58 protein-coding genes (1 of these 58 running past the window's edge) are annotated in these 57,671 nt (G+C 40.1%); 5 read left to right on the top strand and 53 right to left on the bottom strand.

All coding sequences use genetic code 11. The annotated features are described in order from the left end of the window. A protein-coding gene (locus DW005_RS06040; RefSeq protein ID WP_117478577.1) for an HlyD family efflux transporter periplasmic adaptor subunit crosses the window boundary here: on the bottom strand, positions 1-152 show its 5' portion. It extends 1,234 nt beyond the left edge of the window; 152 of the gene's 1,386 nt are visible here — the first part of the coding sequence; it begins with the start codon at positions 150-152; its stop codon lies off the left edge, out of view. A gap of 99 nt (positions 153-251) precedes the next feature. On the opposite strand from DW005_RS06040, the gene DW005_RS06035 reads away from it, so the two are divergent. Further along, positions 252-446: a DUF378 domain-containing protein gene (locus tag DW005_RS06035; RefSeq protein ID WP_022376812.1), complete on the top strand. Its 195-nt coding sequence runs from the start codon at positions 252-254 to the stop codon at positions 444-446. A gap of 39 nt (positions 447-485) precedes the next feature. On the opposite strand, the gene mgsA is transcribed toward DW005_RS06035, so the two are convergent. The 15 genes from mgsA to DW005_RS05960 all read right to left on the bottom strand — a co-directional run bounded on the left by mgsA (position 486) and on the right by DW005_RS05960 (position 17,510). Then, the gene (gene mgsA, locus DW005_RS06030; RefSeq protein ID WP_022376811.1) at positions 486-884 is read right to left on the bottom strand and encodes a methylglyoxal synthase; all 399 of its coding nucleotides are present in this window, start codon (positions 882-884) and stop codon (positions 486-488) included. 24 nt (positions 885-908) lie between these two features. Continuing rightward, entirely contained in the window at positions 909-2,066 is a 1,158-nt protein-coding gene (locus DW005_RS06025; RefSeq protein ID WP_117478576.1) for an FtsW/RodA/SpoVE family cell cycle protein, read from the bottom strand. A 26-nt stretch (positions 2,067-2,092) separates the two neighbouring features. Beyond that, a complete protein-coding gene (gene minE / locus DW005_RS06020) occupies positions 2,093-2,368 on the bottom strand; it encodes a cell division topological specificity factor MinE (RefSeq protein WP_022376809.1) in 276 nt (91 codons plus the stop codon). 14 nt (positions 2,369-2,382) lie between these two features. After that, a complete protein-coding gene (gene minD, locus DW005_RS06015; protein ID WP_022376808.1) occupies positions 2,383-3,171 on the bottom strand; it encodes a septum site-determining protein MinD in 789 nt (262 codons plus the stop codon). Positions 3,172-3,213: 42 nt separating this feature from the next. Then, positions 3,214-3,879 carry a septum site-determining protein MinC gene (gene minC / locus DW005_RS06010; protein WP_117478575.1) on the bottom strand — a complete coding sequence of 222 codons (666 nt, stop codon included), beginning with the start codon at positions 3,877-3,879 and terminating at the stop codon, positions 3,214-3,216. A 12-nt stretch (positions 3,880-3,891) separates the two neighbouring features. Next, positions 3,892-6,744, bottom strand: coding sequence for a penicillin-binding transpeptidase domain-containing protein (locus DW005_RS06005; RefSeq protein ID WP_117478574.1), 2,853 nt, complete (start codon positions 6,742-6,744; stop codon positions 3,892-3,894). Positions 6,745-6,747: 3 nt separating this feature from the next. Continuing rightward, a complete protein-coding gene (gene mreD / locus DW005_RS06000) occupies positions 6,748-7,254 on the bottom strand; it encodes a rod shape-determining protein MreD (RefSeq protein WP_117478573.1) in 507 nt (168 codons plus the stop codon). Next, positions 7,247-8,122, bottom strand: coding sequence for a rod shape-determining protein MreC (gene mreC, locus DW005_RS05995; RefSeq protein ID WP_117478572.1), 876 nt, complete (start codon positions 8,120-8,122; stop codon positions 7,247-7,249). The genes mreD and mreC overlap by 8 nt, the downstream gene beginning before the upstream one ends. Positions 8,123-8,153: 31 nt before the next feature. Further along, complete coding sequence (locus DW005_RS05990; protein WP_022376803.1) at positions 8,154-9,146, bottom strand: rod shape-determining protein; 993 nt, start codon at positions 9,144-9,146, stop codon at positions 8,154-8,156. A gap of 1 nt (position 9,147) precedes the next feature. After that, entirely contained in the window at positions 9,148-9,846 is a 699-nt protein-coding gene (gene radC, locus DW005_RS05985) for a DNA repair protein RadC (RefSeq protein WP_022376802.1), read from the bottom strand. Between the two features lie 118 nt (positions 9,847-9,964). Next, on the bottom strand, positions 9,965-11,254 hold the full coding sequence (locus DW005_RS05980) for a methionine gamma-lyase family protein (RefSeq protein WP_022376801.1): 1,290 nt from the start codon (positions 11,252-11,254) through the stop codon (positions 9,965-9,967). A 3-nt stretch (positions 11,255-11,257) separates the two neighbouring features. After that, positions 11,258-12,214 carry a tRNA (adenosine(37)-N6)-dimethylallyltransferase MiaA gene (gene miaA, locus DW005_RS05975; protein WP_117478571.1) on the bottom strand — a complete coding sequence of 319 codons (957 nt, stop codon included), beginning with the start codon at positions 12,212-12,214 and terminating at the stop codon, positions 11,258-11,260. 23 nt (positions 12,215-12,237) lie between these two features. Further along, positions 12,238-14,049, bottom strand: coding sequence for a DNA mismatch repair endonuclease MutL (gene mutL, locus DW005_RS05970; RefSeq protein ID WP_117478570.1), 1,812 nt, complete (start codon positions 14,047-14,049; stop codon positions 12,238-12,240). A gap of 18 nt (positions 14,050-14,067) precedes the next feature. After that, a complete protein-coding gene (gene mutS / locus DW005_RS05965) occupies positions 14,068-16,713 on the bottom strand; it encodes a DNA mismatch repair protein MutS (protein ID WP_117478569.1) in 2,646 nt (881 codons plus the stop codon). A gap of 32 nt (positions 16,714-16,745) precedes the next feature. Next, on the bottom strand, positions 16,746-17,510 hold the full coding sequence (locus DW005_RS05960; protein ID WP_207658730.1) for an SH3 domain-containing protein: 765 nt from the start codon (positions 17,508-17,510) through the stop codon (positions 16,746-16,748). A gap of 182 nt (positions 17,511-17,692) precedes the next feature. Here DW005_RS05960 and lexA point away from each other — a divergent pair, with 182 nt between their 5' ends. Further along, complete coding sequence (gene lexA, locus DW005_RS05955; RefSeq protein WP_117478567.1) at positions 17,693-18,307, top strand: transcriptional repressor LexA; 615 nt, start codon at positions 17,693-17,695, stop codon at positions 18,305-18,307. Between the two features lie 130 nt (positions 18,308-18,437). Here the strand turns inward: lexA and rsfS are convergent, their stop codons facing one another. The 12 genes from rsfS to DW005_RS05895 all read right to left on the bottom strand — a co-directional run bounded on the left by rsfS (position 18,438) and on the right by DW005_RS05895 (position 31,520). Further along, positions 18,438-18,791: a ribosome silencing factor gene (gene rsfS / locus DW005_RS05950; RefSeq protein WP_117478566.1), complete on the bottom strand. Its 354-nt coding sequence runs from the start codon at positions 18,789-18,791 to the stop codon at positions 18,438-18,440. 19 nt (positions 18,792-18,810) lie between these two features. Further along, positions 18,811-20,007 (bottom strand): nicotinate-nucleotide adenylyltransferase, encoded by a 1,197-nt coding sequence (nadD, locus tag DW005_RS05945; RefSeq protein ID WP_117478565.1) that lies wholly within the window; start codon positions 20,005-20,007, stop codon positions 18,811-18,813. 8 nt (positions 20,008-20,015) lie between these two features. Then, positions 20,016-20,324 carry a ribosome assembly RNA-binding protein YhbY gene (gene yhbY / locus DW005_RS05940; RefSeq protein WP_022376793.1) on the bottom strand — a complete coding sequence of 103 codons (309 nt, stop codon included), beginning with the start codon at positions 20,322-20,324 and terminating at the stop codon, positions 20,016-20,018. Positions 20,325-20,605: 281 nt separating this feature from the next. Then, positions 20,606-21,898, bottom strand: coding sequence for a GTPase ObgE (gene obgE, locus DW005_RS05935; RefSeq protein WP_117478564.1), 1,293 nt, complete (start codon positions 21,896-21,898; stop codon positions 20,606-20,608). Between the two features lie 69 nt (positions 21,899-21,967). Continuing rightward, positions 21,968-22,255 (bottom strand): 50S ribosomal protein L27, encoded by a 288-nt coding sequence (gene rpmA, locus DW005_RS05930; protein ID WP_022376791.1) that lies wholly within the window; start codon positions 22,253-22,255, stop codon positions 21,968-21,970. A gap of 12 nt (positions 22,256-22,267) precedes the next feature. Continuing rightward, complete coding sequence (locus tag DW005_RS05925; protein WP_022376790.1) at positions 22,268-22,588, bottom strand: ribosomal-processing cysteine protease Prp; 321 nt, start codon at positions 22,586-22,588, stop codon at positions 22,268-22,270. A 16-nt stretch (positions 22,589-22,604) separates the two neighbouring features. Further along, positions 22,605-22,913: a 50S ribosomal protein L21 gene (gene rplU / locus DW005_RS05920; protein ID WP_022376789.1), complete on the bottom strand. Its 309-nt coding sequence runs from the start codon at positions 22,911-22,913 to the stop codon at positions 22,605-22,607. Positions 22,914-23,080: 167 nt separating this feature from the next. Beyond that, on the bottom strand, positions 23,081-26,365 hold the full coding sequence (locus tag DW005_RS13790; RefSeq protein WP_181974957.1) for a hypothetical protein: 3,285 nt from the start codon (positions 26,363-26,365) through the stop codon (positions 23,081-23,083). 22 nt (positions 26,366-26,387) lie between these two features. Further along, positions 26,388-27,284, bottom strand: a complete 897-nt coding sequence (locus tag DW005_RS05910) for a glycosyltransferase family 8 protein (RefSeq protein ID WP_117478563.1) — start codon at positions 27,282-27,284, stop codon at positions 26,388-26,390. A gap of 475 nt (positions 27,285-27,759) precedes the next feature. Continuing rightward, a complete protein-coding gene (locus DW005_RS05905) occupies positions 27,760-28,914 on the bottom strand; it encodes a ribonuclease E/G (RefSeq protein WP_117478562.1) in 1,155 nt (384 codons plus the stop codon). Next, complete coding sequence (locus DW005_RS05900; RefSeq protein WP_117478561.1) at positions 28,915-29,637, bottom strand: TIGR03936 family radical SAM-associated protein; 723 nt, start codon at positions 29,635-29,637, stop codon at positions 28,915-28,917. It abuts the gene before it with no gap. After that, positions 29,634-31,520, bottom strand: coding sequence for a TIGR03960 family B12-binding radical SAM protein (locus DW005_RS05895; RefSeq protein WP_117478560.1), 1,887 nt, complete (start codon positions 31,518-31,520; stop codon positions 29,634-29,636). Before DW005_RS05895 ends, DW005_RS05900 begins: the two co-directional genes overlap by 4 nt. 135 nt (positions 31,521-31,655) lie before the next feature. Here DW005_RS05895 and DW005_RS05890 point away from each other — a divergent pair, with 135 nt between their 5' ends. Beyond that, positions 31,656-32,531, top strand: a complete 876-nt coding sequence (locus DW005_RS05890; protein ID WP_117478559.1) for a hypothetical protein — start codon at positions 31,656-31,658, stop codon at positions 32,529-32,531. Between the two features lie 97 nt (positions 32,532-32,628). Here the strand turns inward: DW005_RS05890 and DW005_RS05885 are convergent, their stop codons facing one another. From DW005_RS05885 to DW005_RS05785, 21 genes are all read right to left on the bottom strand, one after another. Continuing rightward, a complete protein-coding gene (locus tag DW005_RS05885; RefSeq protein ID WP_117478558.1) occupies positions 32,629-34,269 on the bottom strand; it encodes a polysaccharide biosynthesis protein in 1,641 nt (546 codons plus the stop codon). Positions 34,270-34,285: 16 nt separating this feature from the next. Continuing rightward, on the bottom strand, positions 34,286-35,392 hold the full coding sequence (locus tag DW005_RS05880; RefSeq protein WP_117478557.1) for a DUF3048 domain-containing protein: 1,107 nt from the start codon (positions 35,390-35,392) through the stop codon (positions 34,286-34,288). Between the two features lie 24 nt (positions 35,393-35,416). Beyond that, positions 35,417-35,914 carry an rRNA maturation RNase YbeY gene (gene ybeY / locus DW005_RS05875; protein WP_117478556.1) on the bottom strand — a complete coding sequence of 166 codons (498 nt, stop codon included), beginning with the start codon at positions 35,912-35,914 and terminating at the stop codon, positions 35,417-35,419. Next, positions 35,911-36,927, bottom strand: coding sequence for a PhoH family protein (locus DW005_RS05870; protein WP_117478555.1), 1,017 nt, complete (start codon positions 36,925-36,927; stop codon positions 35,911-35,913). Before DW005_RS05870 ends, ybeY begins: the two co-directional genes overlap by 4 nt. After that, entirely contained in the window at positions 36,914-38,152 is a 1,239-nt protein-coding gene (locus DW005_RS05865; RefSeq protein ID WP_278286507.1) for a sporulation protein YqfD, read from the bottom strand. Before DW005_RS05865 ends, DW005_RS05870 begins: the two co-directional genes overlap by 14 nt. Positions 38,153-38,164: 12 nt before the next feature. After that, positions 38,165-38,422 (bottom strand): YabP/YqfC family sporulation protein, encoded by a 258-nt coding sequence (locus tag DW005_RS05860; RefSeq protein WP_117478553.1) that lies wholly within the window; start codon positions 38,420-38,422, stop codon positions 38,165-38,167. 116 nt (positions 38,423-38,538) lie between these two features. Then, a complete protein-coding gene (gene rpsU, locus DW005_RS05855) occupies positions 38,539-38,715 on the bottom strand; it encodes a 30S ribosomal protein S21 (RefSeq protein WP_022376776.1) in 177 nt (58 codons plus the stop codon). 102 nt (positions 38,716-38,817) lie between these two features. Beyond that, positions 38,818-39,618 (bottom strand): polysaccharide deacetylase family protein, encoded by an 801-nt coding sequence (locus DW005_RS05850; RefSeq protein WP_117478552.1) that lies wholly within the window; start codon positions 39,616-39,618, stop codon positions 38,818-38,820. 15 nt (positions 39,619-39,633) lie between these two features. After that, positions 39,634-39,936 (bottom strand): AzlD domain-containing protein, encoded by a 303-nt coding sequence (locus DW005_RS05845; RefSeq protein WP_117478551.1) that lies wholly within the window; start codon positions 39,934-39,936, stop codon positions 39,634-39,636. Next, a complete protein-coding gene (locus DW005_RS05840; RefSeq protein WP_022376773.1) occupies positions 39,933-40,634 on the bottom strand; it encodes an AzlC family ABC transporter permease in 702 nt (233 codons plus the stop codon). Before DW005_RS05840 ends, DW005_RS05845 begins: the two co-directional genes overlap by 4 nt. Beyond that, on the bottom strand, positions 40,627-41,964 hold the full coding sequence (locus DW005_RS05835) for an ATP-binding protein (RefSeq protein WP_117478550.1): 1,338 nt from the start codon (positions 41,962-41,964) through the stop codon (positions 40,627-40,629). The genes DW005_RS05840 and DW005_RS05835 overlap by 8 nt, the downstream gene beginning before the upstream one ends. Further along, positions 41,961-42,659 (bottom strand): response regulator transcription factor, encoded by a 699-nt coding sequence (locus DW005_RS05830; RefSeq protein WP_117478549.1) that lies wholly within the window; start codon positions 42,657-42,659, stop codon positions 41,961-41,963. The genes DW005_RS05835 and DW005_RS05830 overlap by 4 nt, the downstream gene beginning before the upstream one ends. 23 nt (positions 42,660-42,682) lie before the next feature. Beyond that, positions 42,683-43,711: a S66 peptidase family protein gene (locus tag DW005_RS05825; RefSeq protein ID WP_117478548.1), complete on the bottom strand. Its 1,029-nt coding sequence runs from the start codon at positions 43,709-43,711 to the stop codon at positions 42,683-42,685. An 11-nt stretch (positions 43,712-43,722) separates the two neighbouring features. Next, positions 43,723-44,202, bottom strand: a complete 480-nt coding sequence (gene rlmH, locus DW005_RS05820) for a 23S rRNA (pseudouridine(1915)-N(3))-methyltransferase RlmH (RefSeq protein ID WP_022376769.1) — start codon at positions 44,200-44,202, stop codon at positions 43,723-43,725. Between the two features lie 245 nt (positions 44,203-44,447). Further along, entirely contained in the window at positions 44,448-44,795 is a 348-nt protein-coding gene (locus DW005_RS05815) for a type II toxin-antitoxin system PemK/MazF family toxin (protein WP_022376768.1), read from the bottom strand. A gap of 77 nt (positions 44,796-44,872) precedes the next feature. Next, positions 44,873-46,000: an alanine racemase gene (alr, locus tag DW005_RS05810; protein WP_117478547.1), complete on the bottom strand. Its 1,128-nt coding sequence runs from the start codon at positions 45,998-46,000 to the stop codon at positions 44,873-44,875. Then, positions 45,987-47,492, bottom strand: a complete 1,506-nt coding sequence (locus DW005_RS05805) for an NAD(P)H-hydrate dehydratase (protein WP_117478546.1) — start codon at positions 47,490-47,492, stop codon at positions 45,987-45,989. The genes alr and DW005_RS05805 overlap by 14 nt, the downstream gene beginning before the upstream one ends. Positions 47,493-47,507: 15 nt before the next feature. Beyond that, on the bottom strand, positions 47,508-47,882 hold the full coding sequence (gene acpS / locus DW005_RS05800; RefSeq protein ID WP_117478545.1) for a holo-ACP synthase: 375 nt from the start codon (positions 47,880-47,882) through the stop codon (positions 47,508-47,510). Then, positions 47,879-48,484, bottom strand: coding sequence for a hypothetical protein (locus DW005_RS05795; RefSeq protein ID WP_022376764.1), 606 nt, complete (start codon positions 48,482-48,484; stop codon positions 47,879-47,881). Before DW005_RS05795 ends, acpS begins: the two co-directional genes overlap by 4 nt. A 10-nt stretch (positions 48,485-48,494) precedes the next feature. Further along, positions 48,495-49,127 carry a redox-sensing transcriptional repressor Rex gene (locus DW005_RS05790; RefSeq protein ID WP_022376763.1) on the bottom strand — a complete coding sequence of 211 codons (633 nt, stop codon included), beginning with the start codon at positions 49,125-49,127 and terminating at the stop codon, positions 48,495-48,497. Positions 49,128-49,210: 83 nt separating this feature from the next. Continuing rightward, positions 49,211-49,558, bottom strand: coding sequence for a hypothetical protein (locus DW005_RS05785; protein WP_022376762.1), 348 nt, complete (start codon positions 49,556-49,558; stop codon positions 49,211-49,213). Between the two features lie 128 nt (positions 49,559-49,686). On the opposite strand from DW005_RS05785, the gene DW005_RS05780 reads away from it, so the two are divergent. Then, entirely contained in the window at positions 49,687-51,636 is a 1,950-nt protein-coding gene (locus DW005_RS05780; RefSeq protein ID WP_117478544.1) for an ABC-F family ATP-binding cassette domain-containing protein, read from the top strand. On the opposite strand, the gene DW005_RS05775 is transcribed toward DW005_RS05780, so the two are convergent. From DW005_RS05775 to lepA, 4 genes are read right to left on the bottom strand one after another with little or no spacing between them, the layout of a single operon-like run. Beyond that, positions 51,626-52,906 (bottom strand): amidohydrolase, encoded by a 1,281-nt coding sequence (locus tag DW005_RS05775; RefSeq protein WP_242989374.1) that lies wholly within the window; start codon positions 52,904-52,906, stop codon positions 51,626-51,628. The two genes, DW005_RS05780 and DW005_RS05775, sit on opposite strands and share 11 nt — an antisense overlap. 1 nt (position 52,907) lies before the next feature. Then, positions 52,908-53,723 carry a purine-nucleoside phosphorylase gene (locus DW005_RS05770; RefSeq protein ID WP_117478543.1) on the bottom strand — a complete coding sequence of 272 codons (816 nt, stop codon included), beginning with the start codon at positions 53,721-53,723 and terminating at the stop codon, positions 52,908-52,910. A gap of 15 nt (positions 53,724-53,738) precedes the next feature. Continuing rightward, the gene (gene hemW / locus DW005_RS05765) at positions 53,739-54,866 is read right to left on the bottom strand and encodes a radical SAM family heme chaperone HemW (RefSeq protein ID WP_117478542.1); all 1,128 of its coding nucleotides are present in this window, start codon (positions 54,864-54,866) and stop codon (positions 53,739-53,741) included. Beyond that, positions 54,867-56,684 (bottom strand): translation elongation factor 4, encoded by a 1,818-nt coding sequence (lepA, locus tag DW005_RS05760; RefSeq protein WP_117478541.1) that lies wholly within the window; start codon positions 56,682-56,684, stop codon positions 54,867-54,869. A gap of 146 nt (positions 56,685-56,830) precedes the next feature. Between lepA and DW005_RS05755 the strand changes: the two genes are divergently transcribed. Next, positions 56,831-57,613, top strand: a complete 783-nt coding sequence (locus DW005_RS05755; protein ID WP_117478540.1) for an Ig-like domain-containing protein — start codon at positions 56,831-56,833, stop codon at positions 57,611-57,613. Positions 57,614-57,671: the final 58 nt, after the last annotated feature.

The following is a 57,671-nucleotide window of genomic DNA, read 5'->3' as shown; positions in this document are numbered from 1 at the left end:
GTGTTCACTTCATAAATTGAAATATGTTCTTTTGCAAAATATCCCCATGCCAGCACAACAATATAAACAACAATCAAAAGCAGAAGGAAAAAGGCCAGACTGGATTGTGGCCGAAATCTTTTTTTTATTGAAACTACCTTTCTTTTTCCCATGATTGTCTTCCTTCCCTGACATTGTTCTTATTTTTCACTCAAATGAATAGTGTTTCTCAATTTCGGTATACTATCTAACAAAGGAGGTAGTATACAAAAATGAAAGCAATAGACTATATTGTCCTGGTACTTGTTATTATCGGTGCCATCAACTGGGGCTTAGTCGGTTTTTTCGGACTGGACTTAGTTGCCTTTTTATTTGGTTCAATGTCCGTATTGTCACGCATTATTTATGCCGTAATTGGTATCTGCGGACTTTATGCCATCAGTTTCTGTGGGCGAATTAACAATTAAGTAAACGAGTAGGGGATCTCCTACTCGATACATATAAAATCACATACGAACCAGATTACGCCAGTCTAAGTCGCCACGCTCTAATGCTTTTACTAACAATTCCGCTGTAGCAACATTGGTAGCCAGAGGAATGTTGTGAATATCACACAGACGAAACACATTATTTACATCCGGTTCATGGACTTTCTGTGTCAATGGGTCACGCAGAAAAATAACTAAATCCAGTTCATTATTTTCAATCTGCACCCCAAGCTGTTTTTCTCCACCTAAATGTCCGGCAAGATACTTGTGAATGGAAAGGTTTGTTACCTCTTCAACAAGTCGTCCTGTCGTACCGGTGGCATAAATTTCATGTTTGCTCAAAATCCCACGATAAGCAATACAAAAATTCTGCATCAGAATTTTTTTTGCATCGTGCGCAATTAGGGCAATATTCATAACTACATCCCTTCTTTCTCTGAATTAAAAATCTAGGCTGCTGCTTCCTCGATTCGGTTGTATCCCTACGTTTAGCAAAATACCAATTGCCATCATATTACTAATAAGAGACGTGAGTCCATTACTTAAAAACGGCAATGGAAGTCCGGTATTTGGCAGCAATGATGTTGCCACACCGATATTAAAAAATGTCTGAAAACAAAACATAGCGCCAATTCCCACAGCAATCATCATTCCCATATAATCTCTCGCATTTTTTGCTGCCAGAAAACATTTAATAATAATAATGGATAACAGAGCTAAAACTACCATACATCCAATAAAACCAAACTCTTCGCTGATTGGTGTCCAGATAAAATCACTTTCTCTTACATCAACGCTGGTATAGTTTCGCGCCGTTGTGCTGCCATCCAAAAGTTTCCCATACAATTTTCCGGATGCAATGGAAAGAACTGAGTTGTTCTGCTGGTACATAACGCCAAGACTCTCTTTTTCCGGGTGCAGCCATCCGGTAATGCGGGCCAACTGATAGCCACGCAGAAGTTTTTGATTTGGCTGTAAAATATACCAGAACAAAACACCAACCGCCGGAACTACAACGGCAGCAACCGGTGCCAATATTTTATGACCAATTCCTGAAGACGCTAACATCATAATGAGAATAACAATCATAACAACACTGGATGATAAATCCGTTTGTATTAAAATAAATACAGTTGGTACAAAGGTAATCAAAGAGGCAAGAAAAAAGTTCTTATACGTAGATAAATTTTCTTTTCTCTTTGAAAAAAAGGTGGCAAGTGCCAATATTAACGTAATTTTACATACTTCCGATGGCTGAAAAGTAAATACTTTGAAATCAAGCCAGCGATAAGAATTCGTATCCAACTCAACGCCTAATGGCGTCAATCTGGTTGCCATAGCCATAAGGGTCGTAACAATGTATATAATTGGAATATACATACATAAATCATGGTAATCAATAATGGAAAAAATACCTATGATAATTATACCCATAACAACTCCGACCAACTGTCTTTTTAAGGAAATGTCAGAATTGACTATGGAAATGACATATGAACTTATAAATGTCAAAATAAGCACAACGGCAATCAGAAAAATATCATAATTTTTCCAGTTGTACCGCTTAATCTGCAACCATTTCATAACGCGTTCCCGCATGATTTACCACCTTACCAATCCTTAATTTATTTCTTTGTCTGTTTCATGTCTTTAATCGGAATATTAGCAAAAAGTGCCGGCACCATACCATTGGAGCCTTCCGATTCAGTCTGCTCAATCTTGATATCCAGCCCATCTAAATCAATTTCTACATATTTCGACAAAACATGGATAATATCATTTTTTATCTGCTCCATAATGTCCGGCGAACAATTTGCACGGTCCGATACCAAAACCATCTTCAAACGGTCTTTTGCTACATTACTGGAGGATTTTTTTCTAAAAAAATCTGCAAATCCCATTACGATTCATCTCCTTAGCTTTTGAATTTGTTTTTAATTTTTGAGAAAAGACCATTTTTCTGGTATAAATCCAACAATGGAACATCCTCTCCCATGATTCTGTGACATATGTTTTCGTATGCCTGACCGGCAAGCGATTTGTTACCTACAAGCGGTTCACCCTGATTTGTCGAAACGACGATATTCTCATCATCCGGGACAACACCAAGCAAATCCACAGCAAGAATCTCTACAACATCATCACTCGACATCATATCTCCACGCTTTACCATATCGGCACGAAGGCGGTTTACAACGAGTTCAGTCTTTCCGATTTCGTTTGCTTCCAGCAATCCGATAATACGGTCTGCATCACGCACAGCCGATACTTCCGGTGTTGTTACTACAATTGCACGGTCAGCTCCGGCAATCGCATTTTTAAATCCCTGTTCGATTCCGGCAGGGCAGTCGAGCAATATGTAATCAAACTCTTCTTTTAATTCATTGGTCAGTTTTTCCATCTGCTCCGGTGTAACTGCTGTCTTATCTCTGGTCTGGGCAGAAGGCAGCAAATAAAGTGTCGGATATCGTTTATCCTTAATCAACGCCTGTTTGATTCGGCAGTTTCCTTCAATTACATCCACAAGATTGTATACAATACGGTTTTCAAGTCCCATAACAACATCCAGATTACGCAATCCGATATCTGTATCAATCAGTACTACTTTTTTTCCTTCTTTTGCTAATCCTGTTCCTACATTGGCAGTTGTCGTTGTTTTACCAACGCCTCCCTTACCCGATGTAATCACAATAACTTCACTCATAAATTTCTCTCCTTTCACCATAACAATGGCTTATATCAATATTCAAACATCAATTTCTGTCAACGTCTGTCTTGACAAAGTATCAATGTATATTGCTCCATCTTGCAAATAGGCAATCTGCGGCTCTGCCGGTGTTTCCTGTTTTTCGTCAGAGGAACGGGCGATTACATCGCTGATTCGTATCTGCATCGGATTCATTTTCAATGCAACAATAAACGCATTTTCTTTTCCGGCAGCTCCGGCATACACTGTTCCATACAGACTTCCTAACACAATTACATTTCCTGTCGATACAACTTGTGCACCTACATTAATGTCGCCTAAAATCACAACACTGGTTTCAAACTCCATCACCTGTCCGGAACGAAGATTTCCTTTGAAAAATTGACCGGAATTTGCATTCATTGCCATCAGTTTTTCATTCAGTGTCTGATTGAACAATTCTTCTCTCTGCTTGTCCTCATCAATCAGACACACGACTTGTAATTTTGAATTTTCCTTGATGCATTCCAGTAAAATAGCTTCCTGTTCCTCAGTTAATTTTCTTCCGTCAAAGGAAACGGCAACCTGAGCCTCACCAAGAAAATCCGAACTTTCCTTGAATTTTTTTTCGACTTCTTCTAAAATCTCCGGAAAAGGAAGCGCATCATCCAAAACAATGCGTATTCCTGATTTATTTCCTTTAATTACAACAGGTGCTTTTTTCATATTTCCAACTCCTTAATCCGTTTGTCTTGTTCCGCCCATTGCCGGACTCGAAACTTTTCCATCCATCAGTTTCTTACGTGAACTCTTATCATAATAATACTGATATACTTTGCTCGCAAGTTCTGCGGCATTGGAAGAAGAAAATCCGTTTGGAATTACTACCGTAATTGAAATTTCCGGATTCTCATAAGGTGCAAAACTAACAAATAATGCATGGTTTGGCTCGTTGTTTGTAATCTGAGCCGTACCGGTTTTTCCGGCAACCGTAACATTTACATTGTTAAACAGTGACTTAATGCTGCCCGCCTGTACTACATTTTTCATGCCGGTTTTAATTGCCGTTAAAGTTGACGACTGGAAATTCAATTTATTGCGGACATTTGATGATTTCTTATCCTGTGTTTTTGATTTAGCATCTTTGATTTTCTGAATCAGAGTTAAATCAAAGCAGGTTCCACCATTCGCAATTGTTGTGACATAACGGGACATCTGAACCGGTGTGTAACTGTGGGAGCCCTGTCCAATTGCAGAACGAACAACATCGACATCGGAAAACGTTGGTTCCGCTTCCGGCAGTTCAATGCCGGATTTTTCCGTTAAACCGTATTTATCTGCATACTTTTTCAGTTTGCTCAAACCTTTTTCATTATCCACTAATGTATTGTGTCCATTTCCTAATCGATAACCCATTTCATAGAAGAAATAGTTACAGGAATGCTGGATTGCCTGTGAAACATTAATATTACCATGCGAATAAGTACTCCAGCATTTTGGCCAAGGCTTATTAATTTTATTAAACTGTACACCGTCATGGATACGAGTATAAGGATTAATAATGCCCTCTTCCAATGCGGTTGTGGCAGTCACCATCTTAAATGTCGAACCGGGAGCTGCCTTTTGCTGGGTCGCACGGTTCAAAAGTGGCGACGCACTGCTTGTACTGATTTTGGCATAATAATCGGCATCAACTGAATTTGCAAATTTATTATTATCATAACTTGGATAAGACGTTAATGCCTTCACTTTTCCGGTCTTTACATCTGTTACAATAACGGCACAAGAACATGGTGTAAGTCCTAAATCTCCTGCTGAAATTTCAAGCGATCGGATTTTCGATTTCAAAAAACTGTATGGGGAAATCATTCCTGCCTGTAATTTCTGATAGGTAGAAGTTTTCTTTTTTAACACCTTCTGGTCATACAACAAAAGGCAAATCTCTCTGCCGGACAAAACACCGGAATCTACCATCGAGTGATACACTTTCTTATCAAACTTCGAATCATCCTGGATTTCATCGACAATATAAGAAACTAATTTCTGGAAGACTTCTTCCGAAGAATAGTAGTTATTGTCAATTTCCAGATTATCTAAATTAATCCAGTTGTTTTTGATTCCATAAACTAACAGCTGACTCAAACTTATTTTATTATTTACATACTTATTGTACATCGTATCTGTTGTGTCCATCGTAGACGTATTTAGTATCTGATTGGTTTTCAACATACTGAAAATGTAATCCAGATAGCCATCCGTTGTTTCCGACAACTGTTTTCCATTCTTTTGATTATTGACACGAAGTTCTTTTTTTACGCGGTTAATAGCGCTCTTTTTCGTGCGGGAAAATGTCTGGTACACCGATTTTTCCAAGGATGTCGCATTACTTGTATTGAAATGTGACACATCAACAATGCTATTTTGAATAATTGCATCGTAAACATCGTAAATAGAAATCAAAATACCTTTAGCATCTTTCCCTTTTGTACCATGCCCCTTCCCATTGATTAATTTGGAAGTAATAATACCGGCAATCTGTTTTTCTGCCAGACGATAAGTTGCTTTCTGCAAATCGGAATCAATCGTCAGATAAATATCTTTTCCGGCTACCGCATCCTTTGTTTTCTGCGAACTTACTACACGCGATGTACTGTCAATAACAAGTGTTTCGGAACCTTTTTTCCCTTTTAATTCATCTTCATATTCTTTTTCGATCCCGGTTTTACCAATCTGGTCTGCCGATGTGTATTCCGTATTCGGATCACTTTCTTTCATTTCCGCTAGCGTTTCGGAAGAAATCAATCCCGTATAGCCAATAATATGAGAGAAATATTTGCTGTCTTTATAGACACGGTTCATTTCGGTGGTAACTTCAACGCCAGGTAAATCAACAGAATTTTCCTTAATGGCAGCCACTGTTTTATCCGAAACATTAGAACTTAATGTAATCGGATCATATTTTGAATATGTGTTCATCAATAACGCATAGCGCACCGTCATAATTGGCAGTGCCTCTGCATCCGTATACGTTTCGTCTTTATCAAAGAAATGAATGGTATTTACCTTATCTTCAGTGCGAATATAACGAAACAGTTCTTCTGCTGTCATATCTTTTTGCTTTTGCGTCAGCTCATGGATGGATTTACAAAAGAAAATCTCTCTTTTAAAACGAAGCTGTGCCGCCTGATTTACCGTGTATTTAAATTTCCCATTTTTATTCATGCTGATTGGAAAATCCAAATCTAAAGAATCCCCATGTTTCTCAATCAGAGTGATACACTTCTCAATCATTGTATTTTTTTCCTGATTTGTTTTCAAATCTCCGGAATCTTCTATCGTTATGGAATAACTCTGCTCATTGGTAACTAAAAGTTTACCATTACAGTCATAAATTTTACCGCGGGCACTCTTAATGGTTTTAATTTTCTGTTTTTGCAGGGAAGCTTCTCTGTCATAGGTTTCGCCTTTCACAATCTGAAGATAAAACATACGTCCGACAAGTATACTAAAAAGCAGTATATAGGTTGTCACCAGGGCGAAAAATCTTGATTTTACCACATTTTTCAGCATATCCAGTATACCGTTAAACATCTGCTATATCTCCTTTCTTTTTCTTTCCTTTGGCTTTTCCAAATGAGCTGCCAGTTCAAACAAAAGAACTCCTGCCAGTGTTGTATAAAGTATTTCCGGCAGAAACTTATGAATAAAATAAAAGCCCAAGTGCAGTCTGCCACGCATTAAAAATTCGGTAATATAATAGTAAAAGCAATACACAAAATCGCTGGAGGCAATTAAAACAACCGGAAGAATCAGGCTGTCTGTAAAATAGATTTTTTTACAAAAGCCGACAACAAAACCAATTGTCATAAAAATAAATGCATATAATCCAATTACGCTTCCATACAGGCAGTCTAGCAGCAAGCCTGAAAAAAAACCAATTACCAGTCCGGAAGTACGACCACGCAGATAACCGTATGTGATTGTCAGTACCAATAAAAGATTTGGAACCGCACCTGCTAACTTTATGGATTGAAATACGGTTGTCTGAAGCAAAAATGCTGCCAATATCATCACAACCGGCAAAATACGTTTTTTAATCATAATTCTTTATGTCCTTAATTTCTGAGTTGTCCTTAAGCTGCGTAATCACCAGTACATTTTCCAGCTGGTCAAAATTAACCGAAGGAATTAAATGCGCTGTCTTTGTCTGAGAAGACGGGTCACTTACAATGTCCTTGACATATCCAACAGACAATCCCTGTAAAAATTTATCACTGACGTGTGAAGTAACCACCTCGTCACCATCTTTAATCTTTGCCGTGTTGCTTATCATCTCAATGTCAATGTACCCTTTGTAAATACTCTCCATATTTCCTTTAACAATACAGGTTTCCCCGGTATCCTGAAACATTGCACTTACATTACTCTTATCATCAATGATGGCACGTACCTTTGCATACGACTCACCAACTTCAGAAACAATGCCAACCAAACCATTGCCGGCAATTACGTTCATATCAACCTGAATACCATCTTTCTTTCCTTTGTCAATCGTAAATACATGGAACCAGTTGTTACCATCGCGGCTGATAACACGCGCAGCCACTTTCGGATAATCCGGATATACCTTGTCCAATTTATACAATTCTCTGTAATTATCCAGTTCTGCATTTTCACGGGCGAGAATTTTATTATTATAACTTAAGTCATTTAACTTTTCCTGCAATTCCCTATTCTCTGCTAACAGGGTTTCTTTTGAAGTAAGTAAATCTGCTTTATCCGAAAGGTATTTACCAACGGAATTAATCCCCTTCTGCATTGGTGTCACCACATTCCCAACAAATGCTTTCACACCGGCAAACCGGTCTGTAAACTTAAACGAGAGAAGCACTAACAGTACACACAAAACCGAGAGACATATATATAATATTTTGGGATGAATCCATTTATTTTTCCTTCTCTTTTTCACACAAACACCTCCGCTTTGTTTTCGGAAAAAATTACAAGGTCAATTTTGCTAAATGTGGGTCTTCGATAATTGCACCAAGTCCCATAACAACCGTGCTTTCCGGTTCCTCACATAAGTTTACTTTCAGTCCGAGCTGGTCATATACAAAACGTCCTAAATCCTTAATGCGGCTCGAACCTCCGGTCAGATAAACACCGGATTTGTAAATGTCGGAAGAAATTTCCGGCGGCGTGCGCTCCAATATAATTTTCACAGCATCAACAATGCTTTGGAACAATTCAGACAGTGCGGAATGGACATCTTTTGACTCAATCGTAATTTCACTTGGCAGTCCTGTTACCAGATTACGTCCACATACGTCAATGGATTCGTCCGTCACATAAGCAGAACCAATTGTCATTTTAATTTCTTCTGCTGTCTTTTCGCCAATCACAAAACTCTTATCTTTTTTGATTTTATTAATAATTGCCTCATCAAAACGATTTCCGCCAATCGGAATCAATCGGCTTAATACAATACCACCAAGGGACATCACGGAAATCTCTGTTGTATTTGCACCGATATCCACAACCAAAGTTCCTGTAGATTTTGTAATATCGAGATTCATACCCAGGGCATCTGCAACCGGCTTCTCAACGACATGGATTTTCTTCGGTTTCAGATTGGTATTTGTAATCAAATCAAAATAAGCTCTTTTCTCCACTTCTGTAATATCAGTCGGAACCGCAATATAATACTCTGCACCTTTTAACTTTTTCTTGCCATCCAGTTCATGGAAGAAATAATCAATCATCGACTGCATATTTCCGATATCGGCAATAACACCATTTTTTACCGGATAAGACACCTGAATGTTTGCCGGTGCCTTCTCATACATCTCATACGCCTCATTTCCTACCGCAAAAGTATGAGATTTATTGTAAATCGCAATTACACTTTTTTCATGAAGAATAATTCCCTCTCCATTTTTATAAAACTTAATTGAACTTGTTCCAAAATCAATTCCTATTGCTTTTCCTAACATGTCAAATCAATCCTCTTTCTTTTAAACTAATGTAGCGGTTATCACCAATGATAATGTGGTCAACCAAAGGAATACCAATCAAATCTGAAGCCTCATATAACCGTTTGGTCATCTTGATATCTTCTCCGCTCGGAATGGGGTTCCCACTCGGATGATTATGCAGTATCACAATCTGAGCCGCGTCGCATTGCAGGGCAATCCGCAGAATCTCTCTCGGATTTACCACAGAATAGTTTATAGTTCCCTTAAAAACTGCTTTGTCGTAGAGCAGCCTTCCGCTTGCATCCAGTGCTGCAAGATACAAATGCTCCGTTTCGAGATTTCGCATTTCATCCATAAAATAAGCCGCCAGTTGTTCGGGGCGGCTAAAATTTGTGGCATTACACTTACTCTCTCTTGCCAGTCGTTTGGACAACTCCACCGCACACAAAATCTGAACTGCCTTCACCGGACCAATTCCGTGAATCTGAAGAAGCTGATTGCGCGTCAGATGAAACAATCCCATCAAACCCTGAAAAGAAGGATGTGCACTCAGCACTTCCAAAGCGAGGGCAAGACTCGTCTTATCCTTTGTTCCGGACTTTAAAATGACAGCAAGTAATTCTGCATTCGACAAAGACTTTGCACCGTCTCTTTCACACTTCTCATACGGCTTTTCCGAATCCGGCAATTCTTTCATGGTAAAATTTTCTTTTTTCATTTCGGCTCCTTTCGGAACCAAATTCCACCTAAACATTGTTATTTTACCATATCAAGGCAAAAATGTATACCTATTAAGCAAGATTTTTCTGTGAATTTTTTTTGAATTTTGCCAAAATCTATGGCAATTCGACAAATCCACCATCAATCATATTTTGCAGTGTTTTTAATATACCCATCTTTCCGTGCGGCCATGTAATTCCACCCTGAAAATAGACACTGTAAGGCGGTTCAATCGGGGCATCTGCACTTAATTCAATAGAGGACCCCTGTACAAAAGCACCCGCTGCCATAATGACATCGCTGTGATAGCCGGGCATCGCATATGGCTCCGGCAGAACGTAGGCATCTACCGGGGCTGCCTGCTGGATTCCCTGGCAGAAGGCGATAATTCGTTCCGGTGAGCCAAAAGCAATTGCCTGAATGATATCGTGTCTGTCTTCTTTACCATTAGGACTTGCCGTAAAGCCAAGTTTTTCATATAAATTTGCAGCAAAAATAGCTGACTTTAAGGCACTTGCCACAACCGTCGGTGCTAAAAATAATCCTTGATAAAACGCCGAATTAACCTGAAGGGAAGCCCCTACTTCTTTGCCAAGACCAGGTGCCGTAAGGCGGTATGCAGCAAGTTCAACTAAATCTTTCCGTCCAACAATATACCCGCCCAAAGGTGCCAGACCGCCACCCGGATTTTTTATCAGAGAACCTACACAAATATCGGCTCCAACCTGCGTTGGCTCGATGGTTTCTACAAATTCACCATAACAGTTATCTACCATGCAGATGACATCCGGCTTTATCGATTTGATATAACGAATCAGTTCTCCAATCCGCTCAACAGACAAGGTTTTGCGCATTGCGTATCCTTTGGAACGCTGAATCGTGACTAATTTTGTTTTCTCATTTAATGCATTTTTGATTCCTGCATAATCAAATTCACTGTCACCGACCAAATCTACCTGTCGATAAGATACCCCAAATTCACGAAGAGATCCTTTGGTATCTGTTCCCTCGATGCCGATGATTCCTTCCAATGTATCATATGGTTTTCCAACCGGCGACAGCAGTTCATCCCCCGGTCGAAGAATCGACGATAAAGCAATTGTCAACGCATGCGTTCCGCAGGTAATCTGTGAGCGCACAAGTGCATCTTCTGCTTCAAAAATGTCAGCATATACGGCTTCCAACGTATCTCTTCCGGTATCGTTATAACCATACCCTGTTGTTCCCCACAAATGGTTTTCACTCACACGGTTCTTCTGCATGGCATGAATTACTTTCAACTGATTAATTTCCGCCACTTCATCAATTTTAGCAAACCGGTCTTCGATTTCTCCCAAAACAGTTTTTCCAAAATCAATCACATCTTTTTTAATTCCAAATTTTTCATACATTTCTTCTGTTGTCATGATTTATCCTTCCCGGCATGAACAAATGCCCTTTTCTACTGCTAATTTCATAATATAGTTTACAATATCATGGTTATTTGAAAAATTATCTTTGTTAATCATTGTCACATCTCGTTCCCGTCGAAACCATGTCATCTGACGTTTTGCGAAATGTCTGGTGTCTCGTTTTAAGCGGTAAACAGCTTCTTCCATTGTACACTCTTTAAAAAGAGCTGACGCAATTTCTTTGTAGCCAAGCCCTTGCATGGAAACCAAATTTCTTGAATAACCGGCGTCCAAAAGTTGTTTTACCTCCTTGACAAGTCCCTCTTCCATCATCTGGTCAACCCGTTTGTCAATCCTTTCATAAAGCACCTTCCGATTCATTGTGAGAACCAGATACAAAAAATTATACGGCGACCCTTTCTGCCGCTCCTCTTTATTGTGATCTGAAAATTTCTGTCCGGTACTTTGAAAATACTCCAAGGCACGAATCACACGTTTTATGTTATTTGGATGAATGGCTTCTGCGGATTCTTTATCCACTTTTTGCAGTTCATGATGTAGATAAGAAGCACCTTTTTCTTTTGCCAGATTTTGCAAATCCGCTCTGATTTCATCACCCTGTTTTTCTTTTGTAAAAGCAATATCATTTAACACTGCTTGAATATAAAACCCGGTTCCGCCTACAAGAATCGGAATCTTCCCACGATTATAAATATCTTCCATAATTTCCTTTACGCGTTTTTGAAAAATCATCACGTTAAATTCTTCATCCGGATTCCATTCATCAATCATATAGTGCGTAACGCCCTGCATCTGCTCTTTTTTAATTTTTGCAGTTCCAATATCCATCTGTTTGTATACTTGCATCGAATCAGCTGAAATAATTTCACCGCCTGCCGCTTTTGCCAGCTCAATGGATATTTCCGTTTTCCCGACAGCGGTTGGCCCTGTCAAAACAATAATTGGTTTTTTCATATCCATACACTCCTTTTTGACATTCAAAGCACACGTTTGAATTTTTTTTCAAATTCATACTGGCTCATTGCAATCGTTGTCGGTCTTCCATGTGGACAATGATACGGCTGATCCATCTGTAACATCTGCCCAATCAATTCTCTTGCTTCTGCGTAAGACATCGTGTGATTGCCCTTCACTGCCGCCTTGCATGCCATCGTAGCACAATGGTCGATTACAAATTCCGGTGCTGATTTCGTATTTTGATTTCTCAAATTGTCTAACAATTCCAAAAACAATTGTTTCGGCTCTAAGTTCAAAAAATCAGCCGGTACACCGGTAATCAAATACTCTCTGTCCCCAAACATTTCCCAGCAAAAGCCAATAGCAGTTAAGGTCTGTGCATTCTCCTCTAACACTTCAATTTCCCGTCCTGACAGCGACACAACAATCGGCGCAATCAAATTCTGTGTCAGCGGTTTTTTATCCTTTAACTTTTTCATTAATTTCTCGTATAACACTTTTTCATGAGCTGCATGCTGGTCAATAATCAATAATTCTTTTTCGTACTCCACAAGCCAGTAGGTGCCGAAAACCTGTCCGATAATCCGGAAAACAACACCCTCTTGCTGTTCTTCTTTCTTAAAATCTAATTGCTTGTAATCTTCTCTTACAATTGATACATTCTGCTTTCCGGAAAATGGTGCACTTTCATACACAAATGGTTTTTCTTCCATCTTTTTCTCCGGTTGTGCGCGCATACTCCACTCTTTTTTTCTTTCATATTCAAACGGCTCCGGCTGTTTTTCAATCGGTTTTTCTTCTACCGGACTTTGCTTCTCTTTTTCATCCAGTGTGACATCCGGAATTAAAGTACTCTGCTTCAATGCCTCAGTAACCGTGTCTCTCACAAGTGATAAAACTTCCATCTGATTTGTAAAGCGGATTTCCATTTTGGTCGGATGGACATTGACATCAATAAAAGAAGAATCAATCGAAAGCATGAGTACCACAAACGGGTAACGGTGTCCCATAAGAAATCCCTGATATCCCTGCATGGTTGCATTTGCCAAAATCGGACTTTTGATATAACGCCCATTTACAAAGTAATTCATCATCGAGCGGTTTCCCCTTGATAAAATCGGTTTTCCAATAAATCCTTCTAAGCGCATGCCATCCTGTTCTTGACAAATCGGTATCAGTTCTTTCGTAATTTCTCTTCCGTAGTGATAAAAAATATTGGTCTTTACCTGTCCGTCACCACTTGTCTGAAATTTTGTTTTCCCATCTACAATAAAAGAGAAACGGATATCCGCATGAGCCAGTGAATACCGCTGCACCAGTTCATGAATATAGTTTCCCTCAGTTGTTTTTGATTTTAAAAATTTTCTTCTTGCCGGTGTGTTATAAAACAAGTTTCGTACCACAAAAGTAGTTCCTTCCGGACAGCCAACTTCCTCACATCCGGTCTCTTTTCCGCCTTCAATAGAATATCTAGTTCCGACAATGTCTTCTTTTCTTTTGGTAATCAATTCAACCTGAGCTACCGCCGCAATACTTGACAATGCCTCGCCGCGGAACCCAAGACTTGTTACCGAAAGTAAATCCTCAGTATTTCTAATTTTGCTTGTCGCATGGCGTAAAAATGCCGTCGGGATTTCCTCTTTTGCAATACCGGCACCATTATCCGTGATACGAATCATGGAAATTCCGCCTTCTTTTATTTCGATTGTAATGGCGGATGCACCGGCATCCAAAGAATTATCCATTAATTCTTTCACAACAGCCGAAGGACGTTCCACAACTTCGCCTGCCGCAATTTGATTTATCGTTTTTTGGTCAAGAACTTGAATCATGACATCCTCCGTTTCTTTTTACCACTGTTCTTTTAATTTATTCTGCCACTTGTAAACTAAATTCATCGCATCCATCGGTGTCACATTGGATAAATTAATATCACGCAGTTCAAACAAAATGGCATCCGTCTGATTTGTCGTCTCCATCGTATCAAAAATGGAAAGCTGCGTCATGGCTTCCGTGCCGCCTTTTAAATCTTTCTCACTTAAATCCGTAAGTTTTGATAGATTACTATTGGCATCTTTGGCCTCCAACAAATCCGCAATTTCCCTTGCACGGACTAAAACTTCATCCGGAACACCGGCAAGTCTGGCAACCTGAATACCATAACTGCGGTCTGCACCGCCTTTTACAATTTTGCGAAGAAATACAATATCCTCGCCATCCTCTTTTACGGCAATGCAATAATTCTGAACACCTTCTAATTTACCCTCCAATTCCGTCAATTCGTGGTAATGTGTGGCAAATAACGTTTTTGCTCCAATTTTTTTCTTATTTACTATGTGTTCAACAACCGACCATGCAATACTTAGTCCGTCAAAAGTACTGGTTCCGCGGCCGATTTCGTCTAAAATAATCAAACTGTCTTTTGTTGCGTTGTGTAAAATATTGGCAACTTCGGTCATTTCCACCATAAAGGTACTCTGCCCGCTCGCCAAGTCATCCGATGCCCCGACACGCGTAAATATGCGGTCAACTAATGACAAATCTGCTTCTCTTGCTGGAACAAAACAGCCAATCTGCGCCATTAAAGAAATCAATGCTGTCTGACGCATATAGGTAGATTTACCCGCCATATTTGGACCGGTAATAATCACAACCCGGTGTGTATCATCATCTAAATAGGTATCGTTAGCAATAAACATATCCTTTGTCATCATCTGCTCAATCACCGGATGCCTGCCCTCTTTAATCGTAATAGAGCCATTGTGATTGATGGTTGGCCGGACATACTGATTATGCTCCGCTACATATGCAAGGGATGCTAACATATCTAAAAAGGCAATCACCGATGCCGTATCTTGAATCCGCTTCATTTGCTCAAATATTTTATCCCGCAGTTCGCAAAATACCGCATATTCCAGATTATAAAGCCGGTCCTCAGCTCCAAGAATCACATCTTCCATTTCTTTCAGTTCATCGGTTGTGTAACGCTCCGCATTTGTCAATGTCTGTTTTCGAATCCAGTTTTCCGGCACCTGGTCAAGAAAAGATTTTGTGACCTCAAAATAATACCCGAAAACTTTATTATATTTAATTCTAAGATTCTTAATTCCTGTATGTTCTTTTTCTTTCGCCTCTAAATTTGCCAGCCAGTCTTTGCCTTCGGTTTTTGCCTGTCTGAGCTTATCAATTTCTTCATGATAACCGTTTTTAAAGATACCGCCCTCTCTTACCGAAATCGGTGGTTCTTCCTCAATTGCCGAATGAATCCATCCGTAAATATCTTCCAGTGCATCCATCTTATCATATAAGTCTTTAAAAAGCGGCGCTTTAAAATTGCCAAGAAGCATACGAATCGCCGGAAGCATTTCCAAAGAAGATTCCAGTGCTATCATATCTCTTGGATTTACAGTACGGTAACTGATTTTGCTCAAAAGACGCTCTAAGTCATATACCGGATTCAGATATTCACGAATTTCCTCTCTGGTAATAACATTCGCATTTAATTCCTCAATCGCATCATAACGCGCAAGAATCTCTTCTTCCTCAATCAAAGGCTGTTCAATGGAAGCACGCAATTTTCTGGCACCCATCGCTGTTTTTGTCTTATCAAGCACCCAGAGAAGCGAACCTCTTTTCTGCTTTTCACGCAGTGTCTCTACCAGTTCCAGATTCCGTCTGGTATTTCTGTCTAAAAGCATATACTTGCCAACATGATACGGCTGCAAATGTGAAATGTGCTCTAGGGCACACTTTTGCGTTTCAATCAAATACATCATGACGGCTCCTGCCGCAATCATGCCAATCGAGTATTCCTCTACTCCCATGCCGTCTAAACTGCTTACATGAAAATGACGACACAGAGCCTCCCGGCAGCTTTCTTTTTCAAAGTAGCGCGGTTCGAGTGCAGAAATGGTAATTCCAAGCCGTTCACTCAAATCGGTCAAATCAACGCCGGATATGTAAAAGGAATCATTGCAGATAATCTCGGCTGGCATAAATTTATTTACTTCATCCAAAAGTTTACTTACCGACTCTACTTCGGTAAGCATATATTCTCCTGTTGTGACATCTACAATCGAAATGCCAAAACTATGGTCAACTGAAACAATTCCCATTAAATAATTATTTCTCGTTTCATCTAAAGAACCGGTAAAACAATTGGTACCCGGTGTAACAATACGTGTTACTTCTCTTTTTACCAATCCCTTTGCCAGTTTTGGGTCTTCTACCTGTTCACAAATCGCTACTTTATAGCCCCGCTCTACCAAACGGTTAATATATGTCTCCGCAGAATGAAACGGGACACCACACATGGGTGCCCGCTCTTTAAGACCACAACTCTTTCCGGTCAGGGTTAATTCAAGTTCTTTGTGTGCACATATGGCATCATCAAAAAACATTTCATAGAAGTCACCTAACCGGTAAAAGAGAATACAGTCTTTATATTCATTTTTCGTTTCCATGTACTGCTGCATCATTGGCGTTAACTGTTCCATGGTCTTTGTTACCTCTTTCGCAATATTCCAATCTATTCTGTTGTATTAGCAGTCGGCTCTGGAGTCGGTACCTGAGTTGGTGCTTCTGTCGGTGCCTGAGTTGGCGCTTCTGTTGGTGCCTGAGTCGGTTCTTTTGTAACAACAGTACCTGGCGTTTTCGTTGCTTTCGGCATCTTCGTAGCCTTTGGCGATTTGGACGCTTTTGGTGTCTTCGTAGCCTTTGGTACTTTTGTAGCCTTTGGTGTAGCCGTTGTACGAACCGGTGTCTGAGTCGGTCTTGGAGTAACTGTCTCAATCGGTTTTGGTTTATCAACAGAGAGATACATCGCATTGATATAACCTTTCTGTCCATTATATTCAACTTCCATCCATTCTTTCTTCTGCAAACCAGAGAAAGTCAGTTTTGTCGATGCCGGAACTTTTGCCACAACACTTGCCGTCAAAGACGGTTCGGAACGCATATTAACAGTCGATGTCGTATAACCTTCCGTTGCCTTTGCCAGTTCCTCATCCACCTGCGTATCGGCATCATCTTCACGAATCATCGTATTTTCATCCGGTGTCTGTGTTGGCTCCGGACTTTCTCTTACCGTAACAGCACTGTCCGATACAGCAGAAGCATTAGCCTCTTCATCTGTAACCGTATTATGATTAAAGAAAGCAACCGAAATATAATAGCCAATTCCAATCACTAACGCAAGTGTAAGTACCACGCTAATACCAAACATACTTGTCTCAAATACTTTATGTTCTGAACTCAGCATTCTGCTAAAAAAGCCTTTTTTCTCGTTTTTCATTCCCATTTACACTCCTTATCTTGAATATCTTTGTTTATTATAACCATTCTGTCGTCATTTGTCTATGATAAATTCCATTTTTCGCAAAAAAGCGAACATTCGTTTGACACATATAATAAATTATGATATATTTAAAAAGCAAACAATTGTTTGTATTTTACTAATTTTTTAGGAGGTTTCTTATGGGAAATGGCAGAATATCAGCAAAGCAGGCTGAAATATTAGAATACATAAAAGCACAAATTTTAGAAAAGGGATATCCACCGGCAGTACGGGAAATTTGTTCAGCTGTTCATTTAAAGTCAACATCTTCAGTACACTCTCATTTGGAGACATTGGAAAAGAATGGTTATATCCGCCGTGACCCGACGAAACCACGTGCAATTGAAATTATAGATGATGATTTTAATTTATCCAGGCGCGAAATCCGCAACATTCCATTGTTAGGACATGTTGCCGCCGGTGCCCCATTATTTGCGGAGCAGAATATCGAAAATTATTTTCCAATGCTTGCAGACCAGCTCCCTGCCGGTAACTTATTTATGCTTGATGTCCGCGGTGAAAGTATGATAAATGTCGGTATTTATGACGGTGACAAAATCATTGTGCAGCAGACTCCTACTGCCAGAGACGGCGATATTGTAGTTGCATTAATTGATGATTCCGCCACGGTAAAAACTTACTACAAAGAAAGCGGACGTTACCGTCTCCAGCCGGAAAATGATTCTATGGAGCCAATTTATGTAAACGAAGTAATCATATTAGGAAAAGTAATCGGCTTATACCGCTTCTTCTAAACTTATATCACAAAAACAGAGCATATAAAATCTTTTTATTGCTCTCTCGAACAAAATGCAATAAAAAAATTCCATGTGTAAGAGGCTTATAACGCGAAGCGTTATCTTATCTCTTACGCATGGAATTTTTTTATAATTCTTCTCTCGAAATCTTCTTTCCATCTTTCCAGATTCGCTCTAAATCATAAAACAAGCGGTCTTCTTTGGAAAAAACATGAACAATTACATCGCCATAATCCATCAAAACCCAGGAAGAATTTTTATTCCCCTCAATTCTCTTGCTTTTATAGCCGGCTTCTATCATTTTTTCCTCGACTAAATCCGTCATGGCATTTAACTGATTCTGATTTCTTCCATTTGCAATTACCAGATAATCTGCAATTATCGAAATTTCATCGACTTTAAGTATCTCAATGTCCTCTCCCAGTTTTTCATCCAAGGCATCATAAACAATCTGTACCATTTTTTTCGACTGATTTTCCATCTAACGTTTCCTCCTGATTCTATTTTATTGTGAAATAATAATGAAACGCTTCCAGTGACATTTCATCAATCGGCATCTGATTCTCTTCTAAATACGTTAATGTGTTTTTTAAAATCATACCTGTTGCCTGATTCAAATCAAAAAAGGCTGTCCTTCGAATTCTTTCAAGCGGATATGGTTTGCAGTCCATATCACGGTTTGGCTCAATATAATCCGCAATGTAAATTATTTTCTCTAATGTCGTCATCTGCGACTTGCCGGTTGTATGACAGGCAATGGCAGAACAAATTTCATCATCTTCTATGCCATATCGAAGCACCGCTAATTTAGCACCTAATTTCCCATGAATTACAGCAGGGGTACTTTTTTCGGACTCAGACAATGGAATTTCCAGTTTCTCACATAAGGCAAATATCTCTTCATTCGTCAGATATTTCGCACAGTCATGCAAAAGACCGGCTAATTTTGCTCTTTGCAGTGAAACATCATCATGCATCATGGCAAGATTTGCCGCCATATTGGCAACTCCTAACGTATGAACAAATCGTTTCGGCCGAAGCGATGCCGCTAAGCAGTCCATCTGTTCTTTTTCGTTTTTAGGTATTTCAAAACTAGAGTCACCATATAACCGGTGCATCTGAATATAACGTACCACAGGCTCCGGACAATATCCAATAATTGACTTTCCCTTTTTAATACGTTTTCGGATTTCATGTGAAGAAATTGACATGGCAGGTATTTTCAGTGGACGAAAATCTCCATCTAACCGTTCACTTAACTGCTTGCAGTACTCTTTCGTCTGCTCATAGGAAACCTCATCCCGTGAGGCAGCCAATATCGTACACAATTTCACAATTTTTTCCGGATGATACCACTGTTCAAACTGCGCTAAAGAGTCGCCACCCATAATAAAATAAAAGTGCGCATCTTCTCTTTCTTTCTTTAATTCTACAAGTGTGTCATACGTGTATGTTTTCCCTTCTCTTTTATATTCAACATTTGAATATTTAAAATACGGGGTTTTGTCAATCGCAAACTGAACCATACGTTTTCTATGTTCTTTTTCTGCAATTTCATCCTGATTTTTGTGCGGTGGTTTCGCTGATGGCATAAACCATATTTCATCCAATTTATACTGTTCATACGCAGCCTGAGCCATCATCAAATGAGCATTATGAATCGGATTAAATGTTCCGCCCATGATTCCGATTTTCATTCTTTTACCTACTCCTTTGTATTTTTTGCCTTTGGCAGTTCAATTTTTTTCTTTGTTTTAGATTCACGATATAATACAATTTTTCTTCCGATTACCTGTACTACATCCGAATGAGTCCGTTCTGCTAACAGTGCTGCAACATCACCGGGCATTGCCACACAGTTTTTTAATACATTAATTTTGATTAATTCTCTTGCCTCTAATGCCTGTTCTACCGATTCTGTAAGTTCCGGTGTGATGGTTGCCTTGCCAATCTGCATGATTGGTTCCATCTTCATTGCCAGGCTTTTTAAATAGGCTCTTTGTTTGCTTGTCATTTTTTCCTCCTTCTTGCTTCGCATTGCTACGCGCAACGCGCCTCGCTGCTTTCCGCAACGCACCTCGATTCCGCTTCGCTTCATCTCGCACCTTGTTGCTTTTCGCAACGCACCTCGATTTCGCTTCGCTTCATCTCGTGCCTTGTTGCTTTTCGCAACGCACCTCGATTTCGCTTCGCTTCATCTCGGTCGCGCTACGCGCGACATACATCTGCGCGAATACACTTATTTGCAAGCGAGCTTGCATAAGTGTATTCGTGCAGATGTGCGTTGCTTTGTAGTTATCGCATAAATTCAAATTGCCAGCCGTACATTTTTACGGTGTCGCCTTCTTCGATTCCAAGTTTTTCTAATTCGTCAAGGATTCCGTTTGTTTTTAAGAATTTTTGGAAGAATTCAAATCCTTTTTCGGAATCCAGATTGGTATAACCAAGCATTCTTTCGATACGAGGACCTTCGACAATGTAAAGTCCTTCTTCTTCCTCGCTTTTTTCAACCGTATACGGTTCATTTGAGAAATCCGGTTCTTTTATCATGTATTCTTTTTCAAAAACAACCTGTTCTTCTTTGACATGGTCAAGCATGTCTTTGACATGATAAAGTAATGCCTGCACACCTTCTCCGCTGACAGCAGATATCGGAAATACTGAAATTCCTTCCGGTTCAAATTCATCCTTGATTGCCTGCAATACTTTTTCACGGTCTTCACCATAAAAGCAATCGATTTTGTTGGCAGCAATGACCTGCGGGCGCTTAGCAATTTTCGGATTATAAGCTTTTAATTCCTCGTTAATGGCATGAATGTCTTCAATTGGGTCTCTGCCCTCTGTGGATGCCGCATCTACCATATGAATGAGCACGCGGGTACGTTCAATATGACGTAAAAATTCATGTCCTAATCCAACACCTTCTGAAGCTCCTTCAATCAATCCCGGAATATCAGCGATAACAAATCCATCGGCACCATCTAAATCAACCACACCAAGATTTGGATTCAAAGTTGTAAAATGATAATTTGCAATCTTTGGCTGTGCGTTCGTCACTCTTGATAAAAGGGTAGACTTTCCGACATTTGGGAATCCAACCAAACCAACATCAGCAATAACTTTTAATTCAAGGATAACTTCAAGTTCAATACCGGGTTTGCCCGGCTGGGCATACTTAGGCACCTGCATCGTAGGTGTTGCAAAATGCTGGTTTCCCTTTCCGCCGTTTCCACCTTTTAGTACCACTTCTCTATTATTTTCGTAAGACATATCGGTAATTACCTGTCCTGTCTGTGCCTCACGTACAATTGTACCTGCCGGCACCTTTACGATTTTATCTTCTCCATCAGCTCCGTGACAGCGTCTTTTGCCGCCCGGCTCTCCGTCTCCTGCAAAATATTTCCTCACATGACGGAATTCGTTTAACGTATTAATGCCCGGGTCAACTTCAAATATCAAATCACCGCCGCGGCCACCATCGCCACCATCCGGTCCACCGTTAGCAACGTATTTTTCACGGCGGAAACTAACATGACCGTCACCGCCTTTTCCGGAGCGGATTGTTATCTTCGCTCGATCTGCAAACATACTTTTTTCCTTTCTATGAACGAATAAGGGGCTGCACATAAGGCAGCCCCCTGACAAATCATTTCGATTTTATTTGCTTTCCACTGGATATACGGAAGCCTGTTTTTTATCTCTTCCTTTTCTCTCGAAACGAAGAACACCGTCTACCAAAGCATACAATGTATCGTCTCCACCTTTACCAACATTAACACCCGGATGAATCTTGGTGCCACGCTGTCTGTAAAGAATATTTCCAGCCAAAACAAACTGTCCGTCAGCTCTTTTAGCGCCTAAGCGTTTAGATTCGGAATCTCTACCGTTCTTTGTAGAACCCATTCCTTTTTTATGAGCAAACAACTGAAGGTTCATTTTCAACATGGTCTTTTCCTCCTAACGATTAATAATTTGAACATACTTCTTTCCATATTCTTCGGCAATATGTTCGATTCCCAATAGCATGGACTGTAACAATAACTGTGTTTTCTCCGAAATTTCTCCTGTCAAATCAAAAGAAATCATTCCTCTTTCCTCATCCATACCCTCCGAGAAGGAATCCTCCGTAAATTCTTCAATTGAATTTACACAGTTAATGGCGAGAACAGAAATCGAAGCACAAACAATATCACTGCCCCGGTCCGCGTATCCGGCATGCCCTTCCATATGAAAACCCGTTATGTTCCCATTCTGCTTTTTTACAATTACCTGAATCATAGATTCACCTGAAAGATTAAGCGTTAATCTTTTCGATTTTTACCTGAGTAAATGGCTGTCTATGACCATTCTTTTTGTGGTATCCGGTTTTTCTCTTATAACGATAAACAATAACCTTTTTACTTTTGCCTTCTGCTACTACAGTTGCTTTGACAGAAGCTCCGTCAACAGTTGGAGTACCAACTTTGACATCTTTGTCACCAACTAAAAGTACCTGGTCAAAAGTAACTTCGGAACCAGCTTCCAAACCAAGTTTTTCAACTTTGATTACGTCGCCTTCTTCTACTTTATACTGCTTACCACCGGTTGCTATAATTGCGTACATATAGCACCTCCTAATAAAATTACTCGCCAACTATGGTGCCTGTCTCATGAAAAATGGACAGAACTATAACCTCGTTGTGCGGCATACGCTTAACAGTATAGCATGACCAATCACACTATGTCAAGTATTTTTCATGAACATTTGACGCAAACGAAACCAGCCCAAATTTATTTTTTGATCTTCACTTTCTTGTTCAGTCCTCTGGCACGAAGTACCTTTTTATATGCTTTATATTTACTCTTTGGCACTTTAATAACTGTCTTTTTTCGGATGCTCTTAAATGTTTTTTTAGCAACCGTTTTCTTTGTCAGTTTCTTTGTTTTGATTTCAAGCAGAGTCAGTTTTTTGCAGTTACTAAAGGCTTTTTCTCCAATGGAAGTAACATCGTACTCAACACCCTGAACGGTAATGCTCTCGGGAATGGTGACTTTCTTCTTCTTTTTGTTTGTATAGCCTGTAAATTCAACCGCAGATTCCTTTGCCTTTGATTTCGTTACTCTGTATTTATTTCCTTTTACTTTCAGTATTGCACCGACTTTTTTCGGTACTGCTTTTTCCCTTTCATCAGCCTTCTTCGTCGCCTGAGAATCCGAGGTCTTGGTCGGTTTAGCAGTTGGCGTTGCCGTTGGTTTGTCGGTTGGTTTTGCAGTTGGTTTTGCAGTTGGCGTTACAACCGGCTTTTCTGCCGGTGCTTCTTTGATGGTATAAACCACTTCTACCTTAGCAGTGCCTACCGATACAGTGGCTTTGATGGTACCGGGACTGGTAAGGTCCTCTGTCTGAGCTCCCTCACGTGTATAAAAGATTTCATAAGGCACTTCTACTTTGCCCCATTCTTCACTTAACTCGATACCAATGTCAACCGCATGGGCTGTTTTATCATATACAGCATCCTTGCCACTGACTGTCATCCTCACTGAATGAGCAGAATCCTTCTTACAAATACCTGTGATTACATTTCCTTGTGCAGTATATATTGTGTCATGAGCAGTCGGTGATTCCGGAAGTTTTACATTGGAATAACTCTTCACACATTCCTGATAGCCGATATATACTGTTCCGTGTGAAGAATCCGCCACCGGAGCTTGGTCTTTTTCACCGTCATTGTCGATGTTCTGGTACCAATACTGGCTTCCGTCACTCACCCCATGGTTCAGAAGGCTGCACACTTCTCCAGAGGCAAACTGCTGTGCCGTCTTAGCATTTTTATCTTCTGTTTTTTCTGAAAGATAATATGTATTTTCAATATGGCTTCCGGTAAATGATTGGCTAAGCGGATAAGTATCGCCATCCCCATCAAACGTAATGTCCTTTACAAAACTATCCTTAATCGTGCCATAATTTCCGCCGGCTAATGCGCTGTGAACCCGAAGTTTAATAGTCATTTCATCGTCATACTCTGTCTTCTTCTTCGTTTTTATGACAGCATTCTCCACCGCACAATTTTCGATTGTTCCATAATTGTTGGAACAGAGAATACCAGAGCGAAAATCTGCCGAATAATTTCTAGATGGCACCGTTGCATTCCGGATACGCACATTTTTGATGGTACCATAATTATTTCCCATCAAAATATATGGATAATAGTTACTTTTCACATTGGTAATACTATGTCCATTTCCATCAAATATGCCATAAAATGAACTTGCGACACCATTGAGCAATCCAGAAACATCTTCTTCACTAAAATCAATATCAGCATCCAAAAGAACATTTAATGCATCATCCTTTAGAAGCAGCTTATGCAGCGAATCAAGATCGGCTTTTCCCCCTATTTTCACAAACCATTTTCCATCTTTTTTAACTGCCGGAAGACAGGATGTATAACTTGCACCTTGTTTTACCGTATCTCCCGGATAGGCGACAAAACTATCACCATTTCTGTCCTGTGCAAAATAGAACACTTCATTCGGCAGCACATCTCCTTCAAATTTTTCTCCATCCACAGTCACTCCTAATTCCACTTCGCGCAAAGTAATCATCATATCTTCTGTGATTTTGTCCGGAGTTCCTGCACTTCCGTAGTCATATTCGTAATATCTTTGTCCGTCAAAGTATCGATTTCCCAATTTGAATCCATCCGGCACCACGAACTCTTGTTGATTTGTCTCTCCTTCAACCTGAAGCGTAATCTTGTGAGTACTTACTGCCGGGTCATCCTTAATCATGTTTTCTATTGCATGTCCGCTATCCCCATCACTCTGGTAAGTATATGTATAAACGCTTCCATCTTCCAATGTAATTATGTTTTTCCCATATTCCATAAAGCACTTCAAAGTGCCGTCTTCTGCGGTCTGGAGATTCGTGACTGGCTGCCCGTTAATGGTTTTCACTTTGGTATTTTCTAAAAGTCCATCCACGGTAAAAAGACTGATTTTCCTGCCATACACATCTGACACGTCTGACAAGCGATTCAGAGTAAAATATTGCTCATCATAGGAAATTACACTATTGCAAATTACCGTATTTGACCCTTCTGACTCTACAATGCCAATTTTAACACTTTGCTGGGTTGGAGATTTCTGTTTCGCCGTTATCTTCGCTCCGTCAATGTATACACTATTCCTGCCTTTAAGAAAATACGAAACCCATTCTTTCTCTGCATCATCAGTCAGTGACAATTCTCCGCCCAAAATAGCGATATCCTTAGCATAAACAAAACGATCATCACCGTAGGATAAATCTGCTTTTCCTCCAGTCATTGTAAATTTTTCCACCCCCTCAATTGCTCCATAGGCAACCAGATCTCCACCTTCCAATGTGACAGTTCCCTGACGACGATTTTCTCCCTCTTTCCTTCCTAATATAGAATAACCATAATTTTCTTCTTCCTCTGAATCTTCTTTGCAGTTACCTAGCATCAAAGTAAGACGGCCGTTACCTTCTTTGAGCGTCATATCACCAGTTACCTGAATCACATAACTATAATCCTTATCCGGCGATGTAAGACAGGAATCCTCTTCCACATACAGATTTGCTGTTCCTTCGATGTCCAGTACCGGAAAAAGCTGGTTGGTATAGATATTACCACAACTATCCACACCCGAATCATACATCTGATTATTTTGAATCTGTGCTCCATCAAAAATAATATTTGCTTCCACTCCCTTTTCTACCTTGATGTGAGTGTCGACAAATGCACCATTGATCTCATTGGAGCCTTTGATGATGTAAGTTCCATTTTTTGCAATATTAATTTCGATGACGGTAGTAGTAAAATCCTCACCATACGCATCTACAAAGTTTTTTTCTTGTCTAAGAGCCGCATCTGCCAGATTAAAAGTCACTGCGTTTTCTGTAGGCAGGGAAAGCTTCTGCATTTCTTCCATAACTGCCCTTCCCTTGGCATACGCCTCTGCATAGGATACGGTCGGGATACTTGTAAGCACCGTAGCCGATAATGTTGCAATACAAATCCCTTTTTGTGCCTGTCTGTAAAATTTCTTTCTCATTTTTTCCTCCATTTCTGTCATTTTAAATCTTATTTTCCATTATATTATAATATTTTTCGTACTGTTCTCGCAGTATCTCACCTGTTGACCACGGCTTGCGTTTCCCGACATAATGAATAATCGCCGGTTTATCCCTTTGAAGATCTGCATACAATGTTTGGCTGTGAATATTGCCGCTTTGCAAATGTCCTGCCACAAATGTGGTATAATTCCAGGAAAAATCCAAAGGCAACACCTTGCCATCAAACAGCATATTAAGGACATCCTGATCGCTAAACATATATTTGTGCCCCGTTAGCAATTCATAAACCTGCGACATCGTAATATGCTGCCTGGCTTTTTGCAGATTCAGAAGCAATACCCCTGAATTAAAATAATCCTCTGCATATTGCATCTTCAAACCGTCACTTCGATAATTATCCACATTATATGGCATACCATCTAAAAAAATGGCACGGCGCGTCTGTGACAAAACACGAAGATCTTCTGCACGAACAGCCGCCACTTCCTTTTCACCAAGATGCGTATCGTAGAGTTTGCTTACATCATCCAAAAAAATCATATCGCAATCAAAATACAACATTTTTTCATAATTTGCGAACATCTCATCAAACAGATACAAGCGGTAATTGATAGCTGCTGTGTAATACGCATTTGCCGTTTCCGGAAAAAACTTTTTTCTTTCTCTCATATTAATAAAACGGATGCTGACTCCCGGCTCGTCTTTTCCCAGTGCATGAATTTGTTCTTGTGCCTCCCCGGGAATGTCATCTTGTAAAATAAGGATGTCATAATTTCGTGTCTTGTCCCGATTATATAAGAGAGAATACAGCGATGTACAAAGTGGTTTTGCATACTTCTCATCGCTGACAAAGCATATATTAACTGAAGTTTCAAATGCTTTTTGAAGTTTTTTCATTTTTATCCCTTTCTTTGGTGTTAAATATTATAACAATATAAAGTTTATCATATAAAATAGTTAAAAAGCAAGTGATTACTTGAAAATGATTGTGTCAAGTAATCGTTGGCACTTTTTTCAGGTTCCGTGTTTCATGGAAAAAAGTTTACTCGCATGGGCGCTTGCGCTACATAAGCACGCAGCGGTATGGGTGCCTATAATACAGGCACCTCATACCGGCGCACTTATAACCCATGCTTTGTAAATCTTTTTTCCATGAAACACTGGACGACTGAAAGGATTGCAAGGATTACTTGACACAAACAAAGCTAGCCAAACTCAGTTTTTCTTTATCTTATAAACGCGTCTCGGAATACTTTCCTGGATGCGCTTGTTGCCGCATCTAATAGCGACACATGACAACTAACATAATAAAGAAAAACTCATCGCCATGAGTTCTTCTTTTTTGCCGCAAAATACATTTTTCTCTTACTTTTCACTCCCAAGACAACGCCTCCCGCAAAGGTGGATTTTTTTTCATTCTCGTAATCTCAACAAGTCCAAGTTTTGTAATGTCCACAAGTACGGTTTTTACTTTATCTTCCGAAAGTTTCATACGGAGAAGCTGCATCAGTTCTTCCACATGTTCTTGTTCTTTCATATCGATAAAATCAATTAATATAATACCCGAAAGGTTGCGCATGCGAATCTGGCGCGCTGCCTCGATGGCAGCCTCACAGTTAATTTTATAAAATGTCGTCTCTTTGTTTCTCCTGCCATCCACTGCCTTTCCGGTATTCACATCAATAACCGTCAATGCCTCTGTTGGCTCAATCACAAGATTACCGCCGCTCTTTAACCACACTTTCTTTTCATTTGCTTTTAATAACTTTGTCGAAATGCCGAGTAATTTATCCAGTGAATAACTATCATCCGAATATAATTCCACCTTATCCCCATAAATCGGATACAGTTCTTCATAAACCGATTGTAAATCCGTGACAATCCTCTCAAAATTTGAAAGTTCCAAACTTCGGATATATTTTAAATAAAACGACGCCTCGCGATACAAACAGCTAAATCTTGTTTTATACTCACTGTAATCCATTAACTCATGCATTTGTTTCAGAAGTCCGGTGCACTCTTTTCTGATTTCTTCTTCACTCGCTGCCTTAGCACTCGTGCGAAGAATCACACCATAGGGATCCTCACAAAAATCTTCTAAGATTTTATAAAGTTCTTTCTTTTTTTCTTCCTCTGTAATTTTTTTTGAAACACCTTTTGTTTTTGATTTTGTGGAAACAACTGCAAACCGCCCTGCAATTTCCGGGAAAATTGTCAGTACCGGCTGTTTTGTCTTAACTGCCGCCTGCTTAATCTGAACAACAAATTCATCTCCGGCTTTTACCGTTTTCCCCTGACATTCACTTAAAGGAAGGAATCCAACCTTATTTTTCTCAAATTCCACAAAAGCCGCATGAATGTTATCCACGACATTCTGCACTTTCCCAACAAAAATATCACCAACATTTCCGGAAGTATTTTCCTCGTTTTCTACTAAAACATCATATAATTTGTCGTTATGCACAGAAACCAGTATCGTTTTATCCTGCACTTTTGTAATTACAATCTGGCTGCGGTTTGTCATCATCTATTCTCCCTTTTTCTTAAAAATCATCTGCATTCTGTGAATCTGATACGAATAAGGTTCTAATTCATTCTCACAAAATGCATAAAATGCCTGCATCACAAGTTCCGGCTTAATATTTGTCTCACTTCCGCTTGTCAGCCGCATAAACAGCGAGTTTCCCTCATAATCACAGTGAAGTGTTCCATAGTTTTCACCATTTTTTTTAGCAAAAGCATCCATTGAAAAATCCCAGGCAAGAATATGTGGTTTAATATCCACTTCTTTCACAGATTTTTTCGTCTTTTTCTCAAGCACAATTTCTTGCTGCTCCATAAAAGAAAGCCATTTTTCCTGCCAATTTTCCGGAAAAACACCCGCTTCTTTTTCCACTACCATATAATCCGCAGCGATAAGAAGCGACATCGAATTTTTAAAACCATCCGGCATGATTTCAATGTCTGTAACAAATATTTCATCAGTCATAAATTGATTTAAGTAGGTCACAAGCTCCGGCAGTGAAAGATCCGGCAGTGAATAAAATTCTACATCAATATATTCTCCGTCACTTGTTACACCGACGCCAAGCGGCGAAGCAAAACTCATTAACTGGTGCGGACTGTACCCCTTTGAATACGCAACATCCAATTTTGCACGTCGAATCGCTTTCTGAAAAAAACGCATGCAGTCAAGGTGTCCGATAAACTTCATCGAGCCGCATTTTACAAAACGCATTCTTGTTTTCATTGTGCACTACCTCCACTTGCTTTTCTATCCATCATACAGATACCCGCATGGAACGAAGCAGCTCCGCATCCACTGCACTTCTGCTTACAGTTCGGCGTAACCTTTCCCTGCTTTGCATTTTCATATTCACGGCGTAAAAACTGTTTGCTGACACCAATATCAATAAAATCCCATGGAAAGATTTCGTCTTCGTTTCGTTCTCTGTAATTATAAAAATCACGGTCCACCGAAAGTTCATCAAGAAGTTCATTCCATACATCCGGGCGGAAATAATCCGTCCATGCGTCAAAAATGCACCCCTTTTTGTAAGCCTTTTCAATCACATCTGAAAGTTTCCTGTCACCTCTGGCAAAGATTCCTTCCAATTCAGAAGTCACAGCATCATGGCAGATATAACGGATGGAACGCTGATTTATCTGTTCTCTCACCTTACCGGTAAGGAACCGGCGTTTCTCATCAAAATACTCTGCCGTTCCCATCGGCGCCCACTGGAACGGAGTAAATGGCTTTGGTACAAAAAATGACGTACTTGCCGTAATCTCCGGTCTTCCCTGACGTTCTTCTTTTGGAAGTTCAAAATAGGTAGCAGCGATATCATTTGCCAATTCCGCAATTGCTGCAATATCCTCATCCGTTTCACCAGGAAGCCCTAACATAAAATATAGTTTAACACGTTTCCAGCCTCCCTGAAAAGCTTCCCATGCTCCTTTTAAAATCACATCCTTTGTAAGACCTTTATTAATCACATCACGCATGCGCTGAGATCCTGCCTCCGGCGCAAATGTCAGACTGCTTTTTCTGATATCCTGAACTTTACTCATAACATCCAAGGAAAACGCATCAATACGAAGCGATGGCAGCGCAATATTTAATTTTCTCTGACGACATTCTTCAATCAGATAATAAACCAAATCCGCCAGTTCATCATAATCACTTGAACTTAAAGAACTTAAAGTAATTTCCTCATACCCGGTATTGTCAAGCATCTCAATTGCCCGCTGTTTCAAAAAATCAAGTTTTCTCGGACGAATCGGACGATAAATCATCCCCGCCTGACAGAAACGGCATCCGCGGATACATCCACGCTGGATTTCCAGCACGACTCGGTCCTGCGTAGCTCGAATATACGGCACCAACGGTTTAGATGGATAATAAGTATCACTCAAATCCGTCACCACCTGTTTTTTTACACGGTTTGGTGCTTCCTTGCAGTTTGGCTCCATAGACGCAATCGTTCCGTCCTCGTGATACGTTACATCATATAAAAGAGGAACATACAGCCCTTCCACACCGGATGCCCGCTTCAAAAATGTCAACCGGTCCTCTCCTTTTTGTCTGGAATCCTTATAAACATCCAATAATTCGCGGTAAACAGTCTCTCCTTCTCCAATATAAAAAATGTCAAAAAATTCAGCAATGGGCTCCGGATTATATGTGCACGGACCACCTCCGATTACAATCGGATCATCCCATGTTCTCTCACCGGCGTGCAGCGGAATGTGCGACAAATCCAAGACCTGCAAAATGTTGGTATAACACATTTCATACTGAATCGTAATACCAAGAAAATCAAACGCCCGAATCGGCTCCTGGCTCTCCAAAGCAAACAAGGGAATATTTTTCTCACGCAGTATCTTGTCCATGTCCGGCCACGGAGAATAAACCCTTTCACAATAGGTGTCATCCCAGCGGTTAAACATATCATATAAAATCTGTATTCCAAGATGTGACATTCCAATCTCATATACATCCGGAAAACACATACAAAAACGGACATCAACTTCTCTCGGATTTTTCTTTACCATATTAATTTCATTTCCAATATATCTGGCCGGTTTTTCAACCTGCATTAAAACTTCATCACGAAGCGCTAGTTTTCTCATGCTCTGTTGTCCTTTCTCATACATTCTGTTCGTCAATTATACACAACTTTATGATATACTGTCAAATATCTTGCCACTTGAATCAACTTATGCTATATTGAAACAAGTGAATTTATGCGAAGGAGGGACCAAATTATGTGGTGTCCAAAATGTAAAAACGAATATGTCGATGGAATTACCCTCTGCGCCGACTGTGGTGTGGAATTAGTCGATGAACTTCCGGAAGAAACGGATGAAGTAAAACCGGTTCGTTTATGTCATGTTGCCAATGAAGAAATTGGTGCAAAACTGGTTTTATATTTGAATGTAGAAGGGGTACTTACCGCAGGAATTATGCCGGTTACCGAAGAAGATGAATTTGACGATGGATTTTACGTTGTCGTTGCCAAAGAAGAATACGATGAAAAAGCTGAAACATTTGAATCTTTTGACGGTGCATCAGAAATGACAGAAGAAACCGTTTCTTCCATGATGACGGATATTGACGACGAACTTGCCCAGATTCAGGACGAAGAAGCAAGTAAAATGCTTTCCGAACTCCGTACCGAATCCAGTTCCGTTTATGTCAAGAAAAAAGACAAATACACAGATTTAAAATTCAGCGGTATTTCCTTTATTGTATTTGGTCTTTTGGGACTCGGTCTTTTGGCACTGAATTTATTTGAATACATTAACTTATTTAATAAATTTTCATCCTTAATTATGGCCGTTGTCTTTGTCATTTTCTTCATTGTAGGAATTACTTCTCTTCTGCGTGCAAAGAAAATGAAATCCATGGTTTCCCAGGAAGAAAGAGCAAGTGATGATGTATTAGACTGGATTGAAGCAAACATCACTGATGAATACATCTCATCTTTAATTAATGAAGAAGAAACAGAAGAAAAAAACTACTTCACCGCCCACTCGGCAATGTGTAATAAAGTTAAAGAACAGTTTCCTCTCTTCAACGAAAACTATATTGATGAATTAATGGATGAACGTTACAACGAATACTGCGACTCCATCAACTAAACACTTCTCTACAAAAAATCAAAAAAAGGAAGTTTAATTGGTTCAAGACTATAACGCACCGCGTTATCCCGTCTTGAACCAATTAAACTTCTCTTTTTTACTTCATTAGGTGCATTTTTCTAGCTAACAAATATAATCTTCTTCCCATCGGGAAATCAAACAATTCTTCTTTTGTCAGACCTTTCAGCAGAAGAAACGCCGTAAAGTATACCACTACCGCCACACAGACCGCAAGCATTGTACGAATCAAATTTGAGCCAATCACAAAGCCCACAAGGCCGTAAACACTTACCGCAGCAAGTGCCATCCAAAATCCCGCTGCCAAAGGAGCAAAGAACGTCTTAATAACTTCCTGCCGGTACGAAGGCACATAGCGCTTGATTGCACGAAGATTCAGAATAAACACAAGAATCGGGAATGTGATATTACCAATCAAAAGTGCATAAACGCCAATGTTGGTACAAGCTAGGAAAAACGATACAATTCCTATATGAATCACCAGCGAAATTGCTGAGTGAATTACCGGAATCCGCATTTTATCAATACTCTGCAAGGCACCGCCGGTCACATTGGAAAGTGCATAAAAGATAATAGCAGTTGCACCAACTGTCATCATATGCCCGCCAAGGACATAGTTTGAGGATGAAAACAGCATGCGCACAACCGGCTGTCCAAGAACCGTAAGTCCCAGTGCGCAAGGAATTGCTATAATCATGTTAAATTTAATACCGGAAGCAACATTATAGTTCCACTGTTCATCGTCTCCCTCCGTGTATGCTGCCACCGCACTTGGTATCATGGAAGAAGCAATGGCTGTTGAAATCGCAATTGGTACACTGCACAATAAGCGGTATTTGGAACTGTACACACCGACAAAACTTTTAATGGAAACAGCATCCAAACCTCTTTTCGCCGAAATAAAACCAAACAGTTTATAATCAATTAACCCACTAATATTATAAACTGTCTGCGAAAGAACAATCGGAAGAATCGTAAGAATCAAAATCTTAAACAACGATTGGTAAGATTCCAGATTTCCGGTCACATCTTTCTTTTCTAACTTTGCCTGAACCGGACGGTATAACCAGTATACAAACATAACAAGCAAAAGAGCCGATGCCGCACCAAGACATGTACCAAGGGTACCACCCGCTGCTCCCCATGCAGCCTGTTGCAAACTATCAGCATTCCACTTCATAAACAAATAGCTTGCCGCTACACTGACAATGGCATTGACCACCTGCTCAATAATCTGTGAAACCGCTGTCGGTATCATAGTTCTTTTTCCCTGGAAGAAACCACGAAACACACCTAATAAGGCCACAATAAAAATTGTAGGTGCAAGTACACGCAAAGGAATCTGAACACCACTGTATTCCGGATAAATCGTATGTTCAATCACACCTGCTCCGAAAAACAAAATCAAAGCAAATGCACCACCGGAGATTATGGCAAAACGCAGGGCAACTTTCAAAATTCTTCCTGTATTTTTATGTTCTCTGTTTGCCTGTCTGGCAGAAATCATTTTTGATAAAGCAAGTGGCAGGCTATACGAAGAAATAATCAAAATCAAATCATAAATCTCAAAAGCAACTGCATAGATTCCATTTCCCTCTTCGCCAAGGATATTAGACATCGGGATTCGGTAAACCATACCGATAATTCGTACGATAAGCGATGCCATCGCCAAAATACCGCCCTGCTTTAAATAATCCGCATTTTTCTTTTTCGTACTCAATGCTCTATTCGTCCTTTCACTTAATCAAATTCTGTCGATTTTTAGGGTACACGGCAATGTAAGTTTTGCCCGGGTTAATCGTCAGCACATTACCGGACTCATCATAGTACGCCATTTCATTCGTTGTTTCCACACGTTTCCACGTAATAGAAATCCGTTTGCCATCGCTGTAATAATACCCTTTTCCGGAAGTATTGCCAAGTTTCATCGTCTGGTATCCATTGTGGTCAATATTTGACTCACTCACCAGTTGTATAATTACATTTTTAAATGCAAGCTGTTTTTTGTAATACGTGTCCATATGTTTTTGCCCGTATTCATATTTTTTATAGGTTTTACTCTTAGCACTGTATTTCATCTTACATGTGGAGTAATTCGAAAACGGAATCGTAACCGACTTAGCTGTTTTTCCATTTGCAGGTTCCGTATCCTCATTCGCAAAATTAAAATGTTTTGCCATTGCCTCGGAGTTCCTTGTCAATGAATATCCAAGCTTTTTTGCGCCTTTTTTCATTTTCTTTCCATTTGTAAACACATTGTGAGGGGCGCGGATGGATAAATCTCTGGCGTACACAACACCACCAATTGCTGACAAACCACTCAAATTGTTTGTTCCCAACTTTTTAATTTTTGACACTGCATATTTGGTATGTCCAAAATGACAGAAAATCGCATCCCATTCTTTGGCAAACTGTACATAGTAGTGTCTTGCACTTCGCACTGAACCAATCTTTTTCACCTTGCCGACATCCTCATAGACCGCCATCATGCGGGTAATTCCACCTTCTGCCAGTGCCTCATAAATAATATCTGCTTTCGATGTTCCTTTTTGATTTCGAAACGCATACTCAATATTGTTTATCATAATCGCATAGGGACGCTTCTTTGCCACAGACGGCTTAATATATTTACCGGTAAGCTCACTTTTAACCATACCTTCATATGGATTTTTCGTTGCCTGCGGCTCATTTTCCTGTTGCTTTGTCTGAACTTGCTTGTCCGTCTGCGGATTATTTTTCTGCAAAGACTTTCTTCCACAAGCCAGATACAATCCTGCGGCAATCAGCGATAACACCGCAATCCCACATAAAGCTAAAACAATTTTTTTCTGTTTCTGATTCATATTACCCTCACTTTCGCAGTCTCATTATCTCAAAATTTGTAACTTTTTCATGATTTCACGCTGCTTTTCTTCCATTTCTTCCCTTTCATCCTCTTCCATATGGTCATAGCCAAACAAATGAAGAAGACTGTGCACAACTAAGAATGAAAACTCTCGCAGTAACGAGTGTCCATATTCTTCTGCCTGTTCGCATACAACCTCCGAACACAAAACAATATCTCCTAACATCATTTCTTCTGATTCCGGGGAAACAGTAAGTGTCTTGCAGAACTTCTCCCCCGAAAAATCCGCCGGTGCATCATATTCCATCATCGGAAAGCTGAGCACATCTGTTGGTCTGTCAACATTTCGGTGCGTCCGGTTGAGTTCATGAATTTCTTCTTTTGTCACAAGCGTAACACTGATTTCCGGCTCATAGGGGCACTTCACAAAATCCGTAACAAATGCTGCCAGTTTTTCAATTTGTTCTTCCGGCTCAAAAGGAAAAGTAACTTCTCCCATATCTTCTAAATAAATTGTCATCGTTTTCCTGCTTTCTTTGTCTGTGTGTTTGCTTTTTTACGCGACTCTTTGTAATTTTCTCTCGCCTCATACTTTTCATAGGCATGTACAATTTTCTGTACTAAAGGATGACGCACCACATCTTTATTGGTCAGATAGGAAAAACCGATATCCTCTACCTGCTCCAATACTTTCGATGCCTGTTCCAGACCGGATTGTGTCTGAAAAGGTAAATCTTTCTGCGACAAATCGCCGGTTATCACAACTTTTGAACCAAATCCAATACGCGTCAAAAACATTTTCATCTGTGCCGGCGTTGTATTCTGCGCCTCATCAAGAATAATAAATGCATTATCTAATGTTCTGCCTCGCATATAGGCAAGCGGTGCCACTTCAATCAGCCCTTTTTCGGAGTTTTTAATAAAGCTGTCCGCTCCCATAATCTGGTAAAGTGCATCATATAAGGGTCTTAAATACGGATCAATTTTACTCTGTAAATCACCCGGCAGAAAGCCGAGATTTTCTCCCGCTTCAATCGCCGGTCTTGTCAAAATAATTTTACTGACCTCATCATTTTTAAAAGCCTGAATTGCCATTGCCATCGCCAAATAGGTCTTTCCGGTTCCTGCCGGTCCGATTCCAAACACCATCATTTTTTCCCGTATCTGGTTTACATATTTCTGCTGGCCTCTGGTTTTTGGCTTAATCGGTTTGCCCTGAATGGTGTAGCCAATCAAGTCTTTGTCAATCTCTGCCAATGACACATCCGAATGTTCCTTCGATAGTGCTAGAACATAATCTACATTCTGCTCCGTAATCGTATTCCCACGCTCCGAAAGTGTAAGAAGCTCCGAAAATACATTTTTTGCCTGTTCAACTGCCGATTTACTTCCTACCAATTTAACCGCACCATCGCGCAGAATTACGCTTACCTGAAGCGTTCGTTCAATCTTCTTTACATGGCAGTCAAGACCGCCAAACAAATTCCTTTCATGCTCCAAAGGAATCTCTAAGATTACTTCATGAGTCTCCATCCTGCTTTTCCTCTGCTTTCTTATCAATCTTAAGTTCGCTCTCTGCGATATATTGTTTTCTTGTTTTTTTGCAAAGGAAACGAATCTGTCCGCTGATTAACCAAATCTTTTCATTTTGTTTGGTTATTTTCGCTTCCTTTGAAAGAATTTCCAATCCATCCTGTCTGCACTGCCGTAATAATTTCTGATACAGCCGCTTTCCTTCTTTAAAAAGTTCTTTGCGGTTTCTCTTTCGAATTACAAACGTATATTCACGAAACTCCTTTTTTCGTTTCGTAAAAGTAAAAGGAATCGGTAAATCCTCCCATTTTGGCAATATCGTTGTTATTATATCATATTTCTTAGCGTTATTAAACCGTTTAATTGGATTTTTTATCACGAAAGTCTTGTGATTGATTTCATACTCAGTCTGGTAGATTTTTTTCCCTGTATATTCCTTTTCGCAGACCTTCACCGGGATTTCTTTAGAAAATTTGCTGTCGCAGACAAGTAAAACCTCTCCTTTTGCTACCACTCCCATCTTATCCACAACCGTCTCATCATCTCCGGTAACCGGAACAATCCCGGAAATCAAAATTTGCCCCTTTTTCACCTTTTGTCCCGGCTTAACACATGCCACACCGCGGTTTACAACAATTTTTTTAACAATTCCGCTTTTTTCTGCTACCAGGTGACAGAACCGTCCTGCACGTTCCCGTCCCACTTCCGGATTCGCTTCTTTAATAGAAATCACAAGGAGACTTCCTTTTTCTTCAGCGGACACCCAGCTGATATCCGGATGCTTTTGACGAATACTTTTTTCAATTACATCACAGTGCAGGCGGTTTCGTTTCATTCCACGGTATACCTGCAGAGAATTTACGGTTTTTAATAGTGTTTCTTTCGTATAAGTAACCTGTCCTTGAAACTGAATCTGCCAGACAAAGGTAGACAAAAAATACAAAAGGAAGAAAAAGAGCAGAAAGCCCGTATAAAAGGTCCAGTTTTTCTTCATTCTCTCGATATAAAAAGGAAGCCCCTTCTTTCTTTTAATCTGTGGATGTAATTTCGTTTTATAGACAATGGGTTTCATCTTTTTAAAATCTTTCACACAAACACAAAATTCTACTGCTTGTTCTCTTTTTACTCCCCATAATAAAATGCCGTGATGACGGCACATATTCATAAAACGCTCGAAACTTCCTTTATGCGATTGGCAGACAACATAGCCCTGTAACCACTTCAGTCCAATCCCCCCTTATGTGCCAATGTACTCAACACAGCAGATTTCACCATATATTTTGCAGTCTTCTTTGGTAAACCGGTCTATCCTAAGACATGTGCCGCGGACAATCAGCTTATTGTGCTTTCCCTGTAACTTAATCTGCTCCGATGTATAATCAATAATGGACTGGTAGTTTTCAACCAGCACCATTTCTTTTCCATACAAATTCACAACCGTTGTGTTTTCTAAAATATCCGGTGCCAAATGAAGTTTTTCCGAAAGGTTTCCCATAAAAACACAGCCCTTTTCTTTTATTCTATGCCATTCCTACGGTTGCGGTTCCAAAGCATAAGAAAAAGTCTGTCTCCATAATAGTTTATGAAAACAGACTTTCTCATATGTGCTTCTTATTTGTATTTTCTTTTACGAGCCGCTTCAGACTTTTTCTTACGTCTTACGCTTGGTTTTTCATAATGCTCTCTCTTACGAATCTCCTGCTGAATACCAGCTTTTGCACAGTTTCTCTTGAAACGGCGCAATGCGCTATCCAATGATTCGTTTTCTTTAACTGTTACACTAGACATTGTATCACACCTTACCTCCCTCCAGTTGTAGATTGTGCTTCAATACAACTGATCGGGTATTTTTTCGCACTACCTAAGATTATACCATAAAATTCCCATACGTCAACTGTTTTTTGCAAATTCGTCTAAAGTTCCGAAGCGAAATCCCTTTTTCTTAAGGAAAGTAAGAACTTCTCCCAACGCCTCGGTATTTGACTTTGAGCACGCATGAATCAGTGGAATCATTCCATTATGGTAATAAGTCTTAAATTTGCGAATCACAAAATTCTTTCCCGGCTGATTGGCCGTGTCGTAATCATAATAAGCTAAACTCCAAAAAATCGTCGAATATCCCATTGATTTAGCCACCTTAATACTCCGCATGCTAAAGTTTCCCTCCGGCGGACGGATAAAAGGATCCATTTTAAAACCAGACTTCTTTTTCATTACTTTTTCGCAGTCTTTGATTTCTCTCTGAATACGTTTTACACTCAGTTTTGCCATTCTTGGATGGTGTGTGGTATGATTTCCTACGAGATGACCCTCTTTTTTCATTTTCTTTACCAATCCCGGATTTGACATAATATAATCTTTTGTCACAAAAAAGATTGCTTTTGCATGGTGTTTTTTCAGTGTATTCAAAATTTTCTTCGTATATCCGGCTTCGTAGCCGCAATCAAAACTCAGATATACAACCTTGTTCTTTTTTGAACATTTTCCTATGTAATAAGCATGGTCTTTTTTGCATTTCCATCCTGTCGGTCCGGTTCCATTCGGTTTTTTGTGATTTAAATTCTGTCCTAATCCCCAATCATACGACCGCGTAGAATATGAAGAAAGTGCCCGTTTTGCCTGACAATCCACCTTCCCACACATCATGCACACCATAACTGCCAAAATCATCGTAAAAATTCTTTTCATCATTCACCTTTCCTCCTTTCATAAAAAAATACCAGCAAGTAACGCTCCTGCCACTGCCCCAACTGCCACAATCACAAGTCCTGTATCAAAATATGCAAGAATAAGTGCTACAAGCGTTCCCGCCGTAGAAGTAACTACATTTCCGGTTGCCGTAAAAATAGCCGGAAACGTAAGTGCCGCCAATACCGCATAAGGCACATAATACAAAAAGGACGTAAGCCACTGCGATGTAATTTCTTTTCGAAACACCGTAATTGGAAGAACGCGAATCAGATAGGTAATCACTGCCATTACCGCAATATAAATCAACTGCTCTGTCATGCTTTAACCTCCTTTTTTACCGGGAACATAAACGCTCCTATAGATGCTGCAATCACGGTAGAAAGAATCACCTGAAAGCCAATGGAAATTTCTTTGAGTACCGGTGTCGCAGTAAAAATACACTGGCAGATAACAGCAATACCAATAACAAATAAAACGGCCTTGCTCTTTTTTGCCGGCGGTATGATAATTGCAATAAACATCGCATACAGACCAAGTTCCATCGCAGCTGATAAAGCCCCCGGCATAATCTGAGACGCAAGTGCCCCGGCTGCGGTACCAACTGTCCATCCAAAGACCGGCACCGTAATCAAGCCATACATAAAGCGCGCCGACAAAGATTCTGTCTCCATTGATGACACTGCAAAAATCTCATCCGTAATACCATAGCCAATCATCAGCCGCTGGCGTAAAGTCATCTTCTTGTCCACTTTCTGCGATAAAGAAAACGACATCAACATATATCGCACATTAATAATAAACGTAGTCATTGCCATTTCTAAATAACTGCCATGTGCTGCCATAATTGCCACTCCGGCAAACTGTCCGGCAGATGTTACATTGGCAACAGAAATCAAAATCGTAATCCACACAGGAATTCCTGCATTTACTGCTTTTACACCAAATGTAAAGGACACCGACAAATAACCGATTGCAATCGGCAGTCCTTTTTTTATCCCTCGTATCCAATCATTCATTTTCCTTATGAAAAGTCACTGTAATCTCAGTTCCTTTATCCTCCTCGCTTGTTACTTCAATATCCGCATGATGAACTGCCACAATATGTTTTACAATAGCAAGTCCAAGTCCGGTTCCGCCGGTTTCTCTCGAACGCCCCTTGTCCACCCGGTAAAAACGTTCAAAAATACGTTCCTGATTTTCTTTGCTGATTCCAATTCCGGTATCTTTTACACAAAATATGACGGTATTTTCCGTTTCCGCCAAACACACTACAACCTGACCGTTTTCTTTATTATAGCGAATTCCGTTATCAATTAAATTATATACCAGTTCCTCCAGCATTTTTGTCACGCCATGAATCATCACAACTTCCGGCACTGTCTCCAGATGAAGCGTAACATTTCTCTTTTTTGCCGCCAAAGCAAGCAAATCCCCGCAGTTACGTACTGTATCCGCAAAATTCACCCACGCAAAATCATCGTTAAAATTTCTTGTATCCAATTCAGATAACTGCAAAATATCATTAATCAAAGTCAGAAGACGCGACGAATTTTTCTGGATTTCCCCGGCAAAACGTACCGCATCTTCTCCTTTTGCCATTCCTCCGGCAATCAGTTCCGAATAACCGGAAATTGATGTCAAAGGCGTTTTCAATTCATGGGAAACATTCGCCGTAAATTCCTGCCGCATATTACTACTTTTTACAATATCCCGGTGCTGCTTTTGAATCGTATTCAAAAAAGGAGTTAATTCTTTGTAACCGGTTGCCAGTTCCTCGCGATCCATGTTCTTTGCAAGCATTTCAATCGGTTTAACAATACTTTTCGCAAATAATCTTGATAAAAAGATAGACACCACAAACAAAAGAATCGCAATTCCTCCAATAAATGGTGAAACTCGTATCAAAAAGCTAATAAAACTCTGACTTTCTTTTGCCAAACGGAGAATATTACCATTGCTTAACCGTATTGCATAGTAATAAGAAGCATGAGATAATGTATTAGAGGTTCGGATGGATTTTCCACTTCCCTTTTCTATCGCCTCTTTTACTTCGGGACGTTCTTTGTGATTTCCTAAAACGTCTGCATTTACATCCGAATCAGCTAAGACAACTCCGTCTTTGTCAATCAGTGTCACGCGTATGTTATCAACTTTTTTCTGCGAGATAATGCGGTCAGTATCTTTATAATTTACTAAATCCTCTCCTAACATATCGGCACAGGTGTGAAGATTCTCAATGACCTCATTTTGAAACAAATTATAAAACACAACCGTTGTTAATAACAACACGGCAATCATCGATATCATAGCAATTGCCATAAAGTTTAACTGCATCCTTTTTTTCATTCTGTTTCATCCTCCGTTTTTCGGAAACAATATCCGACATTTCGTATCGTTTGTATCTGGCTGCCGGCTTCACCAAGTTTTTTTCGCAGCGTCCGAATATGCATATCTAATGTTCTCGATTCTCCAAAAAAATCAACACCCCAAATTAACTCCATCAAAGAATCCCTTGTCATCACCTGGTCTGCATGGCTCATCAGTACCTGCAGTAATTCAAATTCTTTGTAAGTAAGCGGGCATTTTTCCCCTTTTACAAAAACTTCTCTGGCGTCCTTATTTAATTCGATTTTCTGCCGGTTTCCAATGACAGAAATTTGTTTCTTTTTGCTCGAAAATCGTCGCAGCAAAGCCCGGATACGTGAAACAAATTCCATTACACCAAATGGCTTTGTCAAATAGTCATCTGCCCCACAGTCAAGCCCCCTCACAATATCCAACTCTGAATCTCTGGCTGAAACCATAAGAATCGGAATCTTTGCATACAATTCTTTTTCACGGATTTCTTTCACGATATGAAAACCATCTGCATCCGGTAACATCACATCCATCACAATCAAATCCGGTATTTTTTTTTTGCACGCTTTCCAAAAAGCGGAAACGCTTGTCAAAAGTGCCACCTCATGCCCAGCATTTTTTAGTGCAAAACTTTCAATTTCTCCAATTCCATCATCATCTTCAACAAGATAAATCAGTGCCATTTATATCCCCTCTTCTTTCCTTATTATTGCAAACTCATCGCAATACAGCAGTCATTTCCAACTACTGTCACTTTACCATAGGAACCGCAGATAAGCGGCATCATCGGTGCCACATGTCCGATATCCAAATCCATAAAAATTGGCACATCAAACTCACTTAATATAGAAAGAACCGCTTCGTATTGGTCAAGTCCAGCAATTATCTGCCCCTGTACACCGGGACGTCCAATCAGAAAGCCACGACAAGTATCAAACCAGCCCGCCTGCTTCAAACTCCACAAAGTTCTTCTCATCTCAAATACATTCAAATCACAGGATTCCAAAAACCAAAGAATACCATCATCTTCATATTTTTGATTAAATTCCTTTACCTTATCAAATTTCGTTCCCCTCAAATGAGATAAGCAATCTAAGCATCCCCCAAGCAGTCGTCCCTCAATCTTGAAAGATTCGCCTTCTTTCTTATTGGTATGCAGAACAAAAGGCTCTGTGACATGATAGGCAGCTAACGGATGCTGTTCATCTTTTAGTGATTCCTTTTCCCACATCGGATAATTTTGCATCTCAAACTTTTTCCCCTGCAGTAATTCATAGGCATCCTGAATCGATGCATGCCACGGCTCCATACCAAAAGCTCCTGCATTTGGACCGTAAATCGCTGCCGTATCGGTCAATGTTGCAAGTAAAAAAATCAGATTTGTATTGTCTGAGTACCCCATAAACCACTTAGGTGGCAATCGCTTTAATTGTCCAAAGTCAATATATTCAAGTATTTCGCACATTAACTCACCACCGCCACAGGAAATCAATGCCTGATTTGTTTCTTTCTTATAATATTCCATAAATTCAGCCGCACATTTTTTCGGGCTGCTACTGATTCCTACACCATCTGACGCATAACAGTTAAACCCTAATTCAGTCTTAAAACCAAGCGCATTCCATTTTTTCAGACTGTTTTGAAAGGCAGAATAATACGGTTCACCCGCACAGCCAAACGATGGTGCAACAAATCCAATGGTATTTCCTTTTTCAATAAACGACGGATAACGCATATCTCTCCTCCTTATTTATGGTATGGTTCATGATTCATAATGCGGTTTGCACGATAAATCTGCTCAAACAAAATAACGCGCATCAATTGATGGGGAAAGGTAAAATCCGAAAATGACAGCCTCTCATCCGCACGGTCAAGTAAGGATGTATGTAAGCCAAGAGACCCTCCAATCACAAAGGCAATGTGGCTTTTCCCCTGATTCATACACATTGAAAGGTGCTTTGCAAATCCTTCTGAGTCAAATTTCTTTCCCTTTAAATCAAGTGCAATCACATACATCGAATCTTTTATTTTGGAAAGCAGACGTTCTGCCTCCTTTTGCCGTATCTGCTCCTGCTGCAAATCCGATGCCTGTTCCGGTGTTTTCTCATCCGAAACTTCTATAATATCTACTTTCGCATACCGCGACAAACGCTTTTTATATTCATTTACCGCATCTGTATAAAACTTTTCTTTTATTTTTCCTACACATAATATCGTATACTGCATAATGTTTCTTCCTTTACTTTCATATGCCTAGTATAGCACATATACAAATGCCACATCAATAAAAAGAAAAAAATATGCAACTTTTTGAAAGCTGACATATTTTTGACACACACTATCTGTATATTAACACTTGGAAAGTTTATAACTTTCTACTCCCACCCTATTATACGCTTTGACACCTTCGGGTGTCAGGAAAGACACCTCCTCCCAGAGGTGTCTTTTCTGTTGTAGAGATTTTTTCATTCTTATGTAGACAGTGACAAACTGACACATAATGCAGTATCAATCTTTTCAATTGCTTCCGTGTCCAAATGACACACTTTTTCACGTAATCGGGATTTATCAATCGTACGAACCTGTTCCAAAAGAATCACAGAATCTTTTACAATTCCATATTTGTGTGCATCCAATGCTACATGCGTTGGCAGTTTTGCCTTGTGCAGCTGGCTTGTAATTGCCGCACAAATAACCGTCGGGCTATAACGGTTGCCCATATCATTTTGTATAATAAGAACCGGCCGCACTCCACCCTGTTCGGAGCCAATGACCGGTCGTAAATCTGCATAATAAATATCGCCTCGTTTTACAATCATGGTTTCACACTCCCTCATTTGATATTCCTATTATTCCCAATATACGAAGCGATATTCAATTTGTTCAAAAGCTTTTATTATTCTCCTAAATATTTTCTAGGCACACGGTTTGTAATACTGCATACAAACTCATAATTAAATGAATGTGATTTTTCTGCAATCTCCTCAACGGGGATATTTTTTTCTCCATCTTTTCCAAAAATTGTTACCGTATCTCCGATTGCAGCTTCTTTAATATGAGACACATCCACCATAAACTGGTCCATACAGATTCTTCCTAAAATCGGTGCATACTGTCCATGAATCAAAACACGTCCTTTGCCTGACAAATCACGTTTCATGCCATCAGCATAACCAACCGGAATTGTAGCGACCGTCATTTTTTCCTTCGCCGTAAATGTACCACCGTAACTGATACTCGTTCCCGGCTCTACGGTCTTTATATAAGAAATAATCGATTTCCATTGCATGGCAGGTTCCAATACAAGAACATCCTTTGCCACTTCATCAGACGGATACAGTCCATAGGTCGTAATACCGGAACGCACCATATCAAGATTAGCTTCCGGAAATCCAATAATTGAAGCACTATTTGACACATGGTGAATTGGAATCTTAACACCGCGCTTTTCTAATTCCTCGACAAAAGTTATATATTTTCTAAAAGGCTCTCTCGCCGGCTCAATTGTTTTCTCATCCGCTCTGGCAAAATGCGTAAAGATTCCTTCAACTTCCAGTCCCGGCAGTTTCGAAATTTTTTCTACCGTATCCAAAGATTCTTCACTAGGGATAAAACCAATCCGGCTCATTCCGGTATCAACTTTTATATGAATCTTTGCTTTTTTTCCAAGTTTTAATGCTGTCTCACTTAACTGCTCTGCCATTTCCCACGTATACACAGTCTGGGAAATCTGATATTCCACTAAATCCTCATAGGATTCTTCTCCGGTATATCCTAAAATCAAAATCAGTTTATCAATTCCTGCTTTTCGAAGTTCTATGGCTTCCTCTATCATGGCAACTCCGTAAGCATCTACCTGATCATATAATGCCTTCGCAACCTGTACGGCACCATGCCCATAAGCATTCGCCTTCACAATTGCCATTACCTTTGTTCCTTCTTTTATATTTTTATGTACCTCATCGATATTATGCCGGATGGCATCTAAATTAACCTCTGCATAAGTACGATTAAACTGTTTCATTTTCATTTCCTTCTTTCTGAAAACATTTTATATTTGTAAGGACCTCGGTCAAACCATCCAGCAAATCAGATGCCATGACTCCATACGTACTTTTCTGTTTTGCTGCCACATCACCGGAAAGACCATGCAGGTAAACACCGAGCTTTGCAGCCAAAAACGGATTCACATTCTGGGCAAGCAGACCACTAATCACCCCGGTCAGCACATCACCTGAACCACCGGTTGCCATTCCATTATTTCCAGAAACATTGACATAACATTCCGTCCCATCCGAGACAACAGTCCTTGCATCTTTTTGCACCAAAATACAATTTCTTGTCTTTGCGGTATTTTTCGTTGTTCCTAAAATATCCTCTTGTAGTTTGGGTATCGGAATCCCGGTTAGCACACTCATTTCCTTAACATGCGGTGTTAAGACAAAATTATCCCGAAACGTAATATCTTTTTTTGCACAAATGGTTATCGCATCACCGTCTACCACAGTCGGAACTTTTGTATTTGCTAAGACGTACTCCACCAGTTCCTCTGATTGTTTGGATAAACCAATTCCCGGTCCAATCACGACAGCACTTGCAAGCGGAAGTACTTTTTTTATTTCCTCTCTGGTTGAAAAAAGAATTTCCGGCAGTGCACTAAGCAGTGTATCCCGGTTTGATGGTGTCGATACAACATGCACAAGTCCTGCTCCCATACGATATGCGGCTTTTGCTGACAGAAAGCAGGCGCCACTCATAGTATCACACCCGGCAATTACAACCACTCTTCCAAACGTTCCCTTATGTGAATAAGCGATGCGCTTTGGAAGGTTACAAACAATATCATCCGGCTCATAATAGTAAGCATCTGCCTGTGCAAAATCAACGCTTTTCCTTGGAAATCCAATATCCGCCACATAAACTTTTCCGGCATATTCACACCCCGGATACAAAACAAGCCCGGTTTTGTTCACGCCAAAGGTAATCGTCGCTTCAGCCTGTACGGCACAGCCTAGCACTTTCGCACTTTTTGCATGAATACCGGACGGAATATCTAATGAATAAACCGTCACGCCACTTTGATTCATATCTAAAATAACCTGTTCATACACACCGGTTACTTCTCTGGAAAGTCCGATTCCAAAGACGGCATCAATTAAAATGTCGTATTCATCCATCGAAACAAGTGAATAGGTAAGAATCGGGACGTCACATGCCGAAGCAATTACAAGCTGTGTTTTCATTTCTTCTGACATATGTTCCGAATTTCCTACGACTGTAACTGCCGCCTGATATCCCATTTCATGTAAGATACGTGCCACACAGACGCCGTCACCGCCATTGTTTCCAATTCCACATACACATAAAAAAGTATCCGATGGTCCGGCTTTCTCCAAAAGGACGGAAACCACCGACATCGCCGCCTTTTCCATCAAAACAAGACTTGGCATCCCCATTGTACCAATAGCATGGGTGTCAATTGCTTTCGCCTGTTCACCGGAATACATCTCTTTCATAAAAGTCCCTTCTTTCTATTCTTTTACATCGTCTGCCACAGCAATCACAAATGCCGTCGCAACTTCCTTTGTATTTGTGATAGAAATCTTCCAATCGGTAATCCCCATTTCTTCTGCTTTTTTTCTCGCCGCACCATAAAGTGTAACATAGGGGGCGCCGCTTTCTCTTCGCAGAATTTCCACTTCACAGGCATCAATGCCCGCAAAGCCGGTACCAAATGCTTTTACTACCGCTTCTTTCCCGGCAAAATCAGAAGCACCTCTCCTTTTTGCGTGTTCCATCTCCGCCCGTTCCTTTTCCGTAAAAATGCGATGGACAAAATACTCTTTTTCCATCGCTTTTACAACACGGGAAATCTCAATGGAATCTACACCAATTCCAAGTATCATTCTTTTCCCTTCCTTTTATCATATAAATTCATTACATCATGACCTAACAACCCATGCATTAAAGAATAGGCACTGTCCATACTCTCCTCTAAATCATCTTTCCATTCCGTTTTCTCACGGAGGGAAATACGGAGTTCTTCAATTTCCTGCTTTACAATTTTTAACTGCTCATCTCCATTTGCCAGACGCTCAAAACAATAATGTGCCCCTGTAGCAAGCAGTTCTTCATTTGCCTTTTTTATCATTCTCGGAAGTTCAATCAATTCATCTGATTCCGTCTCTATCCGCTCTTTGATTTCCAAAAGAAGACGCTGCTGGTTTTTCTTCTTCTTATCACGTAAAGGCTCTGCATCATTCATCCCAGCCACAATGCCTTCCATCAATTTCTTTTTCGTCTTTTTTAAATCTTTGATGTCATTTACTAAATACCCCTGCCTTTTGAGCAGTTCATTTAATTTCTCCTCAAGCTGAATAATCTCAGCCGGTTTTTCTCCCTGCGGAAACAAGGTATGCCAGCGACGGTCCAACACTAGAATAGGAACCTTTTTCCCTTTTAAAGCTTCTCTCACCAGCGTTTCAAATTCTAAGTCTCGTCGTTTCATACCATTCCTCCTATTCCGGTAAGTTAGAAATATTGTAGGAAAGCCGCATCAAACTTTCTGCCAGATGTACATTTTCAACCGCAATATTTCCCGGAAGATTCAAATCGGTGGCCGCAAAATTCCAAAATGCACTAACACCATACTGTACAAGCTGTTTCGCCACTGCCGGTGCAATTGATTTCGGCAGCGTAAGTGCTGCAATATCTACCGTATGTCCTTTTACATATCCTTCTAAGTCTTTCATGTCATAAACCATCGTATGACCAATCTTTTTGCCAATCTTATCCGGACTGACATCAAAAACTGCTGATACCACAAATCCTCGTTTTTCAAAACCGGCATAATTGGCAAGTGCATGCCCTAAGTTACCGGCACCAAGAATAATGACATGGTAATCCCTGTCAAGTCCCAAAATTTTACCTATTTCATTTTTCAAATAAGGAACATTATAACCATATCCCTGCTGACCAAAACCGCCAAAATTATTAAAATCCTGTCGGATTTGAGATGCTGTCACTTTCATTTGCTTACTTAACTCCCCGGATGAAATACGCTCAATTCCGTTATCCAATAATTCGCTTAAATATCTATAATACCGCGGCAAACGCTTAATTACTGCCGCTGAAATCTTTTTATCTGCCACAAAAGTATCCTCCAACGAAAATAAAAAGTACAAATCAGCCATAAAAAAAGCTGTCTGTACTTATTATAATGGAATGTTAAAAATTAGTCAATCTCCAATGTCCGCAAATGTTTCCATTTTCCCTTCTCAAACGGCTCCGGAATCAGGCAGGAAGACAAACGCAGGCATTTTAATCTGCGAAATTGATATAAAACCTCAATATGTTTTAACTCCAATGGCTTAAACTCATCAAATCCTGCTATCTCTATCACTTCAAGATTCGGAAATTCGCAGAGTGCATTTAAATCAAAGGACTCTTTTGTAATCTTCCACAAAGAAACTTTTTTAACTTTCTTTTTTTCTTTTTTCGAAAGCCAGTTCCTTTTGCCTTCTTCATTGCGCTCAATGCGACTGATTGCCTCTTCTCCGTAATAAATTCGATTGATACACATAGTAACCACCCTTTCCTTTTTTTGGTGTTCATAAAATAAGACGATTGAAAACGGCAAAATGTTGCAAAAAAATTAAAATTATTATAAAATATGTTTTTGTTAGAAGTTTTTTGGAGGATTCAATCATTATGATATTAGCATGCAATCATATTTCAAAGGCATTTGCAGACGAAACCGTTTTGTCAGATGCTGTTTTTCATATAAATGAAGGTGAACGCGCTGCCATCGTAGGAATTAACGGTGCCGGCAAAACAACACTGCTGCGAATCATTGTCGGTGAACTTCCGGCAGATTCCGGTGAAATTGTAACAGCTAAAGGAAGTACCATCGGCTATCTCCCACAGCAGCAGGGATATCACTCAGACAAAACAATTTATGAAGAATTATTGGCTGTCAAATCGGATGTCATTGAAATGGACGAAAAAATCCGTGCAATGGAGCAGCAAATGACAACTTTAGAAGGTGCCGAATTAGAGCGTGTGTTAAACCAATACCATAAGCTGCAAACGGCTTTTGAAGATGGTGAAGGATATACTTACAAAAGTAAAGTTCTCGGCGTCATTAACGGTCTTGGCTTTCGCGGAGAAGCGATGCACCAGTGCATCAACAATCTCTCCGGTGGACAAAAAACAAGGGTTGCTCTTGGTAAACTTCTGTTATCAGAACCGGACTTATTGTTGATGGATGAGCCTACAAACCACTTAGATTTGGAATCCGTGCGCTGGCTGGAAAACTATTTAAACGGTTACAAGGGGAGTGTCTTAGTTGTCTCTCATGACCGCTTTTTCATCGACCGCATCGCCGAGAAAATTATTGAAATTGACCACGGCAAAGTAATGACTTTTACCGGTGACTATACCAGTTATTCCGAAAAAAAGGAAAAATTACGCGAGGAAATGATTCACCGCTACTATAACCAGCAGCAGGAAATCAAACACCAGGAAGCTGTCATCCAGAAATTAAAATCCTTTAACCGTGAAAAGTCAATTCGCCGTGCGGAAAGCCGTGAAAAAATGTTAGCCAAAATCGAACGTGTAGAAAAGCCGGTGGAATACGAAAAATCACTTTCTCTTTCCCTGACTCCTTCAGTAATCAGTGGAAATGATGTTTTGACGGTCACGGATTTTGCCAAAAGTTTTGGAGAAAACCACTTGTTTGACCATCTTTCCTTTTCAATTAAACGAGGCGAAAAGGTGGCAATTATCGGCAAGAATGGAACCGGCAAAACAACACTTTTAAAATTAATTCAGGGAATGATTCCGGTTGATGAAGGAAGTGCCGTAACCGGCTCTCATGTCGAAATCGGTTACTATGACCAGGAACATCAGATGCTTAACGATGATAAAACCATCTTTGAAGAAATTCAGGATGATTACCCGGATTTAACAAATACAGCAATTCGTAATGTTCTCGCTGCCTTTTTATTTACGGGAGATGATGTTTTTAAACCGATTCATCTTCTCAGCGGTGGTGAAAAAGGTCGTGTATCATTGGCGAAACTGATGCTGTCAAAGGCAAACTTTTTACTCCTTGACGAGCCGACCAACCATTTGGATATTACCTCCAAGGAAATTTTGGAATCCGCAATTAATAAATATGAGGGAACCGTGCTTTACGTCTCGCATGACCGTTATTTTATCAACCGCACCGCCACAAGAATTTTGGATTTAACCGGGCACAAACTGCTCTCCTACAGTGGAAATTATGCGTACTATCTGGAGAAAAAAGATACGGTGGAAAGCCGCTTTTTAACAGATGACGATAAAACCATGCAGACTTCTGCAAAAAAAGATACAAAAGAAGAAGGTAAGCTTGACTGGCAGGAGCAGAAAAAACTGGCAGCGAAAAAGCGAAAAATTGAAAACGAATATCAAAAAACCGAACAAGAAATTGAAGCACTGGAAACGGACATTGCAAATCTTGATGAGGAACTGATGCGTCCGGAATATGCATGCAATGCTCATAAACTAAACGAATTATCAACCGCCCGCGAAGAAAAAGAAACCGCTCTCACTGCCGCTATGGAGCAATGGGAACGGTTAGCCGAACAATTAGAAGAATTTGAAGTTACTGAGTAATCCGCTTAGTAACTTCATTTGCTTTTGCATAAATTTCCGATGGACTTTCTCCCACAAAAAACTCGCCATTTTCATAGAGAACCATGCCATTTACCATCGTCATTTTCACATTTTCTTTACTACCACTGTATACTAAGTTTTTCACAAGATTATGCACAGGCTGCATATTTGGCCGCTGTAAATCAATTAAAATCAAATCAGCAAACTGGCCTTCCTTTACATACATGCATTCCGGCAGCCCCATTGCCAGTGCACCACCGGTTGTAGCCATCTTTAAAACATCTGCGGCATCCATAACCGCTGCATCCTCATATTTTAACTTCGGAAGAACTGCTGCTAAATACATTTCCCGGAACATGTCAAGCGCATTATTGCTCGCCGGTCCATCCGTGCCAATCGCCAGGTTAATTCCCGCCTTTTTTAAAGCAGGTAAATCCGCAATTCCACTCGCAAGTTTTGCATTGGATGAAGGATTCGTAACAATCGACACCTTTTTCTCCCTGCAAATATTCCGGTCTGTTTCATCCATCCAGACACCGTGGAAACCACCACCGCCATAGTCAAATAAACCAATTGAATCCAAAAACTGGACCGGTGACATACCATAACGCATTTTACATTCTTCCACTTCTTTTTTGGTCTCTGCCAGATGCAGATACACCGGCTGTTTGTATTCATGAGCAAGTTCTGCCATGCCCTCTAACAATTCGCGGCTTGTTGTATATTCAGCATGAACACCAAGGCGAAATGACACCAGTTCATCCCCCTTGTTCAGCGTTTCATATTCCTCCCTTGTGCGTGCAAGCGAACCGGTAAAATTATTTAGTTCGCCACAAAAAACTGTACGAAATCCCATTTGAACCGATGTTTTGGCATGCTGATAATTATCCACATACATATCAAAATTTGAGGTAATTCCACTTGTCAGATATTCTAAAACTGCCACCTTGGATAAGATTTCAATATCCCCTTTCTGCAGTTTTGCTTCCATTGGAAACACCCTGTCATTTAACCAGTTCTGTAATGGCAGATCATCCGCATAGGATCGAAGAAATGTCATGGCAGAATGTGTGTGGGCATTTTTAAAACCAGGCATTAAAAGATTTCCTTCGCAGTCAATTTCCCGTGTAAATTTTCTTTTATTAAGCTCCGAATTATTTTCCCCCACATAAGAAATACGGTTTCCATCAATGTGTACTTCTCCATCAAAGACTTCCGCATCTTCTTCCATCGTAAGAATTTTCGCATGATATAATCGTATGGAAGACATCCTAACACATCCTTTCAATGGCTGATTTCACAAGCGTTTTAAACTTCGGTGCCACACGGTCAGCCACTTCTTTTACCTCCTCATGACTCAATGGATTTGCTGCTGTTCCTCCCGCCATATTCGAAATACAAGAGACACCGCATACGCGCATTCCCATATGTCTGCCGACAATTGCCTCTACCGCCGTGCTCATTCCCACGGCATCAGCACCAAACATACCAAACATTTTCACCTCTGCCGGTGATTCATACGCAGGTCCCGTTGTCTGAAGATAAACACCTTCCTTTAAAACAATATCATTAACTTTTGCTTCTTTTGTGAGAATCTTCCGTAGCTCCAAATCATAAATTGTATCCATGGACGGAAAACGCACGCCAAATGAATCTACGTTTTTTCCAATCAATGGAGATGGCACAAAGGAACTAATCTGGTCAGTCAGCATCATCAAATCTCCTGCCTCCACCTTCTCACTGATTCCTCCGGCTGCATTTGTTAAAAACAAGATTTTCGCTCCCAGTAAACACATCACACGAACCGGCAAAACAACATCCTCCATCGAATAACCTTCATAGTAATGAACGCGCCCCTGCATAATGACAACTTTCGTGTCTCCAATTAATCCAAAAACAAACCGTCCATTATGTCCTGCCACAGTAGAAACCGGAAATCCCGGAATCTCGTGGTAATCAATGGATGCCACGCATTCAATCTCATCCGCTAATGCTCCAAGTCCGCTTCCCAAAATCAAAGCGACCTGTGGCTCAAAGTCTGTAATTTTGCGAATCTGTTTTACACACTCTCTTACTTTTTGTTCCATAATAACCCCTCCTTGTTATATAAACTCTGCAAATACACGGTTGCTGACATCAATTCCAAAATCAGTCAGGCAATACCTGTCACCATTTTCCTTTATCAATCCTTCACGAATGCACTTTTCTAAGGAACTTTGATAATAAGTTTCCATCGGCACTAAAAAATTCTGATAAAACATTTTTCTCGATACACCTTCCATCATCCGAAGTCCCAGATACATAAACTCTGCCATGCAGTCTTCCTTTGTTAATTCCTCTTTTTCAACAACCGGCAATTTCCCATTCTTTATTTTTTGCCCATAAGTCTTAAAATTTTGCTCATTGGAAAACCGCACATTCTCCATGCACGATGACGCTCCTAATCCAAGTCCAAGATAAGGAAAACGTTTCCAGTATTTTTTGTTGTGATCACACTCTTTTCCTGCTTTGGCATAATTGGATATCTCATAGCGGTGATACCCAAAATCCGAGAGCCTCTCTTTCGTCAGTTCATACATCTGCCTGTCCTCTTCTTCCGAAACAGGCGGACATTCCCCATACTTTTCGTAAAACGGAGTTCCCTCTTCCAAAATCAGGCTGTACGAAGAAATATGCTCCGGTGCAAGTTCACACACACGTGTCAATGTCTGCTCGTATCCTGCTACAGTCTGCTCAGGAATTGCCGACATTAAATCCACATTGATGTTAGCAAATCCACATTCTCTTGCTTGATGAAAACTCACCAAAAAATCGTCATAGCTGTGAATTCTCCCAAGACAAGCAAGCTCAGAAGAAATCGTCGACTGAAGTCCAAAACTAATCCGATTTACGCCAGCCTTTTTATAATTTTTCAGTTTTTCAGCGTCTACCGTACCTGGGTTACATTCGATGGTATATTCCATTTTATCAGATAAATGAAATGATTTTACCATTTCATTCTGTAAAACATCAAACTGCCCCTCCGTAAGCAGAGATGGCGTTCCTCCACCGATAAAAATGGTATCTACCACATCATTTGACACCTTATCTTTCCAAAGCCGCATTTCCATAGCAAGTGCTTTTACATACTCATCTTTCAGCGCTTCTTTGGCAGGAAATGAAAGGAAATCACAGTAATTACACTTTTTCACGCAAAACGGAATGTGAAGATACAAGCCAAATGTACTCATTTATTCTTCCTCATCCAGTTTCAAAACACTCATAAATGCCTTCTGCGGAATTTCTACATTGCCAATCTGGCGCATTCTCTTCTTTCCTTCCTTCTGCTTTTCAAGAAGTTTTCTCTTTCGTGAAATGTCGCCGCCATAACATTTGGCAAGGACGTCTTTGCGCACTGCCTTAACCGTTTCACGGGCAATTACTTTATTTCCAATGGCTGCCTGAATCGGAATTTCAAAAAGATGTCTCGGAATTTCATTTTTCAATTTCTGGCACATCTTTCTTCCACGCTCATAAGCAGAACTTTCATGCACAATAAAGGACAGCGCATCGACTTCCTCTTTGTTAATCAAAATGTTTAACTTCACAAGACTTGCTGTCTCATAGCCCTTCATCTCATAATCAAAGGAAGCGTAACCACGGGAACGCGATTTCAACGAATCAAAAAAGTCGTAAATAATCTCATTCAACGGCAGTGTGTATTTCAAAAGTGCACGTGTCTCTTCCATATATTCCATGCCCTGATAGACACCACGTCTTTCCTGACAAAGTTTCATAATGGCTCCCACAAATTCTGTCGTCACCATAATCTCTGCATCCACAACCGGTTCTTCCATATGCTCAATTTCGGATGGATCCGGGAGATTTGAAGGATTCGTCACTTCGACCATTTCCCCGTTTGTTTTATAGACATGGTAAACAACGCCCGGTGCTGTCGTAACCAAATCCAGATTATATTCTCTCTCTAAACGCTCCTGAATAACTTCCAAATGTAAAAGTCCTAAAAATCCACAGCGGAAACCAAATCCAAGGGCAACCGAAGTCTCTGCCTCAAACTGTAACGAAGCATCATTTAACTGCAATTTCTCCAGTGCATCGCGCAAATCCTGATATTTGGCACCATCGGCCGGATAAAGACCACAGTAAACCATCGGCATTACCTTTTTATATCCCGGCAGTGCCTCTTTGCATGGATTTTCAGCATCTGTTACGGTATCACCGACACGTGTTCCCTCTACATTTTTCAAACTGGCAGTAATATAGCCAACCATGCCCGCGGTCAATTCTTCGCAGGGAATAAACTGACCGGCACCAAAAGTACCCACTTCAACCACTTCTTCTTCCAAACCGGTCGCCATCATGTGAATTTTCGTTCCCTTTTTCACGGTACCGTCAAATAAGCGACAGAAAATAATAACCCCTTTATAGGAATCATAAACAGAATCAAAAACTAAAGCCTTAAGCGGTGCTGTATCATCACCCTGCGGTGCCGGTATTTTTTTCACAATCTGCTCCAACACTTCTTCAATGTTCGTTCCTAATTTTGCGGAAATCAATGGGGCATCCTGTGCCTCAATTCCAATGACATCCTCAATTTCATTTTTTACACGGTCTGGGTCAGCACTCGGCAAATCAATTTTATTGATAACCGGCATAATTTCCAAATCATGGTCAATTGCCAGATAACAGTTTGCTAACGTCTGTGCCTCAATTCCCTGTGCCGCATCGACAATCAAAATGGCGCCCTCACACGCCGCCAGACTTCTTGATACCTCATAATTGAAATCCACGTGTCCCGGTGTATCAATCAGGTTAAACAAATATTCTTCACCGTTTTTTGCCGTGTACGCCAGACGAACTGCCTGTGATTTAATCGTAATTCCACGTTCACGTTCCAATTCCATGTTGTCAAGCACCTGTGCCTGCATCTCACGGCTTGTAAGCAGTCCGGTCCGTTCAATAATACGGTCGGCAAGCGTTGATTTTCCATGGTCAATATGTGCTACAATACAAAAATTTCTTATATGATCTTTTCCAATAACTGACATAATTGTAATTCTTTCCTTTCCTACCACAAATCTATCCCTATCTTAGCATAATTACACATATTTTGCCACAAAAAGTTCCTATCCGCCTTGTCTTTTCCACATTTATGGTGTAGAATACAGATAATTAAATCAAGGAGGGACACAAAATGAGAAAACAGATGGCTAAAATACTAACCGCCGTTTTGCTGCTCGGCACATTGACTGATGTCTCGACTGCAAAAGCAGTGGCACCAAAGCTAAATAAATCCAAATTAACACTTTACATTGGAAGTAATTACACATTAAAAGTAAAAAAAGCTTCCGGCAAGGTAAAATGGACTTCCGGTAAAAAATCCGTTGCAACCGTTTCTTCCAAAGGAAAAGTAGTTGCAAAAAAAGCGGGAAAGGCTAAAATCACAGCAAAAATTGGCAGCAAAAAGCTGATTTGCCGGCTGACAGTAAAAAACCGATCACTTGGAAAAGGAACAAAGGCAAGTCCAAGGTCCGCTTATAACAACAATTCCTTTACCTTCTATGAGGAAGGCAAAAAAATCGGGAAAATTTCCATGCAGTTAGAGTCCTTTGCTTCCGGTGCCGAATCCGCTAAATTAGCAAAAAAGAATTCATCTAATTTAGTTCCAAAATCAAATGAGGAATATTTGTATTTCCGCTTTAAGATTACCTATCATTCGGGTACACAGACAATTAAGGCAAAAGATGTTTTTAATTACTACTACAATATCTTCGGAGCAAACTCTACAAAACAGATGACAAACTTAGATTGGGGATTCTTCTTTGAAGATGTCGATGATTTAGGTCAGGTGTTGTTATCTCCTGGCAACACGATAACTTGTGGCAAAGCAGTCTTGGTAAATAAAGGATTTGCCCCATATACTTACCGTATTCAGACCGGTAAGAACACTTACACTTGGTTTACAACAGCAAGATAATCAAGATAATCATGACCACCAGCTCAGCTGGTGGTTTCCTCTGCGGCTATAAGCCTGT

It is taken from the genome of Clostridium sp. AF36-4 (assembly GCF_003435975.1).
In the GTDB taxonomy this organism is placed as follows: Bacteria; Bacillota; Clostridia; order Lachnospirales; family Lachnospiraceae; genus Eubacterium_F.
The sequence above is the reverse complement of the archived record's forward strand: the minus strand, read 5'-3'. Positions and strand labels throughout refer to the sequence as shown.

Bases quoted from the DNA above. Each gene is read 5' to 3' on its own strand.
- DW005_RS06035 (WP_022376812.1), top strand. From the start codon at position 252: ATGAAAGCAATAGACTATATTGTCCTGGTACTTGTTATTATCGGTGCC.
- mgsA (WP_022376811.1), bottom strand. From the start codon at position 884: ATGAATATTGCCCTAATTGCGCACGATGCAAAAAAAATTCTGATGCAG.
- DW005_RS06025 (WP_117478576.1), bottom strand. From the start codon at position 2,066: ATGCGGGAACGCGTTATGAAATGGTTGCAGATTAAGCGGTACAACTGG.
- minE (WP_022376809.1), bottom strand. From the start codon at position 2,368: ATGGGATTTGCAGATTTTTTTAGAAAAAAATCCTCCAGTAATGTAGCA.
- minD (WP_022376808.1), bottom strand. From the start codon at position 3,171: ATGAGTGAAGTTATTGTGATTACATCGGGTAAGGGAGGCGTTGGTAAA.
- minC (WP_117478575.1), bottom strand. From the start codon at position 3,879: ATGAAAAAAGCACCTGTTGTAATTAAAGGAAATAAATCAGGAATACGC.
- DW005_RS06005 (WP_117478574.1), bottom strand. From the start codon at position 6,744: ATGTTTAACGGTATACTGGATATGCTGAAAAATGTGGTAAAATCAAGA.
- mreD (WP_117478573.1), bottom strand. From the start codon at position 7,254: ATGATTAAAAAACGTATTTTGCCGGTTGTGATGATATTGGCAGCATTT.
- DW005_RS05990 (WP_022376803.1), bottom strand. From the start codon at position 9,146: ATGTTAGGAAAAGCAATAGGAATTGATTTTGGAACAAGTTCAATTAAG.
- radC (WP_022376802.1), bottom strand. From the start codon at position 9,846: ATGAAAAAAGAAAATTTTACCATGAAAGAATTGCCGGATTCGGAAAAG.
- DW005_RS05980 (WP_022376801.1), bottom strand. From the start codon at position 11,254: ATGACAACAGAAGAAATGTATGAAAAATTTGGAATTAAAAAAGATGTG.
- miaA (WP_117478571.1), bottom strand. From the start codon at position 12,214: ATGAAAAAACCAATTATTGTTTTGACAGGGCCAACCGCTGTCGGGAAA.
- mutL (WP_117478570.1), bottom strand. From the start codon at position 14,049: ATGATTCAAGTTCTTGACCAAAAAACGATAAATCAAATTGCGGCAGGC.
- mutS (WP_117478569.1), bottom strand. From the start codon at position 16,713: ATGGAACAGTTAACGCCAATGATGCAGCAGTACATGGAAACGAAAAAT.
- DW005_RS05960 (WP_207658730.1), bottom strand. From the start codon at position 17,510: ATGAAAAACGAGAAAAAAGGCTTTTTTAGCAGAATGCTGAGTTCAGAA.
- lexA (WP_117478567.1), top strand. From the start codon at position 17,693: ATGGGAAATGGCAGAATATCAGCAAAGCAGGCTGAAATATTAGAATAC.
- rsfS (WP_117478566.1), bottom strand. From the start codon at position 18,791: ATGGAAAATCAGTCGAAAAAAATGGTACAGATTGTTTATGATGCCTTG.
- nadD (WP_117478565.1), bottom strand. From the start codon at position 20,007: ATGAAAATCGGAATCATGGGCGGAACATTTAATCCGATTCATAATGCT.
- yhbY (WP_022376793.1), bottom strand. From the start codon at position 20,324: ATGACAAGCAAACAAAGAGCCTATTTAAAAAGCCTGGCAATGAAGATG.
- obgE (WP_117478564.1), bottom strand. From the start codon at position 21,898: ATGTTTGCAGATCGAGCGAAGATAACAATCCGCTCCGGAAAAGGCGGT.
- rpmA (WP_022376791.1), bottom strand. From the start codon at position 22,255: ATGTTGAAAATGAACCTTCAGTTGTTTGCTCATAAAAAAGGAATGGGT.
- DW005_RS05925 (WP_022376790.1), bottom strand. From the start codon at position 22,588: ATGATTCAGGTAATTGTAAAAAAGCAGAATGGGAACATAACGGGTTTT.
- rplU (WP_022376789.1), bottom strand. From the start codon at position 22,913: ATGTACGCAATTATAGCAACCGGTGGTAAGCAGTATAAAGTAGAAGAA.
- DW005_RS13790 (WP_181974957.1), bottom strand. From the start codon at position 26,365: ATGAGAAAGAAATTTTACAGACAGGCACAAAAAGGGATTTGTATTGCA.
- DW005_RS05910 (WP_117478563.1), bottom strand. From the start codon at position 27,284: ATGAAAAAACTTCAAAAAGCATTTGAAACTTCAGTTAATATATGCTTT.
- DW005_RS05905 (WP_117478562.1), bottom strand. From the start codon at position 28,914: ATGATGACAAACCGCAGCCAGATTGTAATTACAAAAGTGCAGGATAAA.
- DW005_RS05900 (WP_117478561.1), bottom strand. From the start codon at position 29,637: ATGAAAACAAGAATGCGTTTTGTAAAATGCGGCTCGATGAAGTTTATC.
- DW005_RS05895 (WP_117478560.1), bottom strand. From the start codon at position 31,520: ATGAGAAAACTAGCGCTTCGTGATGAAGTTTTAATGCAGGTTGAAAAA.
- DW005_RS05890 (WP_117478559.1), top strand. From the start codon at position 31,656: ATGTGGTGTCCAAAATGTAAAAACGAATATGTCGATGGAATTACCCTC.
- DW005_RS05880 (WP_117478557.1), bottom strand. From the start codon at position 35,392: ATGAATCAGAAACAGAAAAAAATTGTTTTAGCTTTATGTGGGATTGCG.
- ybeY (WP_117478556.1), bottom strand. From the start codon at position 35,914: ATGACAATTTATTTAGAAGATATGGGAGAAGTTACTTTTCCTTTTGAG.
- DW005_RS05870 (WP_117478555.1), bottom strand. From the start codon at position 36,927: ATGGAGACTCATGAAGTAATCTTAGAGATTCCTTTGGAGCATGAAAGG.
- DW005_RS05860 (WP_117478553.1), bottom strand. From the start codon at position 38,422: ATGGGAAACCTTTCGGAAAAACTTCATTTGGCACCGGATATTTTAGAA.
- rpsU (WP_022376776.1), bottom strand. From the start codon at position 38,715: ATGTCTAGTGTAACAGTTAAAGAAAACGAATCATTGGATAGCGCATTG.
- DW005_RS05850 (WP_117478552.1), bottom strand. From the start codon at position 39,618: ATGATGAAAAGAATTTTTACGATGATTTTGGCAGTTATGGTGTGCATG.
- DW005_RS05845 (WP_117478551.1), bottom strand. From the start codon at position 39,936: ATGACAGAGCAGTTGATTTATATTGCGGTAATGGCAGTGATTACCTAT.
- DW005_RS05840 (WP_022376773.1), bottom strand. From the start codon at position 40,634: ATGAATGATTGGATACGAGGGATAAAAAAAGGACTGCCGATTGCAATC.
- DW005_RS05835 (WP_117478550.1), bottom strand. From the start codon at position 41,964: ATGAAAAAAAGGATGCAGTTAAACTTTATGGCAATTGCTATGATATCG.
- DW005_RS05830 (WP_117478549.1), bottom strand. From the start codon at position 42,659: ATGGCACTGATTTATCTTGTTGAAGATGATGATGGAATTGGAGAAATT.
- DW005_RS05825 (WP_117478548.1), bottom strand. From the start codon at position 43,711: ATGCGTTATCCGTCGTTTATTGAAAAAGGAAATACCATTGGATTTGTT.
- rlmH (WP_022376769.1), bottom strand. From the start codon at position 44,202: ATGCAGTATACGATATTATGTGTAGGAAAAATAAAAGAAAAGTTTTAT.
- DW005_RS05815 (WP_022376768.1), bottom strand. From the start codon at position 44,795: ATGATTGTAAAACGAGGCGATATTTATTATGCAGATTTACGACCGGTC.
- alr (WP_117478547.1), bottom strand. From the start codon at position 46,000: ATGAAACAGTTTAATCGTACTTATGCAGAGGTTAATTTAGATGCCATC.
- DW005_RS05805 (WP_117478546.1), bottom strand. From the start codon at position 47,492: ATGAAAGAGATGTATTCCGGTGAACAGGCGAAAGCAATTGACACCCAT.
- acpS (WP_117478545.1), bottom strand. From the start codon at position 47,882: ATGATACTTGGAATTGGTGTAGATTCCATTGAGATTTCCCGTGTTGTA.
- DW005_RS05795 (WP_022376764.1), bottom strand. From the start codon at position 48,484: ATGAAACGACGAGACTTAGAATTTGAAACGCTGGTGAGAGAAGCTTTA.
- DW005_RS05785 (WP_022376762.1), bottom strand. From the start codon at position 49,558: ATGTGTATCAATCGAATTTATTACGGAGAAGAGGCAATCAGTCGCATT.
- DW005_RS05780 (WP_117478544.1), top strand. From the start codon at position 49,687: ATGATATTAGCATGCAATCATATTTCAAAGGCATTTGCAGACGAAACC.
- DW005_RS05775 (WP_242989374.1), bottom strand. From the start codon at position 52,906: ATGTCTTCCATACGATTATATCATGCGAAAATTCTTACGATGGAAGAA.
- DW005_RS05770 (WP_117478543.1), bottom strand. From the start codon at position 53,723: ATGGAACAAAAAGTAAGAGAGTGTGTAAAACAGATTCGCAAAATTACA.
- hemW (WP_117478542.1), bottom strand. From the start codon at position 54,866: ATGAGTACATTTGGCTTGTATCTTCACATTCCGTTTTGCGTGAAAAAG.
- lepA (WP_117478541.1), bottom strand. From the start codon at position 56,684: ATGTCAGTTATTGGAAAAGATCATATAAGAAATTTTTGTATTGTAGCA.
- DW005_RS05755 (WP_117478540.1), top strand. From the start codon at position 56,831: ATGAGAAAACAGATGGCTAAAATACTAACCGCCGTTTTGCTGCTCGGC.